52 protein-coding genes (2 of these 52 only partly in view) are annotated in these 57,450 nt (G+C 64.9%); 15 read left to right on the forward strand and 37 right to left on the reverse strand.

Translation table 11 applies throughout. The features are described from left to right. The 3 genes from sucB to ACFVWT_RS17710 all read left to right on the forward strand — a co-directional run. On the forward strand, positions 1-244 hold the final stretch of the coding sequence (sucB, locus tag ACFVWT_RS17700) for a 2-oxoglutarate dehydrogenase, E2 component, dihydrolipoamide succinyltransferase (protein ID WP_390250111.1). Its footprint begins 1,493 nt before the window's first position; only the last 244 of its 1,737 coding nucleotides appear in the window; its start codon lies beyond the left edge, outside the window; it ends in the stop codon at positions 242-244. A 147-nt stretch (positions 245-391) separates the two neighbouring features. Continuing rightward, positions 392-742 carry a hypothetical protein gene (locus ACFVWT_RS17705; protein ID WP_390250113.1) on the forward strand — a complete coding sequence of 117 codons (351 nt, stop codon included), beginning with the start codon at positions 392-394 and terminating at the stop codon, positions 740-742. Positions 743-964: 222 nt separating this feature from the next. Then, positions 965-1,396: an OsmC family protein gene (locus ACFVWT_RS17710; protein ID WP_390250115.1), complete on the forward strand. Its 432-nt coding sequence runs from the start codon at positions 965-967 to the stop codon at positions 1,394-1,396. A 140-nt stretch (positions 1,397-1,536) separates the two neighbouring features. Here the strand turns inward: ACFVWT_RS17710 and ACFVWT_RS17715 are convergent, their stop codons facing one another. Next, positions 1,537-5,091, reverse strand: a complete 3,555-nt coding sequence (locus ACFVWT_RS17715; RefSeq protein WP_390250291.1) for a S41 family peptidase — start codon at positions 5,089-5,091, stop codon at positions 1,537-1,539. A 73-nt stretch (positions 5,092-5,164) separates the two neighbouring features. Here ACFVWT_RS17715 and ACFVWT_RS17720 point away from each other — a divergent pair, with 73 nt between their 5' ends. Next, positions 5,165-6,058 (forward strand): TIGR01777 family oxidoreductase, encoded by an 894-nt coding sequence (locus ACFVWT_RS17720; protein ID WP_390250117.1) that lies wholly within the window; start codon positions 5,165-5,167, stop codon positions 6,056-6,058. Positions 6,059-6,070: 12 nt separating this feature from the next. Here ACFVWT_RS17720 and ACFVWT_RS17725 read toward each other — a convergent pair whose 3' ends face one another. After that, positions 6,071-7,750, reverse strand: coding sequence for a protein kinase (locus ACFVWT_RS17725; protein ID WP_390250119.1), 1,680 nt, complete (start codon positions 7,748-7,750; stop codon positions 6,071-6,073). Between the two features lie 104 nt (positions 7,751-7,854). On the opposite strand from ACFVWT_RS17725, the gene lipB reads away from it, so the two are divergent. The 4 genes from lipB to ACFVWT_RS17745 all read left to right on the forward strand — a co-directional run bounded on the left by lipB (position 7,855) and on the right by ACFVWT_RS17745 (position 10,877). Continuing rightward, positions 7,855-8,532, forward strand: coding sequence for a lipoyl(octanoyl) transferase LipB (gene lipB / locus ACFVWT_RS17730; RefSeq protein WP_390250293.1), 678 nt, complete (start codon positions 7,855-7,857; stop codon positions 8,530-8,532). Then, positions 8,529-9,536 (forward strand): lipoyl synthase, encoded by a 1,008-nt coding sequence (lipA, locus tag ACFVWT_RS17735; RefSeq protein ID WP_390250121.1) that lies wholly within the window; start codon positions 8,529-8,531, stop codon positions 9,534-9,536. The genes lipB and lipA overlap by 4 nt, the downstream gene beginning before the upstream one ends. An 89-nt stretch (positions 9,537-9,625) precedes the next feature. Further along, positions 9,626-10,390 carry a DUF4191 domain-containing protein gene (locus ACFVWT_RS17740; protein ID WP_209745935.1) on the forward strand — a complete coding sequence of 255 codons (765 nt, stop codon included), beginning with the start codon at positions 9,626-9,628 and terminating at the stop codon, positions 10,388-10,390. A 124-nt stretch (positions 10,391-10,514) separates the two neighbouring features. Then, positions 10,515-10,877, forward strand: coding sequence for a DUF3817 domain-containing protein (locus ACFVWT_RS17745; RefSeq protein ID WP_390250123.1), 363 nt, complete (start codon positions 10,515-10,517; stop codon positions 10,875-10,877). 212 nt (positions 10,878-11,089) lie between these two features. Here ACFVWT_RS17745 and ACFVWT_RS17750 read toward each other — a convergent pair whose 3' ends face one another. After that, complete coding sequence (locus ACFVWT_RS17750; RefSeq protein WP_390250125.1) at positions 11,090-12,541, reverse strand: MFS transporter; 1,452 nt, start codon at positions 12,539-12,541, stop codon at positions 11,090-11,092. A 102-nt stretch (positions 12,542-12,643) separates the two neighbouring features. On the opposite strand from ACFVWT_RS17750, the gene ACFVWT_RS17755 reads away from it, so the two are divergent. After that, positions 12,644-13,525: a helix-turn-helix transcriptional regulator gene (locus tag ACFVWT_RS17755; protein ID WP_390250127.1), complete on the forward strand. Its 882-nt coding sequence runs from the start codon at positions 12,644-12,646 to the stop codon at positions 13,523-13,525. Then, positions 13,522-13,923: an NAD(P)H-binding protein gene (locus ACFVWT_RS17760; RefSeq protein ID WP_390250129.1), complete on the forward strand. Its 402-nt coding sequence runs from the start codon at positions 13,522-13,524 to the stop codon at positions 13,921-13,923. The genes ACFVWT_RS17755 and ACFVWT_RS17760 overlap by 4 nt, the downstream gene beginning before the upstream one ends. 285 nt (positions 13,924-14,208) lie before the next feature. On the opposite strand, the gene ACFVWT_RS17765 is transcribed toward ACFVWT_RS17760, so the two are convergent. Next, entirely contained in the window at positions 14,209-14,646 is a 438-nt protein-coding gene (locus tag ACFVWT_RS17765; protein ID WP_390250131.1) for an RDD family protein, read from the reverse strand. Positions 14,647-14,949: 303 nt separating this feature from the next. On the opposite strand from ACFVWT_RS17765, the gene glnA (ACFVWT_RS17770) reads away from it, so the two are divergent. Then, positions 14,950-16,374, forward strand: coding sequence for a type I glutamate--ammonia ligase (gene glnA, locus ACFVWT_RS17770; RefSeq protein ID WP_209745941.1), 1,425 nt, complete (start codon positions 14,950-14,952; stop codon positions 16,372-16,374). Positions 16,375-16,455: 81 nt separating this feature from the next. Here the strand turns inward: glnA (ACFVWT_RS17770) and ACFVWT_RS17775 are convergent, their stop codons facing one another. From ACFVWT_RS17775 to glnA (ACFVWT_RS17795), 5 genes are all read right to left on the reverse strand, one after another. Further along, a complete protein-coding gene (locus tag ACFVWT_RS17775; protein ID WP_390250133.1) occupies positions 16,456-16,971 on the reverse strand; it encodes a GNAT family N-acetyltransferase in 516 nt (171 codons plus the stop codon). Positions 16,972-17,019: 48 nt separating this feature from the next. Further along, positions 17,020-17,769, reverse strand: coding sequence for an amino acid ABC transporter ATP-binding protein (locus ACFVWT_RS17780; protein WP_390250135.1), 750 nt, complete (start codon positions 17,767-17,769; stop codon positions 17,020-17,022). Further along, entirely contained in the window at positions 17,766-19,214 is a 1,449-nt protein-coding gene (locus ACFVWT_RS17785) for an amino acid ABC transporter substrate-binding protein/permease (RefSeq protein WP_390250295.1), read from the reverse strand. Before ACFVWT_RS17785 ends, ACFVWT_RS17780 begins: the two co-directional genes overlap by 4 nt. Before the next feature lie 189 nt (positions 19,215-19,403). Continuing rightward, the gene (locus tag ACFVWT_RS17790) at positions 19,404-22,415 is read right to left on the reverse strand and encodes a bifunctional [glutamine synthetase] adenylyltransferase/[glutamine synthetase]-adenylyl-L-tyrosine phosphorylase (RefSeq protein WP_390250137.1); all 3,012 of its coding nucleotides are present in this window, start codon (positions 22,413-22,415) and stop codon (positions 19,404-19,406) included. Positions 22,416-22,424: 9 nt separating this feature from the next. Next, on the reverse strand, positions 22,425-23,765 hold the full coding sequence (glnA, locus tag ACFVWT_RS17795) for a type I glutamate--ammonia ligase (RefSeq protein WP_011691452.1): 1,341 nt from the start codon (positions 23,763-23,765) through the stop codon (positions 22,425-22,427). Between the two features lie 269 nt (positions 23,766-24,034). Here glnA (ACFVWT_RS17795) and panB point away from each other — a divergent pair, with 269 nt between their 5' ends. Beyond that, on the forward strand, positions 24,035-24,940 hold the full coding sequence (panB, locus tag ACFVWT_RS17800; RefSeq protein ID WP_390250139.1) for a 3-methyl-2-oxobutanoate hydroxymethyltransferase: 906 nt from the start codon (positions 24,035-24,037) through the stop codon (positions 24,938-24,940). Positions 24,941-24,974: 34 nt separating this feature from the next. Here the strand turns inward: panB and ACFVWT_RS17805 are convergent, their stop codons facing one another. Next, entirely contained in the window at positions 24,975-25,139 is a 165-nt protein-coding gene (locus ACFVWT_RS17805; protein WP_144406352.1) for an SPOR domain-containing protein, read from the reverse strand. A gap of 125 nt (positions 25,140-25,264) precedes the next feature. Here ACFVWT_RS17805 and map point away from each other — a divergent pair, with 125 nt between their 5' ends. Beyond that, positions 25,265-26,143, forward strand: coding sequence for a type I methionyl aminopeptidase (gene map / locus ACFVWT_RS17810; protein WP_390250141.1), 879 nt, complete (start codon positions 25,265-25,267; stop codon positions 26,141-26,143). Between the two features lie 72 nt (positions 26,144-26,215). Continuing rightward, complete coding sequence (ppgK, locus tag ACFVWT_RS17815; RefSeq protein WP_390250143.1) at positions 26,216-27,019, forward strand: polyphosphate--glucose phosphotransferase; 804 nt, start codon at positions 26,216-26,218, stop codon at positions 27,017-27,019. Positions 27,020-27,346: 327 nt separating this feature from the next. Here ppgK and nrdR read toward each other — a convergent pair whose 3' ends face one another. From nrdR to ACFVWT_RS17830, 3 genes are all read right to left on the reverse strand, one after another. Continuing rightward, positions 27,347-27,844 carry a transcriptional regulator NrdR gene (gene nrdR, locus ACFVWT_RS17820; RefSeq protein ID WP_390250145.1) on the reverse strand — a complete coding sequence of 166 codons (498 nt, stop codon included), beginning with the start codon at positions 27,842-27,844 and terminating at the stop codon, positions 27,347-27,349. A gap of 137 nt (positions 27,845-27,981) precedes the next feature. Then, positions 27,982-29,358, reverse strand: a complete 1,377-nt coding sequence (hisD, locus tag ACFVWT_RS17825) for a histidinol dehydrogenase (RefSeq protein ID WP_390250147.1) — start codon at positions 29,356-29,358, stop codon at positions 27,982-27,984. 98 nt (positions 29,359-29,456) lie between these two features. Continuing rightward, positions 29,457-30,029 (reverse strand): hypothetical protein, encoded by a 573-nt coding sequence (locus ACFVWT_RS17830; RefSeq protein ID WP_390250149.1) that lies wholly within the window; start codon positions 30,027-30,029, stop codon positions 29,457-29,459. A gap of 178 nt (positions 30,030-30,207) precedes the next feature. Here ACFVWT_RS17830 and ACFVWT_RS17835 point away from each other — a divergent pair, with 178 nt between their 5' ends. After that, a complete protein-coding gene (locus tag ACFVWT_RS17835) occupies positions 30,208-30,666 on the forward strand; it encodes a flavin reductase family protein (protein WP_390250297.1) in 459 nt (152 codons plus the stop codon). Positions 30,667-30,670: 4 nt separating this feature from the next. On the opposite strand, the gene ACFVWT_RS17840 is transcribed toward ACFVWT_RS17835, so the two are convergent. From ACFVWT_RS17840 to dinB, 24 genes are all read right to left on the reverse strand, one after another. Next, entirely contained in the window at positions 30,671-31,396 is a 726-nt protein-coding gene (locus ACFVWT_RS17840; RefSeq protein ID WP_390250151.1) for an SDR family NAD(P)-dependent oxidoreductase, read from the reverse strand. After that, on the reverse strand, positions 31,397-34,954 hold the full coding sequence (gene dnaE / locus ACFVWT_RS17845) for a DNA polymerase III subunit alpha (protein WP_390250153.1): 3,558 nt from the start codon (positions 34,952-34,954) through the stop codon (positions 31,397-31,399). Between the two features lie 36 nt (positions 34,955-34,990). After that, a complete protein-coding gene (locus ACFVWT_RS17850) occupies positions 34,991-35,917 on the reverse strand; it encodes an RluA family pseudouridine synthase (protein WP_390250155.1) in 927 nt (308 codons plus the stop codon). Further along, positions 35,910-36,476 carry a signal peptidase II gene (lspA, locus tag ACFVWT_RS17855; protein WP_390250157.1) on the reverse strand — a complete coding sequence of 189 codons (567 nt, stop codon included), beginning with the start codon at positions 36,474-36,476 and terminating at the stop codon, positions 35,910-35,912. The genes ACFVWT_RS17850 and lspA overlap by 8 nt, the downstream gene beginning before the upstream one ends. A gap of 133 nt (positions 36,477-36,609) precedes the next feature. Next, the gene (locus ACFVWT_RS17860; protein WP_390250159.1) at positions 36,610-37,308 is read right to left on the reverse strand and encodes a DivIVA domain-containing protein; all 699 of its coding nucleotides are present in this window, start codon (positions 37,306-37,308) and stop codon (positions 36,610-36,612) included. A gap of 174 nt (positions 37,309-37,482) precedes the next feature. Further along, positions 37,483-37,770 (reverse strand): YggT family protein, encoded by a 288-nt coding sequence (locus ACFVWT_RS17865; RefSeq protein WP_043480470.1) that lies wholly within the window; start codon positions 37,768-37,770, stop codon positions 37,483-37,485. A 118-nt stretch (positions 37,771-37,888) separates the two neighbouring features. Continuing rightward, on the reverse strand, positions 37,889-38,425 hold the full coding sequence (locus ACFVWT_RS17870; RefSeq protein ID WP_390250161.1) for a cell division protein SepF: 537 nt from the start codon (positions 38,423-38,425) through the stop codon (positions 37,889-37,891). An 88-nt stretch (positions 38,426-38,513) separates the two neighbouring features. Next, complete coding sequence (locus tag ACFVWT_RS17875; protein ID WP_390250163.1) at positions 38,514-39,260, reverse strand: YggS family pyridoxal phosphate-dependent enzyme; 747 nt, start codon at positions 39,258-39,260, stop codon at positions 38,514-38,516. Then, positions 39,253-39,960 carry a polyphenol oxidase family protein gene (locus ACFVWT_RS17880; RefSeq protein ID WP_390250165.1) on the reverse strand — a complete coding sequence of 236 codons (708 nt, stop codon included), beginning with the start codon at positions 39,958-39,960 and terminating at the stop codon, positions 39,253-39,255. Before ACFVWT_RS17880 ends, ACFVWT_RS17875 begins: the two co-directional genes overlap by 8 nt. Before the next feature lie 46 nt (positions 39,961-40,006). Next, positions 40,007-41,230 carry a cell division protein FtsZ gene (gene ftsZ, locus ACFVWT_RS17885; protein WP_390250167.1) on the reverse strand — a complete coding sequence of 408 codons (1,224 nt, stop codon included), beginning with the start codon at positions 41,228-41,230 and terminating at the stop codon, positions 40,007-40,009. Positions 41,231-41,502: 272 nt separating this feature from the next. Beyond that, positions 41,503-42,387: a cell division protein FtsQ/DivIB gene (locus ACFVWT_RS17890; protein ID WP_390250169.1), complete on the reverse strand. Its 885-nt coding sequence runs from the start codon at positions 42,385-42,387 to the stop codon at positions 41,503-41,505. After that, complete coding sequence (gene murC / locus ACFVWT_RS17895; RefSeq protein WP_390250171.1) at positions 42,380-43,783, reverse strand: UDP-N-acetylmuramate--L-alanine ligase; 1,404 nt, start codon at positions 43,781-43,783, stop codon at positions 42,380-42,382. Before murC ends, ACFVWT_RS17890 begins: the two co-directional genes overlap by 8 nt. After that, positions 43,780-44,880 (reverse strand): undecaprenyldiphospho-muramoylpentapeptide beta-N-acetylglucosaminyltransferase, encoded by a 1,101-nt coding sequence (gene murG / locus ACFVWT_RS17900; RefSeq protein ID WP_390250173.1) that lies wholly within the window; start codon positions 44,878-44,880, stop codon positions 43,780-43,782. Before murG ends, murC begins: the two co-directional genes overlap by 4 nt. A 6-nt stretch (positions 44,881-44,886) precedes the next feature. Further along, the gene (gene ftsW / locus ACFVWT_RS17905) at positions 44,887-46,269 is read right to left on the reverse strand and encodes a putative lipid II flippase FtsW (RefSeq protein WP_390250175.1); all 1,383 of its coding nucleotides are present in this window, start codon (positions 46,267-46,269) and stop codon (positions 44,887-44,889) included. A 2-nt stretch (positions 46,270-46,271) separates the two neighbouring features. Continuing rightward, complete coding sequence (murD, locus tag ACFVWT_RS17910) at positions 46,272-47,858, reverse strand: UDP-N-acetylmuramoyl-L-alanine--D-glutamate ligase (RefSeq protein WP_390250177.1); 1,587 nt, start codon at positions 47,856-47,858, stop codon at positions 46,272-46,274. Next, entirely contained in the window at positions 47,855-48,964 is a 1,110-nt protein-coding gene (gene mraY / locus ACFVWT_RS17915) for a phospho-N-acetylmuramoyl-pentapeptide-transferase (RefSeq protein WP_209745993.1), read from the reverse strand. The genes murD and mraY overlap by 4 nt, the downstream gene beginning before the upstream one ends. Beyond that, on the reverse strand, positions 48,961-50,436 hold the full coding sequence (gene murF, locus ACFVWT_RS17920; protein ID WP_390250179.1) for a UDP-N-acetylmuramoyl-tripeptide--D-alanyl-D-alanine ligase: 1,476 nt from the start codon (positions 50,434-50,436) through the stop codon (positions 48,961-48,963). The genes mraY and murF overlap by 4 nt, the downstream gene beginning before the upstream one ends. Before the next feature lie 6 nt (positions 50,437-50,442). Beyond that, a complete protein-coding gene (locus ACFVWT_RS17925) occupies positions 50,443-52,095 on the reverse strand; it encodes a UDP-N-acetylmuramoyl-L-alanyl-D-glutamate--2,6-diaminopimelate ligase (protein ID WP_390250181.1) in 1,653 nt (550 codons plus the stop codon). A 77-nt stretch (positions 52,096-52,172) separates the two neighbouring features. Then, positions 52,173-53,975, reverse strand: a complete 1,803-nt coding sequence (locus ACFVWT_RS17930) for a peptidoglycan D,D-transpeptidase FtsI family protein (RefSeq protein ID WP_390250183.1) — start codon at positions 53,973-53,975, stop codon at positions 52,173-52,175. 43 nt (positions 53,976-54,018) lie between these two features. Continuing rightward, on the reverse strand, positions 54,019-54,678 hold the full coding sequence (locus tag ACFVWT_RS17935; protein WP_390250185.1) for a hypothetical protein: 660 nt from the start codon (positions 54,676-54,678) through the stop codon (positions 54,019-54,021). Beyond that, the gene (gene rsmH, locus ACFVWT_RS17940) at positions 54,675-55,673 is read right to left on the reverse strand and encodes a 16S rRNA (cytosine(1402)-N(4))-methyltransferase RsmH (protein WP_390250187.1); all 999 of its coding nucleotides are present in this window, start codon (positions 55,671-55,673) and stop codon (positions 54,675-54,677) included. Before rsmH ends, ACFVWT_RS17935 begins: the two co-directional genes overlap by 4 nt. 179 nt (positions 55,674-55,852) lie before the next feature. Continuing rightward, the gene (gene mraZ / locus ACFVWT_RS17945; protein ID WP_011691421.1) at positions 55,853-56,281 is read right to left on the reverse strand and encodes a division/cell wall cluster transcriptional repressor MraZ; all 429 of its coding nucleotides are present in this window, start codon (positions 56,279-56,281) and stop codon (positions 55,853-55,855) included. 387 nt (positions 56,282-56,668) lie between these two features. Further along, positions 56,669-57,040, reverse strand: a complete 372-nt coding sequence (locus ACFVWT_RS17950) for a DUF3040 domain-containing protein (protein ID WP_390250189.1) — start codon at positions 57,038-57,040, stop codon at positions 56,669-56,671. A gap of 320 nt (positions 57,041-57,360) precedes the next feature. Further along, positions 57,361-57,450, reverse strand: partial view of a DNA polymerase IV gene (gene dinB / locus ACFVWT_RS17955; RefSeq protein ID WP_390250299.1) — the 3' end only. Its footprint extends 1,071 nt past the window's final position; only the last 90 of its 1,161 coding nucleotides appear in the window; the start codon falls outside the window, past its right edge — the gene reads right to left on this strand; the stop codon is at positions 57,361-57,363.

A 57,450-nucleotide genomic window follows, 5' to 3' on the forward strand; every position in this document is an offset into this window, starting at 1 on the left:
CCTGTTCGACACCCCGATCATCAACCAGCCGCAGGTCGGCATCCTCGGCACCGGCGCGATCGTCAAGCGCCCCGTGGTGGTCACCGACGAAAACGGCGACGATTCGATCGCCATCCGCTCCATGATGTACCTCTCCCTGACGTACGACCACCGCCTGGTGGACGGCGCCGACGCAGGACGCTTCCTGCAGACCCTCAAGGCCCGCCTTGAGGCCGGCGCCTTCGAGGCGGACCTGGGGCTGTAAACAACAGCACACGACGACGGCGGTACAGGCACCGGTGGGCAACCACCGGACGGCCTGCACCGCCGTCGTTTTTGTTTACCAAATCGTCGCCGTTTCGGTCCGCGGGGCTTACTACGATGCGTAGAACCCTCTGGCTAGACTGGGCTCATGATTATCGTCTACCACATCATGGTCTTCCTCCATATCATCGGCGCAGCCATGATTGTCGGCATCTGGATCGGCAACATGAAAAAGCCCACGGTGCATCCCCGCCAGTTTGACGGCGCCGCACTGCAGCTCATCACCGGCATCGTCATGATGGGCCTCATCCCGGCCCTGGACATGGATGCGAACTACGCCAAGCTCGGCGTCAAGTTCGCCATCGCACTTGCGGTGGCCGTACTGGCCTTCATAGGCAGCCGTAAATACAAAAAGAACGAGCCGATCAGCAAGGGCCTGGCGCACAGCGTGGGCGGCCTGGCACTGCTGAATGTGGCCATCGCGACTCTCTGGCAGTAACACCAGGAACGCCAACGACGACGGCGACGCTTCCCTTTGGGAGAGCGTCGCCGTCGTCGTTTCCGCCGGGCAATCCCCGCAGAATTCCCTGCCGCCAGTCTGAACGGTCATAATCCTCTAACAGCGGACAGCCCGTGCATCGCACCCGCTGAATCCATAGGATTGGTGCGAAGGTTCGCGCGGAAGCGCGGACCGGATCTGAATCTAAGCTGAGGAGTGGATATGGCAGCAGTACGCACAGCGCACACCGTATGGAACGGCGACCTGTTCGAGGGGTCCGGCAACACCACGCTGGACAGCTCCGGGCTGGGCACCTACGCCGTGACGTGGAAGGCCCGGGCAGAACAGTCCGAGGGCAAGACCAGCCCCGAAGAGCTCATCGCGGCAGCACACTCGGCATGCTTCTCCATGGCGTTCAGCCTTGCGCTCAGCCAGGCCGGCTTCACCGTTGAAGAGGTCCACACCAAGGCCGACGTGACCTTCGTGCCGGGCACCGGCATCACCGGAAGCCACCTGACGGTGAACGCCACCGTCCCGGGTATTTCGGAGGAAGAGTTCCAGAAGATCGCAGGGGAAGCCAAGGTCGGCTGCCCTGTCTCGGGCGCCCTTGCCAGCATTGATATCACCATGGACGCGACACTCGCCGCATCCTAGGCCCGGCGCGAACGCGGCTGCTCCCGGAGCTGGAGCTGCCGCACCGCCGCACGGCGAAGGCCCCGCTCCTGCCCCCTTATTGGGGCGGGAGCGGGGCCTTCCTTTGTCCCGGACCCCGGTGGTCCGTGGGGCCGGCCGGTTTAGTCCTTGCGGGTGCGGGCAGGCAACGGCGCCGGGAGGAGCCGCCGGTAGCCCTCGCGCCGCGGCGGCCGGTCCGTGGGCAGTTCCTGGATCATTTCCTTGAGGGCACCGATACCGTACTCAAGCTGGGGGTCCCTGCCGGCAGCATAGGCGTGCGGCGGGAACGTCACCTCAATATCGGGCGTGACGCCGTAGTTCTCGACGTCCCAGCCCACGCCTCCGCTGAACCAGGTGGCGTAGCGCGGCTGGGTGACCCCGGTGCCGTCCGCGAGGGAGAAGCGGTTGTCGATGCCCACCACGCCGCCCCAGGTCCGGGTGCCAATGACCGGCCCGATCCCGCGCAGCTTGGATACCTGCGTGATGATGTCCCCGTCCGAGCCGGCAAATTCATCGGCCAGGATTACCACCGGGCCACGCGGCGCGTGGTGGGGGTACGTCCGGGGCCTCTCGCCGCGGGGCATGCTCCACCCGGTCACTTTGCGGCCAATGAGTTCCGCAACAAGCTGGGATGTGTGCCCGCCCCGGTTGCGTCGGACGTCCACGATCAGCCCGTCCAGCGCGGTCTCGGTATCGAGGTCGCGGTGCAGTTGTGCCCAGCCGTTCGCCATCATGTCCGGGATGTGGAGGTAGCCGTACGTTCCGCCGGAAGCTTCACGTACAGTCCGGCGGTTGCCGGCCACCCACTCCTGATAACGCAGGCGTTCCTCGTCCTTGACCGGCACCACGGCAATCCGACGCTGCCTGCCTGCCGCGTCACCGTGCGCGGATCCGTTGCGCAAGGTCAGCTCCACAGCCTTTCCAGCGGCCCCGACAAGCTGCATGGCCGGTGTCAGCGCTGCGGACAGTTCCACGCCGTCGATGGCCAGCAGGATGTCCCCCGCCTTGGCGTCGGCCCCCGGCCTGGTAAGCGGTGAGGTTGCCAGCGGGTCCGACGACTCCCCCGCCAGGATGCGCGTGATTTCCCAGCCATTGACGGTGAACGCCAGGTCCGCACCGAGGCGCCCCTGGCCGTTGCTGCCGTTCTCGGTGACAGCTGCCGGACGGACATAGGCGTGCGATGTCCCCAGCTCACCGTGGAGCTCCCACAACAGGTCGACGAGGTCATCATGCGAGCCAAGCCGGTCCACAATGGGACGGTACCGGCGGTGCACGGATTCCCAGTCCTGTCCGGCCATGTCCTCGGTCCAGAAGAAGTCACGCTGGAGCCGCCATGCTTCGTCGAAGGCCTGGCCCCACACGCTGAGCGGGTGCAGCAGGACCCGAATCCGGCTGACGTCCACCTTGACCAGTTGTCCCGAGTCCTCGTCGGCCTTGGCGTCGGCGGGCGCCACCCGGATCTGCTTGTCGTGGAGGAAGACCACCTTCCTGCCGTCACCGGAGACGCGGTAGCTGTCCAGGGCGTCCACAATGGTGGCCGTCTTGCGCTTTGCCATGTCAAAGCGCACCAGGCTTGGCGCGGCGTCCTTGTCGTCAGTGCTCGCCCGGCCGTCCCCGGTGACGCCTGCAAGGGCGTTGTCCAGCCAGAGCAATGCTCCCGGGGTGGCCTCGAGCGCCGAGTAGTTGCCCTGCCGAACCGGAACTCCGATCACACGGTGGGCCAGCCCGTCAGCGTCCACCCGCACAGCCGGCACGTCGGAACCGCTGCTGTTTGCGTCGGCGTTGCCGGCACCGGGACCGGCGGACGCGCCGTCCGGTCCGTCCGCGAGGTCAACCGAAGGGCCAAAGGGCGACGGCGTGTCCGCAGCCAGCGCCACGAGGTAGGGCTTGATGGGGCTGGGGAAGGACAAGTCAAAGGAATGTCCGTCGTAGACGGGGTCAAAACTGCGGTTGGAAAGGAACGCGAGGAATTTGCCATCAGGAGTGAACGATGGCGATGCATCCCGGAAGCGTCCGTCGGTGACGTCCACGATCCGGAATTCCGGATCGTCCACCTTAACAATCCGGAGCCGGCTGCGTGAGCCGAAGGATGTGACCGGTTCGGACCAGCCGAGCCAGGCCGAGTCCGGGGACCAGCAGAGCCCGTCGATGGTGCCCTCGCCGATGCTGGTGACGAGTTTGATGGTCCCGCTGCGGGTATCGGCCACGTACACGTCGCCGAAGGAGGTTCCGACGGCAAGGGTGCGGCCGTCCGGGCTGGCCTCCATGGCACTGGCCCGGGTGGCCTTGGGGAAATCGATCTTCTGCAGGCGTGCGGTACCGGCCCGGTTTGCCTCCATGGCCTCGCTTTCCGGCAGGCCGCCGGCGACATCGCTTCCACCGTCGGCGTTGTGTGCGGCCACCTGCGCGGTGCCGCTTCCATCGTGCCCGGGCGCCACCTGCTGCAGGGAATCATCGCCTGCGGGTGATGCCACGGCAGGGACGTTCGTCCCGGAAGCGGCCGGGACGGGCTTCGGCAGGGACGTTGCGGCCTCCTGTTCCTCGGCCGGCTTGCGGCGCGAAGACGGCGCCGGACGGTCCCCGGCCACCTGCGGAGCGATGTCGTTGATGTAAAGGGCCTCCGCGCCGTCGTGGTCGGCAACGTAGGCAATTCGGCCGTCGATGAGCGGCCGCGGCAGGCGCGCGCGAACACCGGGTGTGGCCTCCACAACCCGTGAAGGCCCGTCCTTGTGGCGGAGCCAGTGAATGGTTCCATGCGCCTCCACCGCACTGGAGGAGCCGCTGTGGTCCGGCATCACGCCGCCCAGGTGCCGGGTGGTCTTCAGGAGTGCCGGCCTGCGCCCCTGTGAAGCCGATCCCAACAAAATATTGAGCTTCACCGCATCGGAACCCAGGTCAGGGACCATCCACAGCTCTCCGGCGGATTCGAACACCACTCGCTTGCCATCCGTAGCGGCATGGCGCACGTAGAAATCTTCGTGGTCGGTGTGGCGGCGGAGCCCGGTGCCGTTCGGCAGTACCGAATACAGGTTCCCGTAGCCTTCGTGGTCAGAGAGGAAGGCGATCCGCCCGTCCACCCACATGGGGTCCGTAAGGTTTCCATCCAGTTCCGGGACGAGGCGTTCAAATTCCCCGTTGCCGTCGGCGTCAATCCAGAGCTTCCCGGCGGTTCCCCCGCGGTACCGCTTCCACCAGGCGGGCTCGCGCGAGAGCACGCTGGCCACAACCACCGGGCGTTCATCACCTATCTCCGGCCCGAACGCCACCGATTCGACGGGTCCGAAAGCGAGTTCCTCCGACCAGCCACCCTCCAGCGGCACACTGTAGGCATGCGTATGGCGGCTTTCGGCCTGCCGGAAAGCGCTGGTGACCAATACATCGCCGGCAGCGGTGAATCCCTTGACCCGGGTGGAAGCATGGCCGAAGTACGTCAGCTGACGGTAGCCTCCGCCGTCGACCTCCGCAGTGACAACCTCGGGCGTTGTGCCCTGCACGACGGTCCACACCAGGCGCTTGCCGTCGGGCGTGAAGCGCGGGTTCCGGGCCGGCAGTTGGAGGGAGGAAACCCGCCAGGCGCGGCCTCCGTCCAGAGGCGCAATCCAGACGTCGTCTTCGGCCACGAAGGTGACCAGATCGCCGTGCAGATGCGGGAAACGAAAGTAGCTCGAGGAGGTCATCGTACGATCATAGTCAAAGTACGCGGGCCGGACGGGAGGTTCCGCCGCCGTGCCGGGCATGGTGAGATGGATCATGCGAATCATCATGGCCGGCGCCTCAGGCCTCATCGGAAGCGACATGTCCGCCCGTCTGAGTTCGGGTGGCCATGACGTCATCCGGCTGGTGCGTCGTGCACCGGCCGGGGCCAACGAATTACGGTGGGATCCGGCGGCCGGACAGCTTGATCCCGCCCACCTTGAGGGCGCTGACGCCGTGATCAACCTTGCCGGAGCCGGGATCGGAGACCGCCCCTGGACCCGCGGCCGCATAGACGAGCTGTTCCGCTCACGGCTGGACCCCACGCGAACCCTCGCCACGGCAATGGCAAAAACAGGGCAGCCGCCCAAGGTCTTCATCAGCCAGTCCGGTTCCAACTACTACGGGGACCGCGGCGCCGAAGTGCTTCGGGAAAACTCCCCTGCCGGTTCCGGAATCATGGCAAGGATCTGCCAGGAATGGGAAGCGGCCGCGCACGGAGCTCCCCCAGGCGTCCGTGTCGTCACACCGCGGACGGGGGTGGTCCTCAGCAGGTCAGGCGGCGCGCTGGGACGTCTGTTGCCGTTGCTTCGGCTCGGCCTTGGCGGGCCACTGGGTAACGGCAGGCAATGCTGGCCCTGGATCACGCTGCCGGACGTGTCCTCGGCCTTCAGTTTCCTGCTGACCTCCCCCTTGTCAGGTCCGGTCAACCTTTGCGCCCCCGAAACAGCGGACGTCAATGCACTGGTTGCGCGGCTGGCCGACGCACTCCACCGGCCCGCCGTCTTCCGGGTGCCCGCGCCGGTACTGCGGCTGGTCATGGGCAAACTGGCCGACGAGCTCCTGCTCGGGAGCCAGCGCATGGAACCTGCCCTGTTGGCCGAGGCCGGATTCGAGTGGATGCATCCGTCGCTCGCACAGGCTGCGGCCTGGGCGACCGGCAAGGATTAGGCCCTGTGGCGCCTACGCCGCAGGCAGGATCTCCTGGATCCGCCACCGGCCGCCGGAACTGACCAGGACCAGGCGAAGCTGCTGCTCGGGGCCGGCTGGTTCCACCGCCACGACATTCCCTCCGGAGTCCGTCTCCCGGTATGCCGAGTTGGCCACGGTTACTGCCACTACCGCTCGTGAAGCCGAGCCGCCGGGCTCTGCCTCGGCACGTGTCAGGGCGCTGTCGAAGCCCGTCAGGATGTGACCGGTTTGCCTCAGCCTTTCGCTGATTTTGGCATCGGCAGCGGCCGCCGGGGAGCTGGCCAGATTGACCTCGTCCAGTAGTTCGAGTTGTCCTGAGCTCAACGCCGCCGACCGCAGCGCTGCCAGGCCCCGTGCGGCCTCTTCCGGCCGTTGTGAAAGCGCCAGCTGCCGGACATCTGCCGGAGCCGGGCCGACGGCGGTCCCTGGCAGAACGTCCGGCGCAGCTGGCGCCTGCGCTGATTCGGGTGCCACTGCCGGTTGAGTGGCCTGTTGTGGGCCCGCCAGGAACCATGCCGTAGCGATTCCCGAACAGGCAAGCACTGCAACCGCGGCGCCGATCCACCGTCGGTTGCTTCCGGCGTGCCGGCCAGGGGCGCGGCCCTTTGGCCTGAGCGGACGGCCGGAGCTGCCCAGTCGCCGGCGCCAGGCGCGCAGCTTCGCCGCACGGCGGGCATTGCGTGACGGCGGAACGTTCCGACGTGTCAGCAGCTGGGGAAGCACTGTGGGGTGGACCGACCCGGAGAGGTCCAGCGGGGCGGGGTCCGCGCTGCGGTAGACAGCACCGGCGAATTCCAGGGCTGTCGGCCGGTCCCGCCGGTCCTCCTTCAAGCCCGCCTCCAATGCGGCGGCCAGGGGCGTCGGCACGCCCGGAACCAGCAGTGATAGAGGCGGCCGGCTTTGGCCGTGTTCCGGCTCCTTCCCCGTCAGGCAGTACCAGCCGATCGCCGCCGCCGAATAGACGTCCCGCTCGGGCTGCAGCCCCGCCCGCAATGCATCGACAGGTGCGGGGTCGACGAAGCCTTCCGTGCCGGCAAGAGCGGAATCCGCGGCGTCGCCCACCATGCGCGTGATGCCGAGGTCCGCCAGCAGGGGCTTGCCGTGGGCCGTGAACAGCACGTTGCCCGGTGCCACATCCGAGTGCATGAAACCTTTGCCGTGCAGGTACCCCAGCGCCTGCGCGAGGGGCGTCAGCACAGTGATGGTTTGACCGACGCTCAACGGGCCGCGGCAGCTGACCAGCCGGGCCAGGGATCCGCCCGCTGCATAGTCCATGACCAGCCCCAGGCCGCCGTCCGCTGCGCCTCCGAGCCTGACAACTTGGTGCGCCTTTACCAGGTGGTCGTGATCCAATGCGGAGAGAATGCGCAACTCACGGCGCACGGCATGTTCCGGGTCCTCCCTGCCGTACGCTCCGGTGCCGGGCGCGGACCGCGCAAGGTGTTCCGGCGGCGCGAAGCATTTCACCGCAAACTCGCGGAAAGTCAGCTCTTCGCGCACAAGCCACACGCTCGCGCTTGCGCCGCGGCCAAGTTCCCGTTCAACCTGGTACCCGGGAACCTCCGGAGCGGCGCCGGCTGCTCCTCCCCGGGTGGCGTCCGGGGAGGCCGCCACCGGAACGTGTGCCGGACCGCCACCGGCCGAACCGCCGTCGTACTCGAAATTCTCCATACCCAAGGAATAGCGGAATCGGCAGAATTCCGCAGAAGTTATCCACAGGCACTGCAGTGAGAGGTTAAGCACAGAACCCGGCTCCCCGGCAGACGGGGTCTAAGCTGGATACCATGACTCTTGAGTTTTCCACGCTGGGTCTTGCGCCGGATTTCGTTGATTACATGAAGGGCTGGGACATCCAGCGCGAACTCCATGACAAAGTCGTCGCAGCTGAAGCGCCCAGTACAGTCCTCCTCCTTGAGCATGCCGCCGTGTACACGGCAGGCAAGCTCACAGAAGACCACGAACGGCCGTTCGACGGAACGCCCGTCGTAGCCGTGGACCGCGGCGGCAAGCTGACCTGGCACGGCCCCGGCCAGCTGATCGCCTACCCGATCCTCAAGCTGAAGAACCGGTCCGGTATCCGTGACTACGTTGAACGGCTCGAAGCCGTCATGATCGCCGTCATGGCCGATTACGGCATCAACGCCGAGCGGATCAAGGGACGCGCCGGCGTCTGGATCAAGGCCGACAGCAAGGGCCCCGACCGCAAGATTGCCGCGATCGGCATCCGCGTCCTGGACGGGGTCACAATGCACGGCATCGCCATCAACTGCAACAATGATCTGGCGCCGTACGCCCAGATCATTGCCTGCGGCATCACCGATGCCGGTGTCACCACGATGTCCATCGAGGCCGGCAGGACCATCACCCCCGGCGATATCGCGGACCGGGTAGTGGAAGAATTCCGCAAGCACGAAGAAGCACTCGTTTCAAGCCCCGAAGGAGCTCTACTGTGACACTGGCACCAGAAGGCCGGAAGATGCTGCGTATTGAGCAGCGCAATGCGGCTACACCGGTGGAGCGTAAGCCGGAGTGGATCAAGGCCAAGGTCCAGATGGGCCCGGAGTTCGTCCAGCTCAAGAACCTGGTGAAGAAGGAAGGCCTGCACACCGTGTGTGAGGAGGCCGGCTGCCCGAACATCTTCGAGTGCTGGGAAGACAAGGAAGCCACGTTCCTGATCGGCGGGTCCGAGTGCACCCGGCGTTGTGACTTCTGCCAGATCGATACCGGCAAGCCCTCCCCGGTGGACATGTTCGAACCCACCAAGGTGGCCCGGAGTGTGCAGGCCATGCAGCTGCGCTACGCCACCGTCACCGGCGTGGCCCGGGACGACCTCGCCGACGAGGGTGTCTGGCTCTACGCCGAAACGGTCCGGAAGATCCACGAGCTGAACCCGGGCACCGGCGTCGAGCTGCTGATCCCGGACTTCTCCGGCAAACCCGAGCACATCGCGGCGATCTGCGACTCCAAGCCGGAGGTCTTCGCGCACAACGTCGAGACCGTGCCGCGGATCTTCAAGCGGATCCGTCCGGCGTTCCGCTACGACCGGTCCCTGGATGTCATCACCCAGGGTCGGAACCTGGGCATGGTGACCAAGTCCAACCTGATCCTGGGCATGGGCGAGACCCGCGAGGAAATCTCCGAGGCCCTGCGGGACCTGCACGAGGCAGGCTGTGACCTGATCACCATCACCCAGTACCTGCGCCCGAGCGAACGGCACCTGCCGGTGGACCGCTGGGTCAAGCCGCAGGAATTCGTCGACCTGCAGCAGGAAGCGGACGAGATCGGCTTCCTCGGCGTCATGTCCGGGCCGCTGGTCCGCTCCTCCTACCGCGCCGGCCGGCTCTGGGCCACCGCGATGCGCAAGAAGGGCTGGGAAATCCCGGCCGAACTCGCGCACATCGAGTCCTCCGGCAGCACCCGGCAGGAAGCCAGCTCCCTCATCGCCGCACACCACTAGGATCTTTCGTAACATTTATGCCTGAGGGCCGGCACCGGAGCAATCCGGCGTCCGGCCCTCAGGCATAAATCACGTAGAATTAAGGCACTATGGCGAATTCCCCTGATTCCAGCAAACCGACTCCGGCAGCCTCCGACGCTCCGAAGCGTGGCCTCTTCTCTCGCAAGCCGAAGGAAGCCAAGGTCAAGAAGCCCAGCAGGCTGAAGCAGATCAATGAAGTCTTCCAGATGACGCGCCGTCACGACCCCATGGTGGTCTGGATGATGCTGCTTGCCTTCCTGGGCGTGGTAGCAGTCAGCTTCCTGGTGGGCTTCCTTCTGGAAAACTGGATCACGGGCCTGATTATCGGCATCCCCCTTGGGCTGCTTGCCGCCACCCTCATCCTTTCGCGCCGTGCTGAACGGGCCGCTTTCGCCCAGATTGAAAACCAGCCCGGCGCCTCCGGCGCCGCCCTGGGAACGCTGAAGCGCGGCTGGATCACCGAAGACCAGCCTGTCGCGGTCAACCCGCGCACCCAGGACGCCGTCTTCCGCGCCATCGGCCGTCCCGGCGTCGTGCTGGTCAGCGAAGGCCCCACCCACCGGGTCCGGCCGCTCGTCGACGCAGAGCGCAAGCGGCTGGCACGGATCCTGCCCAACGTCACGGTCCACGTCATCGAGAGCGGCCGCGGCGAGGGGCAGGTGCCCATCAGCCAGGTCGCCAAGAAGATGAACAAGCTGGACAAGGAACTGACCAAGCTCGAGGTCAACGCGGTTTCGAAGCGTATTTCCTCGCTGGGAAACCGTCTCCCCATCCCTAAGGGAATCGACCCCTACAAAGCCCGTCCGGACCGCAAGGCAGCACGCGGCCGTTAGCAGCACTGGCAACGCCCCGGAAACCGGTCATCTGGCCGGCAACCGGGGCGTTTGCTTTGGGCCATGTGCCCGGCCCTGTCGAAATGTCATCAGAAAAAATGTCGTTGAAAGAATCCGGAGTATCGTGAAACGTCCCTCCAAATCCACTGTCATCCGGATCTTCCGGATCCTCGCCGTAGCCGAAGCCTTCAGCTGGGCGGCGCTCCTCACCGGAATGTACTTCAAGTGGGTGGCCCGGACCACGGAACTCGGCGTGGAAATTGCCGGACCGGTACACGGCGCCCTGTTCGTCGCCTACGGCGTAGCGGCGCTGGCCCTGTGGCGGCTGCAACGGTGGCCATTTCCTGTCGCCCTCTTCGCCGGAGTCTCCGCTGTGTTTCCCTTTGCCACGGTCCTGTTCGAGCGTTGGGCAGGCAAGCGAGGCTACCTGACGCCAGCGGGCGCCGACCAGCACGCAGCCAAGGAACACGAAACGGCCGGCGTCTGAGCCAGCGGGCGCACTGCGCACGTGGATGATTCGGGTAGCGTCCTTGCGGTCGTCATTGCCCCGCACACCAAACGTCATTGCACCCGGGCACAACGGACTGACCTGCACGGGTGCGGCCAAGTGGCCGGTATTCCGTAGAGCGCTTTGAAAGATGCCGAGGCCACGGCCGGCATCGTGGTGCCGTTGTTGAGAGTAAGTTCCATGTCCAGGGGTCAGCGGACCTGTTGGAGCTGCGGCGCCGCGGCAACCCCTGGCTGCTTCGTTGTCCGGCGGGCGGCAAGATCGGCGGGCAGGATAAGGGCCGCGGTCACGGCCAGGCCCACGAGTAGGAGGACACTGCCCGTGGTGAGGGCGACGCTGACCTGCGAGGCCAGGTGAGCCACAGCGGAACCGGTGGCCGGGACGGTCGCTGCGGCAGCGACCGCGATACCCAGCCCGAGGCACGTGCCCACCTGGTGGAAGGTGTTCACCAGGCCCGATGCCGCGCCGGCGTCTGCCGCGGGGGCACCGATGATGCCGAACGAGGTCAGCGGCGCGAAGGCCAAGCCTTGACCGGCTCCAACGAGGACCATGGGCAAAGCCACGCCGGTCAGGTAGACGGTATCGACTCCGACCCGGCTGAGCCAGAACATCCCGGCAAGCGTTACCAGGATGCCGGCCACCAGAGCAATGGAACCCGGCATCCGCCCTGCCAACCGTGGGATGCTCATCGCGACGGCGAAGTTCACCGCCGTCATGGGGAGGAATCCGATACCGGCCTGCAGCGGGTCGAAGCCCAGCACTTCCTGCATGAACTGGGTGGTGAAAAAGAAGAACCCGATCATCGCGCCCAGGTACAGGAAGCGGGCAATGTATGCGCCGGTGCGGCGGCGGCTCCTGAAAAGGCGCAGGGGCATGATGGGCTGGGCCGCCCTGCGTTCGATCAGGACGAACACGACCAAAAGCACGACGCCGGCAGCGACGGCCGTGATGGAGACCGGTGAGGTCCAGCCCGCTTCAGCCGTGTTGATGATGCCGAACACGAGAGCGCCGACACCGAGGGTGGCGCTGAGCGCGCCGAAAGCGTCAAAGCGGCCGCGGGCCCGGACTGTTTCCGGGATGAACCGGGGAGCGAGAAGGATCATCGCGGCGCCAATGGGTACGTTGACGTAGAACCCGGCCCGCCAGGAGATCCAGTGGGCCAGCGCCCCGCCGATGACCAGCCCCAGGCTGGCACCGATCCCTGCGGTGGCACCGTACAACGCGACGGCCCGGGTGCGCTCACGGCCCTCCGGGAAGCTCGCCGTCAGCAGGGACAGCGAGGCGGGCGCGACGATCGCGGCCCCGATGCCCTGGACGGCGCGGCCGGCAATCGCCCACCAGCCCTCCGGCGCCAGTCCGATCAGCAGCGACGCGACCGAGAACACCACCAGTCCGAACACGAAAACCCGCCGGCGTCCCAGCAGGTCTCCTGCCCGGGCGCCGAGCAGCAACAGGCCGCCGAAGACCAGCGTGTACGCATCCTGAACCCAGGAGAGCTCACCGGTGCTCAGCTGCAGGTCAGCCTGCAGGCTCGGCAGGGCAGTGAAGATCACCGAGTTGTCCAGCAGGATCATGAAGTAGCTGGCGAGGATGATCGCCAGGATCGCTGCCGGGCGGGCAGCGGCGGTGGGTTCAGGTTTCATGCATTCAATGCAACCTTGATTCCTTACGGGCCGGGAGTCACTGTCCTTCCGGGTAATGCCAGTCCCTCCCTCGTTCCCGGGCCGCGGCGTAGCGTGGTTGCCATGACACACAGCGACGACGTGCGGAAGTTCCTGACCTCCCGCCGTGCAAGGATCACGCCCGAGGAGGCCGGTCTGCCGGCATACGGCGGCAACCGGCGCGTTGCCGGGCTGCGCCGCGAGGAGGTCGCGATGCTCGCCGGGATGAGCATCGATTACTACATCCGCCTGGAGCGGGGAAACCTCTCCGGCGCCTCGGACAGTGTCCTTGAAGCGCTCGCCCGCGCTCTCAAGCTCGACGACGCCGAAACAGCCCACCTTTTCGATCTGGCCCGCGCCGCCACCGCTTCCCCCCGGGTGCGGCGCAAGCGCAGCCCGCAAACGGTGCGGCCGAGCGTGCAGCGCGTCATCGATGCGATCACGACGGCGCCGGCCTGGGTCCGCAACGACCGCGGAGATGTCCTCGCCGCCAACGAGCTGGGCCGCGCGCTGTATCTGGACTTGATGGCCGAACAGACCACCCCGCCGAACAGTGCACGGTTCACCTTCCTGAACCCGAAAGCCAGGGAGTTTTTCGCTGATTGGGAACGCGCTGCCGATGACATGGTCGCGGTCCTGCGGTCCACCGCCGGGAAAAACCCGTTCGACAAGGACCTCACGGACCTGATCGGTGAACTCTCGACCCGCAGCGAGGAGTTCCGCACCCGGTGGGCCCGGCACGATGTGAAGTACCACCGCGCCGGCCGGAAGCGGCTCCACCACCCGATCGTCGGAGATCTCGACCTGAGCTTCGAAGCGCTGGAACTGCCCGCAGACCCGGGACTGCGCATCAACGTCTACACAGCCGAGCCCGAGACACCCTCCGAGGACGCACTGAAAGTCCTCGCCAGCTGGGCCGCCACCCAGCGTGAAACGCCAAAGCCCTCGGTCAAGGAGAATAAGTGAGCCACCGTCCCCACACCGTCTTGATCGTCGGCGCCACCGGCAGCGTCGGCCGCTGCGCTGTGGCCGAGGCGCTGCAACAGGGCTACGCGGTCCGGGCGCTCGTGCGCGACCGGACCCGCGCCGCCCGCATGCTTCCCGACGGCGTGGACCTCTTCATCGGCGACCTGACCCGCCCCGGAACCCTCGGCCCCGCCACCGACGGAGTCGACGCTATCGTGTTCACCCACGGCACCACCCGACCAGGCGTTGCCTACGCGCAGTGGAAGCTGCGCGGTGAGCGGCTCGTCCGCGCCAGCGGCAACCCGTACACGATCGTGCGCCCCGGCTGGTTTGACTACAATCAACCCGGGCAGCGAAAGATCGTTATGCTCCAGGGCGACAGGCGACGGGCCGGCTAACCCGCCGACGGCGTTATCGCCAGGGACCAGATCGCGCGGGTCCTCATCGACAGTCTTCGCATCGATGCCGCCAAGAAAAAACCCTCGAACTCGTCGCCGACCACGGACCCGGCCAAGACGACCCCACCGCCGCCTTCACGTCCCTGATACCGGACTCAGCCGGGTCTCTCGATGCAGCCGAAGACAGTGTGGAACTGCCGGTGGAGAGCGAGCCCGAAATCTTCCGTGACGACCTCGCCGCCATCACAGCAGGAGGCCCCACAGCCGGAGGCTAAATCGGGGCTGCTACATGCGCACCAGGATGGTGTTCATGGCTTTGTCGTGCAGGCCGCGGTGGTCCGGGTCAAAAATGACCGCCGGGATCACCAGGCACAGCAGCAGGGTGCGGACCAGCGCGGCCAACGGCCCCGCCGGCGCCCCGCCCAGGCGCACCACGTGGATGCCAAGAAGCCGGTGGCCGATGCTGTAGCCAAGCGTGCCGATCAAAAGGATCTGTTCCGCTGCGAAGACGGCCAGTGTGGCCCACGGGTCCCCGCCAAAGGCGTAATTGCTGATCAAGAGTGCAAGTCCCCAGTCAACGCAGATAGCCAGGATCCGACGGCCCGCACGCGCAATCGAACCACGGCCCGCCTCGGGCAAGCCGAGGCGCTCGCCCGGATATTTCGAAATGCCGGACGTGTCCGGCCCGCTCAGCCAGGAGCCTATGTCTCTGCGATCAACCACGGATCAAGCCTATCCGGTGCACGGCGGCCGCGGGTTATCGAATTCCGCCTGTCAACGTTCCGCAGAAGTTCACTCTATGGATGCGGATGGACCACAGTGTGGACACCGTATAGCGTTTACATATCAGGCGGTTCTGTAACCTGCCGGAAACATAGCGGACATGGCCGGGAAATCCCGTGTCCCTAGGGTGGTAACAGTTGCTAGCGAGCTAGGAGCGGGGACACTTTTGTGTTTTCGCGCCGTCGGATTGCGCTGGACCACATGGCTTTCCAGCCAGTTATTACTTATGCGTAAGGAGCATAGATGTTTAAGACTGCGGACGAGGTCCTCAAGTTCATCAAGGACGAAGATATTAAGTTCGTCGATATCCGCTTCACCGACCTTCCTGGCGTGCAGCAGCACTTCAACGTGCCGGCCAAGAGCGTTGATGCAGACTTCTTCATCAACGGCCAGCTCTTCGACGGTTCGTCCATCCGCGGCTTCCAGGGCATCGCCGAGTCCGACATGCAGCTCATCCCGGACGTCACCACGGCCTTCCTGGACACGTTCCGCATGGAAAAGACCCTCGCTCTGAACTTCTCCATCGTGAACCCCCGCACCGGTGACCCTTACCACCGCGACCCCCGCGGCGTAGCCGAGAAGGCTGAGGCCTACCTCGCGTCCACCGGCATCGCCGACACCGCGTTCTTCGCTCCCGAGGCCGAGTTCTTCGTCTTCGACAACGTCCAGTACCAGTCCTCGCCGCAGGGCAGCTTCTACAAGATCGACTCCGAAGAAGCACACTGGAACACCGGCCGCGAAGAAGAAGGCGGAAACCTCGGCTACAAGACGCCCGTCAAGGGTGGCTACTTCCCGGTCTCCCCCACCGACAAGCAGGCCGACCTGCGCGACGCCATGTGTGTTGCCCTGGACGAAGCCGGCCTTGAGGTCGAGCGCAGCCACCACGAAGTCGGTTCCGCCGGCCAGGCTGAAATCAACTACAAGTTCACCACGCTGACCCACGCTGCTGATGACCTGCAGAAGTTCAAGTACGTCATCAAGAACACCGCCGACGCCTGGGGCAAGTCCGTCACCTTCATGCCGAAGCCGGTCTTCGGTGACAACGGCTCCGGCATGCACTGCCACCAGTCGCTGTGGAACGGTGGCGAGCCGCTGTTCTACGACGAAAAGGGCTACGCCGGCCTCTCCGACATGGCCCGCTGGTACATCGGCGGCCTGCTGAAGCACTCCTCCGCAGTCCTCGCCTTCACCAACCCGACGGTCAACTCGTACCGCCGCCTGGTCAAGGGCTTCGAAGCTCCGGTCAACATGGTCTACTCGCAGGGCAACCGCTCCGCCGGTATCCGCATCCCGATCACGGGCTCCAACCCGAAGGCCAAGCGCATCGAGTTCCGCGCTCCGGACCCCTCGTCCAACCCGTACCTGGCGTTCGCTGCCCAGCTGATGGCCGGCATTGACGGTATCCGCAACCGCATCGAACCGCCGGCTCCCATCGACAAGGACCTCTACGAGCTCCCCGCCGAAGAAGCCAAGGATATCCCCAAGGCTCCGGGCACCCTCGAGGAAGCCCTGGAAGCTCTGGCCGAGGACAACGAGTTCCTCCAGGCCGGCGGCGTGTTCACCCAGGACCTGATCGACACCTGGATCGAGTACAAGTACGAGAACGAGATCCGTCCGCTCTCACTGCGCCCGAACCCGTACGAGTTCGAGCTCTACTACGGCGTCTAGTCGACACCGGCTTTCCACCAGCGGATCGCACGACGACGGCCCCCACCTTTCGGTGGGGGCCGTTTTCCCTTAACCCGCGGCTCAGAAGGCCCGGTACATGGTCCGCTGCGGCCCGGCATTTCCGCCGAGGTACGGCCCGCGGTCCTCGAATCCCGCTTTGCGGTAGGCTGCCTGACCGGCGGGGTTGCGTTCGTTCACCGAAAGGACGACGCCGGTCTCTCCCCCGCCCAGCCTGGCCGTCAGTTTAGCGGCCTCCCGGACCGCTGCAGAGGCTGCGAGGGTGCCCAGTCCCTGGCCTTGGCGGCGGCGGTCGATGACGAACCCGCGCAGCAGCCACACCGGCTCGTCATCGGCCCATCCGGCGAGCGATGCCGCCCCGCGTTGCAGCGTCAGCACCCCCACTGCTGCACCGCCGGAATCCACCACATAGGGAACGCGTGAATCCTCTTCCAGGGCCACGAGCATCATGCGCAGCGGATCCCCGGCGAAGTCCTGCTGGTCCGCGGCGAGCTCCAGTTCCGCAACTTCCCCGAGCTTGACCGCCTGTGCGTCGTCGTCGAGGTTTTTCAGGGCAATGAGCCACACGGAATCAGGCATGCAAGAAGCGTACCCAACTCACTCGGGATGACCCGCCGGACCCCTGCGTTACAGGACCTTGGAAAGGAAATCCCGGGTGCGCTGCTGCTGGGGGTTCCCGAATAGGTCCTCCGGGCGTCCCTGCTCGCAAATGACCCCGTCAGCCATGAACAGCACGCGGTCGGCCACTTCCCGGGCAAAGCCCATCTCGTGGGTGACCAGCACCATCGTCATGCCCTCGCGGGCGAGGTCCTTGATAACCTGCAGGACCTCGCCCACCATCTCGGGATCCAGCGCGGACGTTGCTTCGTCGAAGAGCATGATGTCAGGGTTCATGGCCAGCGCCCGGGCGATCGCCACGCGCTGCTTCTGGCCGCCGGAGAGCGAGGCCGGGCGGGCGTCGGCCTTCTCGGCGAGGCCAACGCGGTCCAGGAGCTTCAGCGCGTTGGCCCGGGCCTCGTCCTTGCCCTGCTTTTTGGACTCCACCGGCGCCAGCATGATGTTCTCGATCACGGACATATGCGGGAACAGGTTGAAGTGCTGGAAGACCATGCCGATGTGCCGGCGGACCTCGTTGATGTCCACCTTGGGGTCCGTCACGTCGAAGCCGTCCACGGTGACGTGGCCGCCGGTGATGTCCTCCAGCTTGTTCAGGCAGCGCAGGAAGGTGGACTTTCCCGAACCGGAGGGTCCGATCACGCAGACCACCTCCCCTTCGGCGACCTCGGCGTTAATGCCTTTGAGCACCTGGTTGGAACCGAAAGACTTCGTCAGTTCCCTGACGGAAATCTTGCTGGGTGCAGTCAGTGACGTGCTCATTTGTTGAACCTCTTATCCGCGACGTTGGCCAGTTTGGTCAGCAGCATGATGACCACGAAGTACAGGACGGCGACGATCAGCAGGGTTTCGGTGATCCTGAAGTTGCCTGCGTAGATCTGCTGGCCTTGGTAGAGCAGTTCGGCGAAACCGATGGCGAGCAGCAGCGAGCTGTCCTTGAGCATGATAATCAGCTGATTGATCAGGGAGGGCGTCATGATCTTGAACGCCTGCGGGACCACCACTTTTTGCATGGACTTGGCGTATCCGAGGCCCAGGCTGCGGCTGGCTTCGAGCTGGCCCGGGTCCACCGACTGGATGGAGCCGCGGACAATTTCGGTGATGTAGGCACCCGCGTTGAGGCTGAGCGTCAGCACACCCGCCACCCAGATATCAATAGGCTGGCCGGTCAGCTGGGGAATGCCGAAATAGAAGAAGAAGGCCCAGACCAGCAGCGGGGTGCCTCGGAAGATGCTGACGAAGGTGGTGGCGATTCCGCGCAGCACCACGCTGGTGGAGATCTTCAGGAACCCCATGAAGAGGCCGATCAGCATGGCCAGGGCGAAGGAAATCGCGGTGACCAGGACAGTGTTGCCGAGGCCCTTCATCAGTGCCGGGAAGCTGTTGACCAGCAGGTCCCAGAAGCTGGACTCGGCCGCCTGTGTGGGGTCCTTGAGGTACTTGTCCAGGATCTCCTGGTACTTTCCGCTGGACTTCAGCTCCGCCAACCCGGTGTTGAACGCTTGGAGCAGTTCCGGGTTCTGGCCCTTATTCACGGCGAAACCGTAGGAGCCGCCCTTTTCCTTCTCGGACACGGCCTTGAGTCCGTTGTTCTGGCTGATGCCGTAGGCCAGGACCGGATAGTCATCGAAAACGGCGACGGCGTTCCCTGACTTTACGAGCTCGTACATGGTGGCGGACTGGTCCAGGGCTTTGACCGTAAAGCCGTACTGGCCGGCGATCGACTTGGCGAACGTTTCGCCCTCGCTGCCGGTCTTGGCCGTGACTGTCTTGCCTTTGAGGTCTTCGTATCCCTTGATCTCCGTGTTGGACTTGGCAACGGCCATCTGCACGCCCGACTCAAAGTAGGGGTCGGAGAAGTCGTAGATCTGCTTGCGCGGCTCCGTGATGGACATGCCGGCGATGACGCCGTCCACCTGGTTGGAGGAAAGCGCCTGCAGGGCCGCGTTGAAGCCGAGCGACTTGATCTCGACGGCGAATCCCTGGTTCTTGGCGATCTCGCGGATGATGTCCATGTCGATGCCGGTCAGTTCACCGCCGGCGTCACGGAATTCGAACGGGGCGAACGTGGTGTCCGTGCCGATGACGAAGGTCTTTCCGGAAAGGTTCGACGGCGCGGCGGTCGCGTGCGCTGAACCGGCGGCCATCGCGGCAGCTGCTGGTGCGTCCGTCGGCGCCGCGGCGGCGCCTGCGGCACCGAAGATCATCGCGGCCAGGGCCAGCAAGGCACCGACGACTGTAGCCGTCCGGGGCCTGGCGACCTTGGTCTGCTGGAGTCCGGGCAAGTTGATACAACTCCTAGGTAAATGCGGTAACCGGTCCCGAAGACCGGCAAAGTACCCCTCGAGGCTACCCGCATTTGTGCATCAGCCCGGAGAAGCCGGCCTCACGGCCGCCTACTGGCCATAAAATACGCGGTCAAATACCGCGCGGGCCTGCCTGCTGATCCGCAGGTAGTCTTCTTCGAGCGCCGCAGCGTTACCAGGCTGGTAGCCGCACCAGCGGGCCACGGCTTCCAGGTCCCTGCGGGAGGAGGGAAGCAGGTCGGACGCGCGGCCGGTCCAAATCACGTTTGCCGACCTGATGCGGCTCGCCAGCCGCCAGGCCTTGAGCAGGAGTTCGGCTTCGTCCCGCTCCAGGAGTCCGAGGGAGGCCGCGGCTTCCAGGGCCGGCACGGTGGACGTGGTCCGCAGTTCCGGGTGCTGTCCCGCATGTTGCAGCTGCAGCAGTTGAACGAGCCATTCGACGTCGCTCAGGCCGCCGCGGCCCAGCTTGAGGTGCCGGGCCGGATCCGCGCCCCGGGGCAGCCGTTCGGCTTCTACCCTGGCCTTGACGCGTCGGATTTCCCGCACGTCCTTCTCCGAGAGTTCCGCCGGATAGCGGATGGGGTCGATCAGCTGAACGAAGTCCGCGGCGAGGTCGTCGTCACCGGCGATGGGCAATGCGCGCAGCAGTGCCTGGGCTTCCCAGACCAGCGACCATCGGCGGTAGTACTCAGCATAGGACTCCAGTGAACGGACCATGGCGCCGCTCTTGCCTTCGGGCCTCAGGTCGGCATCCACCATCAGCACCCGCTCGGCCAGGATGGCGGGCTTGAGCGGCTGGGTCAGCAGGTTGGAAATGTGGTTCACAATCTGCGCGGCCTGGTTCTGGGCCTCTTCGTCGGAGACACCCGGCAGGCCGCGGTGGACATACATGACGTCCGCGTCCGAGCCATAACCGATTTCACGACCGCCCTGCCGTCCCATGGCCACCACCAGGACGCGTGTCTTCAGGGGACCAGACGCGGCCACAATTCCCTCGGCCACCCGGAGGGCTCCCAGCACTGCTGCGCGGTCCGTGTCCGCCAGGGCAGCGCCCACCTGGTCCTGGTTCAGCAGGCCGGCGCTGTCCGCAATGGCGACCCTGAGGATCTCCCTGCGCCGGATCAGCCGGATAAGCCGCATGGCGCTTTCCGGATCCTCGTGCCGCGACATCTTTGACGTGATTTCCAGCCACTGGGCTTCGAATTCCAGCGGGGCCAGGTCCTTGTCGGTCCCCAGCCAGGCGACCGATTCCGGGGAGACCTCCAGGAGGTCGGCCATCAGTCTCGAGTTGGAGAGCACATGGCACAGCCGCTCGGCGGCGGCCGTCGAATCCCGCAGCATCCCCAGATACCAGTGTGTTGTTCCCAGCGCCTCGCTGACGCGGCGGAAACCCAGCAGCCCGGCGTCGGGATCCACGCCGTCGGCGAGCCACCCGAGCAGAATGGGCAGGAGCTGGCGTTGCAGCGCCGCACGCCGGCTGACGCCGGCGGTGAGGGCCTCGATATGCCGCATAGCGCCGCGCGGATCCAAGTAACCGAGGGCGGCCAGGCGGCCTTGGGCGGCCTCCGGTGTCAGGCGCGCTTCTTCGCTGCTCAGCTTGGCGGCGGTATTCAGCAGCGGGCGGTAGAAGATTCGCTCGTGCAGTTCCCGGACGGAACGCTTGGTCTTCTGCCAGGCCGCCAGGAGGGCATCGGGATGGGGGCGTTCACGGGCGAACGGGCCCAGTACCGCCTTCGCGAGTGCGCGCAGTGCCTCTTCCCGCACCGGCATCAAGTGGGTGCGGCGCAGCTGGAAGAGCTGGATCCGGTGCTCCAGGAGCCTCAGGTACCGGTAGGCATGGTCGAACTCCGCGGCGTCGGTCCGCCCGATGTAGCCTCCGGCCGAGAGGGCGGCGATGGCCGACGTGGTGTCCCGGCGGCGGAGCGATTCATCGGCTTTGCCGTGCACCAGCTGCAGCAGCTGGACCGTGAATTCGACGTCCCGCAGGCCGCCGCGGCCCAGTTTGATCTGGCGTTGTTCCTCCTCCACGGGTATGTTGTCCGTGACCCGCCGGCGCATGGCCTGCACAGATTCCACGAACCCTTCACGGTTCGCCGAGCCCCAGACCAGTGGAAGTACGGCCTCCTCGTACCGGGCGCCCAGCTCCGCGTCCCCGGCAATGGTCCGCGCTTTCAGGAGTGCCTGGAACTCCCAGCTTTCGGCCCAGCGGGCGTAGTAGCTCTGATGCGACGCCAGCGTCCGCACCAGCGGCCCCGATTTGCCCTCGGGCCGCAGATTGGCGTCCACCTCCCACAGGCCGGGTTCACGGCCAATGGACATGATGGCCCGCGAAATCCCGGTGGCAAGGGCGGTGCCAATGGTGTTGGCACGGGCGTCGTCGAGTCCGTCAGCCTCGATCACATAGATGACGTCGACGTCGGAGATGTAGTTGAGTTCGCGCGCCCCGCATTTGCCCATGCCGATAACGGCCAGCCCGACGTCGGCGACCTCCGCCGCGTCGAACTGCCCGCCTGCTTCCGCGCGGGACACTGCCAGGGCCGCTTCGATGGCCGCGCCCGCGAGATCCGCCAGTTCGGCGCCGGCGGCGGGCATGAAATCCAGCGGATCGGCGGCGCACAGATCCTTGACCGCCAGGTCCACCACACCCCTGCGGTAGGCGGTGCGAAGCGCCACATAGGCTTCGGGACCGGACAATCCGGCCACCGGCCTGCGCGCTTTAGGGTCGGCCTGCACGGACCGCAGAAGCCGCGACCTCAGCTCCCCGGCATCCGCCGCGACCGGTTCGGGGCTCGCCACCACGTCAAAGGCGTCAAGATGCTCCGGATGGCGGATCAGGAACTCGCCCAGGGCCTCGGAGGCGCCCAGGACCCGGTAGAGCGGCTCGCTCGTATCGATGTCCGCAGCAGCCAGCTTCCGAAGGTCGGGATGCTTTTCGATCAGCCGTACCAGTGACTGAAGCGCGGTGTCGGGGTTGGCTGCCAGGTGGAAGCCCGCGAACAGTGCCTCCTGGTCGATCCCCTCCAGTTCCCGGGCAGCCAGGAACCGCTCCCCCTTTTCCAGATCACTGAAACCGGCGGAGATCAGGCGACGGGCAAGGCTCACCGCTGCCCCCTACAGGATGCCGAGATTACGCTGCAGCTCGTAGGGCGTCACCTGGAGACGGTAGTCCTGCCATTCGGCGCGCTTGTTGCGCAGGAAGTACTCGAAGACCTGCTCGCCCAGGATCTGCGGCATGAGTTCGGAGTCCTCCATGGCCCTGATGGCGTCGTGCAGGCTCGCAGGCAGAGGGTCGTGCCCCATGGCGCGGCGCTCGGCCGAACTCAGCGACCAGATGTCGTCCTCGGCGGCGGCGGGAATCTCATAGCCCTCTTCGATGCCCTTGAGCCCTGCGCCCAGCAGCACAGCATAGGCGAGGTAGGGGTTGGCGGCGGAATCGATGCCGCGGTATTCAATGCGTGCCGACTGGCCCTTGCCAGGCTTGTAGAGCGGGACGCGTACCAGCGCGGAGCGGTTGTTGTGGCCCCAGCTCAGGTAGCTGGGCGCTTCGCCGCCGCCCCACAGCCGCTTGTACGAGTTCACGAACTGATTGGTCACGGCCGTGAATTCGGGGGCGTGCTTGAGGATGCCTGCGATGAACTGTTTGGCCGTCTTGGACAGCTGGAATTCGGCACCCGCTTCGTAGAAGGCGTTGGTATCGCCTTCGAAAAGGGAGAAGTGCGTGTGCATGCCGGACCCCGGGTGGGCTGTGAACGGCTTCGGCATAAAGGTGGCGTAGGTGCCCTGCTGCAGGGCCACTTCCTTGATGACGGTACGGAAGGTCATGATGTTGTCCGCCGTCTGCAGCGCGTCCGCGTAGCGGAGGTCGATCTCATTCTGGCCGGGTCCGGCTTCGTGGTGGCTGAACTCGACGGAAATTCCCACGGATTCGAGCATGGTGACGGCGGTGCGCCGGAAATCCTGTGCGACGCCGCCGGGGACGTGGTCGAAGTAGCCGCCCTCGTCGACCGGGACGGGGGAACCGTCTGGTCCCGGCTCCTGCGACTTCAGGAGGTAGAACTCGATCTCGGGGTGGGTGTAGCAGGTGAAGCCCATGTCGGCCGCTTTGGCGAGGGTGCGCTTCAGGACGTTCCGGGGGTCCGCCGCGGAGGGCTCGCCGTCGGGCGTCAGAATGTCGCAGTACATGCGTGATGTCTGTTCAGTTTCCCCGCGCCACGGCAGGATCTGGAACGTCGAGGGGTCCGGCTGCGCCAGCATGTCCGACTCGAACACGCGGGCCAAGCCCTCGATCGCAGAACCATCGAAGCCCAGGCCTTCTTCGAAGGCACCCTCGACTTCGGCGGGAGCAAGCGCAACAGACTTGAGTGAACCCACGACGTCCGTGAACCACAGACGCACGAACCGCACGTCGCGCTCTTCGATCGTCCGCAGGACAAACTCTTGCTGGCGGTCCATTATGGCCTCTTCTCCGGATCAACATTTTGATGCCCCGGGTCCGTATTCCATAGAGCCGGCGGCAGCTCACGATTCACTTTACTAAGCATTCCCGCCGAATGTTGGAGCCGGACCTCCGCGTAACACAGCGTTAACACGCACAGCGGCACGCAACACCGGACTTAGGGGTTGCGACCGGCCCTGGCGGGACGTCGCTTTGTGACGCGATTCACCGGAAGGGGCGGGCTGTCCGGTAGCTAGGACGCACAGTACCGCATTACGCTCTAGCCATGGCCACAAGCAACAGTTCCGATTCCAGCATGTCCGCTGAAGTACCTGCTCCCTACGGCAACGGTCCCGCCAACGCGCCCGCAACGCCGTCGGACACCGCAAGAAAGCCCGTGGCACGAATCCGGACCCACCACCTGCAGCAGGCCAAGGACAAGGGTGAGCACTTTGCCATGCTCACGGCCTACGAACAGTACACGGCAGAGATCTTCGACGAAGCGGGCATCGAGGTGCTTCTCGTGGGCGACTCCGCGTCCAACAACGTCTTCGGTAACGAAACCAGCCTTCCGGTCACCGTGGACGAGCTCCTTCCGCTGTGCCGTGCCGTGGCGAGGTCAGCCAAACGGGCGCTTGTGGTTGCGGACCTTCCGTTCGGAAGCTACGAGATTTCAGCAGAGCAGGCCGTGGCCACCGGAGTCCGCTTCCTGAAGGAAGGACTCGCCCATGCCGTGAAGATTGAAGGCGGCAAGTTCTACGCGGACACCGTCCGGGCCATGGTCCAGGCCGGCATTCCGGTGATGGCGCACATCGGCTTCACCCCGCAGAGCGAGCATTCCCTGGGCGGCTACCGGGTCCAGGGCCGGGGCGATGACGCCCAACGGCTGATCGACGACGCGGTCGCACTCGCCGACGCGGGCGCCTTTAGTGTCCTGATGGAAATGGTTCCTGCCGCCACTGCCGCGGCCGTTGATGCAGCCATTGCCGTTCCGACGGTGGGCATTGGCGCGGGTAACACCACAACAGGCCAGGTCCTGGTGTGGCAGGACATGGCTGGGCTGCGCGGCGGGAAAATGGCCAAATTCGTCAAACAATACGCTGACCTGCGCACGTCGCTGAGCAATGCGGCCAAGGCCTACGGTGAAGACGTCCGGACGGGGCAGTTCCCCGGCCCCGAGCATTCGTTCTAGCCGGACCCGGGCCGGGCCACCCCCGGTTCGTGGCTTAGTCCTCGTCGCCCTTTTCCCATGACTCGTTGCGCGCCTTGACCTTCTCCAGCGCATGCTCGGCCTCGGCGCGCGTCTTGTACGGCCCGATCAGCTGGGTCCAGTCGGACATGGCGTCCTCTTCCACCTCGTGGGTCTTGACGTTGTACCAGTACTCGGTCATCGCTGCTCCTCGCATCACGCAGGCTCCGCGCCCGCTGAAAGTGATCCACGTAACGTAGGGCTTCATCGGGTTCCGATCCGGCTTTCCGTTACATGGGCTTCTATGCCTGCTTATATGATCAATCTATGCCTTCTCTTGCCTCGACTGCACCCACCGGCACCCTGGTCCCCGGAACCGTCAGCCCGCAGCTGCCGGTCCCGGCGTCAATTCCCCGGCCCGAATACGTCGGCAAGCCGGGTCCGGAGAAGTTCACCGGCTCGGAGGTGAAATCCGCCGAGACCATTGAGAAAATCAGGATCGCCAGCCGTATCGCGGCCCAGGCCATCGTGGAAGTCGGCAAGCACATCGAACCCGGCGTAACAACGGACCAGCTGGACAAGATCGGCCACGAATTCCTGCTGGATCACAATGCGTATCCGTCGACGCTGGGTTACCGGGGCTTCCCCAAGTCGTTGTGCTCGTCGCTGAACGAAGTGATCTGCCATGGAATACCGGACAGCACGGTGGTCCAGGACGGCGACATCCTGAACATCGACATCACCGCTTTCATTGGCGGCGTTCACGGGGATACGAATTTCACGTTCCTCGTGGGAGATGTGGACGAAGAGTCCCGGCTCCTCGTGGAGCGCACCAAGGAATCCCTCAACCGTGCCATCAAGGCCGTGGCCCCAGGACGTGAGATCAACGTCATCGGCCGCGCCATCCAGTCGTATGCCAAGCGTTTCGGCTACGGCGTTGTCCGGGATTTCACGGGCCATGGTGTTGGCGAGGCTTTCCACACCGGCTTGATCATTCCGCATTATGATGCTGCTCCCGCTTACAACACGGTCATGGAAACGGGCATGGTGTTCACGATCGAACCCATGCTGACCCTCGGTACGGTTGAGTGGGACATGTGGGCCGATGACTGGACGGTGGTGACGCGCGACCGCAAGCGCACCGCCCAGTTCGAACACACCCTGCTCGTCACCGAGTCCGGCGCAGAAATCCTTACCCTGCCCTGATTGCCCGCCCGGTACGTGCCGGAACCTTTGCCTACAACCCTTTGCCCGCCCACAGCCACGAACGGAATCACATTGGCCAAGAAGGACGACAAGTCAACCAAGAACGCCCCGCTGATCGGAATCGACATCGGCGGAACCGGAATCAAGGGCGGCATTGTCGACCTCAAAAAGGGCAAACTCGTGGGTGACCGCTTCCGCGTTCCGACGCCGCAGCCCGCGACGCCGGAGTCGGTCGCGGAAACAGTTGCCGCGGTGGTCGCTGAGCTTGATGCACGGCCGGACGCGCCGTCCCCCGACTCCCCGATAGGTGTCACGTTCCCAGGCATCATCCAGCACGGCGTGGTTCATTCCGCGGCCAACGTCGACAAGTCCTGGCTCAACACGGACATTGACACGCTGCTGACCAAACGCCTGGGCCGCCCCGTGGAGGTCATCAACGACGCCGACGCAGCCGGTCTTGCCGAAGCCAGGTACGGCGCAGGTGCAGGTGTGTCCGGGACAGTCCTCGTGATTACGCTTGGGACGGGCATTGGCTCAGCCTTCATCTTCAACGGCAAGCTGGTCCCGAACGCCGAACTCGGACACCTCGAGATCGACGGCTTTGACGCCGAGAGCAAGGCTTCCGCCGTGGCCCGTGAACGCGACGGCCTGAGCTGGACCGAGTACAGTGTGCTGCTCCAGCGATACTTCTCCCACGTTGAATTCCTGTTCTCCCCCGAGCTCTTCATCGTCGGCGGCGGCATCTCCAAGCGGGCCGACGAGTACCTGCCGCACATGAAGCTGCGCACGAAGATCGTCCCGGCCGAGCTCAAGAACGACGCCGGCATTGTGGGCGCCGCGATCGAGGTCGCGCTCTCGCACAAACTGGCCAAGTAGGCAGGCTGCCGGTTCCATGACTGACTCAGGCGGGGACGTTGCCGTCGTCACCGGGGCCAGCCGTGGAATCGGCGCCACCATCGTCCTCCGTACGGAACGGGCCGGATACGCCGTTCCGGTGAACTACTGATTTATGCCTGCCAGGAAGCCGTGCGGCCGCTCACCACGGTCACTGGCGGTGGTGGCGTGGTGTAGCTCCTGTCCGGCAAGGCCGGCTACATAAACCGTGCCCTACTTCCCGTGGCCCGCGGCCGGTGACCCCCGTCGATAACGGGCGCTTGGTGCCGGTGGTGGCGTCGGCTTCCCCTCCGCTGCCACCACCGGAGTCTAAAGTGGGCTCTTTTCGGAGCTCTTGCCCTTGGCCGCCTTGGCTTCGACTTCGGCTTCATGGCGAAGGATGGAGATAGCGGTCTCAAAGTCTTCCAGGGATTCGAACGCCTGGTAGACGCTCGCGAACCGAAGATAGGCGACCTCGTCCAGCTTTTGAAGCGGACTGAGGATGGCGAGGCCCACCTCGTGGGCGTCAATCTCCGCAGCGCCGGACGCCCGGATTGTTTCCTCGACCTCCTGCGCCAGCATGGCAAGATCGTCTTCGGTCACGGGCCGTCCCTGGCAGGCCTTCCGTACGCCGTTGATCACCTTGCTCCGGCTGAAGGGCTCGCCGACACCGGAACGCTTGATCACAGTGAGGCTGGTGGTCTCAACGGTAGTGAAGCGGCGGCCGCATTCAGGACACTGCCGCCTACGCCGGATGGCGGAACCGTCGTCGGCCATGCGGCTGTCCACCACGCGCGAATCAGGGTTACGGCAAAACGGGCAATACACGTTGTTTCCTTCCCCTGGCCGGCGCTGAACAGGCCGAACGTCAACTCACAGGCTTGGATCCTGGCATACATTCGTCCGATCCCAGTTTACGACTACATATAGCTGAATAACAAGCCTGTAATTACTACATGTAGTGGTTAATCCGTTCCCGCGAAGCGCGCCGTCACGGCCTCGCCGTGGGCCGGCAAATCCTCGGCACCTGCAAGGCTCACGATGTGCCCGCTGACCTTCTCGAGGGCCGTCTTGCTGTAGTTGACCACCTGTATGGCGCGAAGGAACGTCGTGACGTTGAGGCCGGAAGAGAAAGCGGCCGTGCCGCTCGTCGGCAGCACGTGGTTGGACCCTGCGCAGTAGTCCCCCAGGCTGACGGGGCTGTAGTCCCCCACGAAGATTGCTCCCGCGTTGCGGATGCGGGCGGCCACCGCCGGGGCGTCCGCCGTCATGATTTCAAGGTGCTCAGCGGCGTAGGCGTCACAGGCCGCGATTCCCTGTTCGAGGTCGTCCACGAGCACCACGCCGGACTGAGGGCCGGACAAGGCTTCCCTTACACGTTCGGAATGCTTGGTCAAGGCGGCCTGCGCGGAGAGCTCGCCGCGGACGGCCCCGGCAAGATCCTCTGAGTCGGTAATGAGGACCGAGGCCGCCTTCGGATCGTGTTCGGCCTGGCTGATGAGGTCGGCCGCCACCAGCGACGGGCGGGCACTGCTGTCCGCAAGGATGGCGATTTCCGTGGTGCCTGCCTCGGAATCGATGCCGACAACGCCCTTGACCAGCCGTTTGGCGGTGGCAACGAAGATGTTGCCGGGCCCGGTCACCACGTCCACCGGGTCAAGGGCTGCCTCCGTGTCGTCCGCGGGAACACCGTAGGCAAAGGCCGCGATGGCCTGCGCGCCGCCGATGGCGTACACCTCATCAATGCCCAGCAGCGCCGCAGCGGCGAGGATGGTGGGGTGCGGGAGTCCCCCGAAGTCTTTCTGGGGAGGAGAAGCCAGGGCAATGGAGGCAACGCCGGCCGCCAGTGCCGGGACGACGTTCATGATGACCGACGACGGGTAGACCGCCAGTCCGCCGGGCACGTACAGCCCCACCCGGCCAACCGGAACCCAGTTCTGGCTTACGACGGCGCCTTCGCCCAGCTCGACGTCTACATTTGCCGGCCGCTGGCTGTCAGCGAACTTGCGTGCGCGACTGATCGATTCTTCCAGTGCGGCCCGCACTGCCGGGTCGAGGTTCTCCAGCGCTGACCGCAGCGCAGCGCCGGACACCCGCGGGTGTACCTGCTCGACGCCGTCGAACGTTTTGGCGAACTCACTCAGGGCGGCAAAGCCCCGGGAGCGCACCGCGGTAATGATCTCGGTGACCTTCTGCTCGGCGTCCGCCATGGTCTGGTGCCGGGCCCGTGGCACAGCCGACCGGAGTCCGGCGAGGGAGAGCCGCTGACCGCGCAGGTCAATGGTGCGGTAGTTGATGGCCGGGTCGGTGGTCTGTACGGGGCTGTCCGGAGAAATGGTCACCCGCCTATTTTACGTGCCGTCGGCGGACCCTCGCTTCCTGTTAAGTTGGGCCCTGTTTGGTCCGGCCCGGGAAGGACGGCTGCCCGGGGACCGCGAACCTAGCTGTCCTGCGCCGGCGGTTTACCCAGGAGGCTGACCAGGTTTGCCACAAAGACCGCAATGGCCACCGCCGCCGGCCAGATGGCCAGCACGGCCAGGGCACGGAGCGAGAAGGCGATGCTGGCGTTCCGGGCGGTATCTTCGGCAGGGCCCCACCATTGCCCCGCCAGCACCCCCGCTTGCCAGGCGATAAGTGCGCCGAACGCCCCGCCAACGACGGCGAGGAGGACCGCCCCGGGCGCCGGGGCGCCGGTGCGTTTTCCGTTCAGGAGGAATCCGGTAATGCAGCCCGCCAAGAGGAACAGTCCTGCCAGCACGAGGTCCCGGGGAAGCCAGCCTTCAGCGTTCGTTCCGGTGGCCAGGGAGGGATCGCCGGACAATAGGTTCAGCCCGCCCGGCGCCAACAGCCACCACAGGAGGCCGACCGGTACCCCGGCAGCGGCTATGACCGCAGGGACGCGCCAGGAGGGCCGGTCGCCACGGTAAAGTTCACCATAGGCAGGCGGGATGCCGGCCTCCCCGGAATGCTTCGGATTTTGCGGGACCGGGCCGGCGCCTGATGGCTGTGTCATGAAACAAACATTAACAAACGTTCACCGCCGCTCAACAAATGACGCGGCAGGTAACCAAGTCACCCACAGCTTCGGGCGCCCCCTACGCTGGCATGCAGGACCCGACCACGATTTTTTAGCAGGGAGTTAGATCACAGTGACCTCAGACAACGCAGCCTTCGAAGGCACGTTCAAGGAGATGTTCCGCCGGCATGCGGCCGGCGTGGCAATTATCACGGTGAACTACAACGGCACCCCGTACGGATTCACGGCTACCTCCGTCGCATCCTTGTCCGCCCAGCCCCCGCGCTTTACGTTCAACATGGCCCGCAGTTCCAGTTCATGGCCTGCCATCGCCAACACGACACACATCGGTGTCCACATGCTCGGGCTGGACAACCAGGAACTGGCAGACCGGTTCGCCCGGACCAAGAACAGGTTCGAGGGCGACCACTGGGAGCTCGGACCGCACGAAGTGCCCATCCTCAAGGACGTGGCCGGCTGGCTGATCGGCAAAATCCAGATGCGCCTCTCCTTCGAGAACAATGCGGTTGTTGTGGTGGAAGTCGTGGAAGGACAGGTGGGCGAGGACGGCACGCCGCTGCTCTACCATTCGGGCGCCTACAGCCAGCCCGTGCCTCTCGACTACGAAATCTAGGGAGCTACCAGGGCAGGGACGCGGACGAGCCCAGCTCGAAGAACCGCGGGCCGGTGCCGCGGTGCTTGTTGAACTCGTGCAGGAGCTCCCTGGCCGCCGCTGCGGGCTCCTTTGACGCTCCTGGGCGTCCCATTCCGGTCTTTAGCGCCCCGGGATGGACGGACCATGCGTCCATTTCCGCGCCAAATTCCTCATGCAGGCTCAGCGTCAGCATGTTGAGCGCGGCCTTGCTCAGCCGGTAGCCATAGCTCGTCCCGAAGCCGGCGAATGCGCCCTCCGCGTGCAGTGATGCGGAACCCAGCCTGGATGACACGTTGACCACCAGCGGCCTGCGACCGCCTGGACCCGTCCGGAGCAGTCCGTCGAGGGACGCTTGGGTCACCCTGACGGCGCCCGCCACGTTGTTGTCCAGGAGCTGTGCGAGGGAGCCTGAATCAACTGAGGACAGCGTCTTCTGGCTGCTGCCCACCGCCGCATTGTTGACCACGACGTCGATGCTGGCTTCTGCAAGCACCTCGGCCACGTCTTCCGGGCACGAATGCGCAATGTCCCACTCCAGGAACCTCACACTTCCGCCTACCCTGGCTTCCGCTGCGAACCCCGGACGCACGATGCCGTACACCGTCCACTGTTCAGCCGTCAGGACGTCCGCCAGCGCGGCGCCGAAGCCCCGACCGGCACCGGAAATCACCGCTGTGCCCGGCACCGGCGTCACGGAACGTCCGGGCACCTAACTGTCCAGGCAGGTCGGTCCAAGGAGCACCTTCAGGTCGCCGAAGAGTGACGGACTCGGGTTGACCCGCAGGTGGACCGGAAGCGCCATCACTTCCACCCTGGTGTCCCCCTGCAGGTGCAGCCTGACTTCCGAATTGCCCCGGTGCGTCCTCAGCACGTCTCCGAGTTCCGTCACCACGGCCTCGGTGGCCTTGTGCGTCTGCATGGTGATCACCAACGGCCCGTTCAGCCCCTCGCTGAGGTCCGGGACTGACAGCTCCATGCAGTTCAGGGTAACGGCGCCGTCGTCGCGCCGCTGCAGCCGCCCCTTGACCACTACGATCAGGTCTTCGGCCAGAACCGACGCGATGGGACCGTAGACCTGGCCGAAGAACATGACCTCCATGGAACCGCCCAGGTCCTCGATTTCCGCCCGGGCGTAGGCATTGCCGCTGGCTTTCGCGATCCGCCGGCTGAGCGAGGTGATCATGCCCGCAATGGTGATGATGGCGCCGTCGTGCGGGCCGTCCTCCGCGATGATTGAAGTGATGGACTGGTCGGCGTGCTGGCTCAGCAGTCCTTCGAGGCCCTGGAGCGGGTGGTCCGAGACGTAGAGGCCCAGCATGTCGCGTTCGAAGGAGAGCTTGTCCTTTTTCTCCCATTCGGGAAGGTCCGGGATTTCGATGCTCAGGGACGCCTCGGATTCGGCTTCGTCGAAACCGGCGAAGAGGTCGAACTGACCGATCGCCTCGTTGCGCTTGAGCGTGATCACGGAGTCGATGGCTTCTTCATGGATCATGGCCAGCGCGCGCCGGTGGTGGTTCAGGGAGTCGAACGCGCCCGCCTTGATCAAGGATTCAATGGTGCGCTTGTTGCACACCACCGCAGGGACCTTCATGAGGTAGTCCTTGAAGGACGTGTAGGCGCCTTCTTTTTCGCGCGCCGCCACCATGGCTTCCACGGCGTTCACGCCGACGTTGCGGATAGCGCCCATGCCGAAGCGGATGTCGTTGCCCACAGGGGTGAAGTTAAGGGCTGACTCATTGACGTCGGGCGGCAGTACCGTGATGCCCATGCGCCGGCATTCGTTGAGGTAGATCGCCGACTTATCCTTGTCATCGCCCACGGAGGTCAGCAGTGCGGCCATGTACTCCGGCGCGTAGTGCGCTTTGAGGTATGCGGTCCAGTAGGAGATCACGCCATACGCGGCCGAGTGCGCCTTGTTGAAGGCGTAGTCGGAGAACGGGAGCAGGATGTCCCAGAGTGTTTTCACGGCTTCCATGGAGTAGCCGTTGTCCTGCATGCCCTGGGAGAAGCCGGCGAACTGCTTGTCGAGCTCTGATTTCTTCTTCTTGCCCATGGCGCGGCGGAGGATGTCTGCCTGGCCCAGGGAATAGCCGGCGAGCTTCTGCGCCACGGCCATCACCTGCTCCTGGTAGACGATCAGCCCGTAGGTACCGCCCAGGATTTCCGAGAGCGGCTCCTCAAGCTCCGGGTGGATCGGAATGACCTCCTGGATCTTGTTCTTGCGCAGCGCGTAGTCAGTGTGTGCGTTGGCGCCCATGGGACCCGGCCGGTAGAGGGCCAGGACCGCGGAGATGTCTTCGAAGTTGTCAGGCTTCATCAGCTTGAGGAGGGACCGCATGGGGCCGCCGTCGAGCTGGAATACGCCCAGGGTGTCGCCCCGGGCCAGAAGCTCGTAGGACGCGGTGTCGTCCAGCTCCAGGGTTTCGAGGTCGAGATCGATGCCGCGGTTCATCTTGATGTTTTCGAGGGCGTCCGAAATGATCGTCAGGTTTCGAAGGCCCAGGAAGTCCATCTTGATCAAGCCGAGTCCTTCGGACGTCGGGTAATCGAACTGCGTGATGACCTGGCCGTCCTGGAAACGGCGCATGATCGGAATCACGTCGATGATGGGGTCCGAGGACATGATCACGCCGGCGGCGTGCACGCCCCACTGTCGTTTCAGGCCTTCAATGCCCAGTGCCGTTTCGAAGACCTTGGCCGCCTCCGGGTCGGTGCTGATCAGCTGGCGGAAGTCACCGGCCTCGCTGTAGCGCTTGGCTTCCTTGTTCTGGATGTCGGCCAGCGGAATGTCTTTGGCCATCACGGCCGGCGGCAGCGCCTTCGTCAGCGTTTCACCCATGCTGAACGGGTAACCCAGCACGCGCGAGGAATCCTTCAATGCCTGCTTGGTCTTGATGGTTCCGTAGGTGACGATCATGGCGACACGCTCGTCACCGTACTTTCGCGTGACGTAGTCAATGACTTCGGAGCGGCGCCGGTCATCGAAGTCGACGTCGAAGTCAGGCATGGAAACGCGGTCCGGGTTGAGGAAGCGTTCGAAGATCAGACCGTGGTGGAGCGGATCCAGGTCGGTGATGCGCATGGCGTAAGCGACCATGGAGCCTGCACCCGAGCCACGTCCGGGACCCACCCGAATGCCGTTGTTCTTGGCCCAGTTGATGAAGTCGGCCACCACGAGGAAGTAGCCAGGGAAGCCCATCGATGTAATGACTTCCAACTCGTAGTCGGCCTGCTTGCGGACCTTGTCCGGAATTCCCTGTGGATAGCGGTAATGGAGTCCCTTGTCGACTTCCTTGACGAGCCAGGACGTCTCGTCCTCCCCCTCGGGGCACGGGAACCGCGGCATGTAGTTAGCGCCGGTGTTGAAGGAGACTTCGCAGCGCTCGGCGATCAGGAGGGTGTTGTCGCAGGCCTCGGGGTGGTCGCGGAACAGTTCACGCATTTCCTGCGGCGACTTCAGGTAGTAGCCGCTGCCGGAGAACGCGAACCGGGAACCGCCGTTGTCGTAGGTGGGCTCCAGGAGGGTGGAACCGGACTGGATGGCCAGCAGGGCCTCATGTGCCTTCGCGTCGTGCTCGTGCGTGTAGTGAAGGTCGTTGGTGGCCACCAGCGGAAGGTTCAGGTCCTTGGCCAGGCGCAGCAGGTCGCCGGTGACCCGCCGCTCGATGTCCAGGCCGTGGTCCATCAGTTCGCAGAAGTAGTTCTCCGCGCCGAAGATGTCGCGGAACTCCGCCGCTGCCTCCAGTGCTTCACGGTACTGTCCCAGCCGGAGCCGGGTCTGGACCTCTCCCGACGGGCAGCCGGTGGTGGCGATAAGCCCTTCCGAGTAGGTGTTCAGCAGCTCACGGTCCAGCCGGGGCCATTTGCCGAAGACCGAGTCCAGCGACGCGATCGACGAGGCCCGGAACAGGTTACGCATGCCCACGTTGTTGTAGCTCAGCAGGGTCATGTGCGTGTAGGAACCACCGCCGGAGACGTCGTCCTTACGCTGGTTTTCCTCGCCCCACCGGACGCGGCTCTTGTCACCACGGGCGGTCCCGGGAGTCACATAGGCTTCGACGCCGATGATCGGCTTGATGCCCTTGTCGGTGGCCTTGCGCCAGAAATCGAAGGCACCGAAAAGATAGCCGTGGTCGGTTGTGGCCAGGGCGGGCATCCCCAGGCGTTCGGTTTCGTCGAACAACTCCCCCAGGCGGGCCGCCCCATCCAGCATGGAGTATTCGGTATGGGTGTGCAGGTGGACGAACGAGTCATTGCTGGAAGTCACCGGACCATTCTAGTGCCGCGCAGCGACAGTTCCGGCTTAGGCCTCCCCGGAGGCCAGAACTTCGAGCGCGTATGCAAGATCCTGAGGGTAATCGCTGGTCACCGTCACGCGCTCCCCCGTCCTGGGGCTGTCGAACCCAAGCTGGCGGGCGTGGAGCCATTGCCTGGTCAGGCCAAGCGTCGCGGCGAGCCGCGGATCCGCCCCGTAGGTCAGGTCGCCCGCGCAGGGGTGGCGCAGGGCGGAGAAGTGGACACGGATCTGGTGGGTCCGGCCGGTTTCAAGGTGCACCTCAACGAGGGAAGCCTTGCCGAAGGCCTCAAGGACTTCGTAGTGGGTGACGGACTCGCGGCCGTCTTCAATGACGGCGAAGCGCCAGTCGTGGCCCGGGTGGCGGCCGATTGGCGCGTCGATCGTACCCGCGAGGGGATCCGGCAGCCCCTGGACCACCGCGTGGTACACCTTGTCCACGGTGCGCTCCTTGAAGGCACGCTTGAGCGCCGTATAGGCGCGTTCCGATTTGGCGACCACCATGGCGCCGGAGGTGCCGACGTCGAGGCGGTGCACAATGCCCGCACGTTCGGGGGCCCCCGACGTCGAGATCCGGTAACCCAGCCCGGCCAGTCCCCCCACCACTGTGGGCCCTACCCATCCCGGGGACGGGTGAGCGGCCACGCCCACTGGCTTGTCGATGACCACGAAGTCCTCGTCGTCCAAGAGTACTTTCAGGCCTTCCACAACTTCCTCCACGACTTCCAGGGGGTCCCGCCGTTCGGGGACCACAACCTCCAGCACGGTGCCGGAGGCGAGCTTCAGGGACTTGCCCACGGCCTTTCCCCCGGAGCTGACGTTGCCCTCGGCGATCAGGGTTGCCGCCTGCGATCGGGATATCCCCATCAGCCTGGCAAGGCCCGCATCGACGCGCGTGCCGGCAAGTTCCTCGGGAACGGTAAGTTTCTCAGGCATCCTGGCCCTCCGCCGACTTCTGGAGCCGTGAACCGTCAAGGGATATGCCCCGCAGCGTCAGCAGGCAGATGATGACGACGGCGGAGACAACAGCCGAATCGGCGATATTGAAAATGGCGAAATTCGGCAGCTGGATGAAGTCCACCACGTGCCCCATGGCGAACGACGGTTCCCGGAACAGGCGGTCAGTGAGGTTCCCCAGGGCGCCGCCAAGAAGCAGGCCCAAAGCCAGGGCCCACCATGCCGAACCCAGTTTGCGCAGCTGCAGGAGAATGGCAATCGACACGGCGGCCATGATGATGGTGAAGACCCACGTCACGTTCTCGCCAATCGAGAAGGCTGCTCCGGAGTTACGGATGTAGTACCAGTGCAGCACCGGGGGGAGCACTGGGATACGTTCTCCCTCCACCATGGTGCTTGTCACCCAGAGCTTGGTGAGCTGGTCGAAGACGTAGGCGAAAACAGCGAAGCCGGCGAAGAGCGCCAGCAGGACCGCCTTACGCGGCCGGGCTTGAGTCGTTGCTGGCTGCGCTGCGGCAGGTGCTGTTTCGTCAGTCATAGAGCTTTCATTCAAGAGCCTGTACCGGGACAGGAGGGAGGTTGCTGGTGCCCGCCATGTGCCGCACGGGTGGCGGTTAATGGCAAAAGCCGGCGGCCGAGGAGTCCTCAGCCACCGGCTTTCAGAATACTTGCTAAACGGCGGGGCTGCCGTCGCCAACCTCGGGCGCAGCCACGGAACCGCGGGCGTCCAGGTCGCGGAGCTGGCCTTCGATGTAGGCCTTCAGGCGTGAACGGTAGTCGCGCTCGAAACCGCGCAGCTGCTCCACCTTGCGTTCCAGGACGGACCGCTGCTGCTCCAGGGCACCGAGGATCTTGCGGGACTTTTCCTGCGCGTCGTTGACCAGGCTGCTGGCTTCGATCTGCGCCTCGGCGATGATCTTGTCCTTCTGCTGCTGGCCGTCGGCGACGTGCTTGTCGTGCATCTGCTGCGCCATGGCCAGCAGACCGGCGGCGGACTCCGCCGTCGGGTTGACCGCAGCGGGGGCAGCCGCGGCGGGAACCGGAGCGAGTGCCGTTGCCGGCTCGGGAGCCTTCTTCTTGGCTTCAGCAGCCTTGGCCTCGGCTTCCGCCTTGGCCCGGGACTCGTCCTTTTCAGCCTTGACCGGGGCGGGGACCTTCTCCACCACCGGCGCCGCTGCTGCGGAGCTGGCGGGCGTGCCTGAGCCGCTCTCGGCGAGCTTCTTGCGAAGCTCGTCGTTCTCTTGGTTCAGGCGGCGCAGTTCGACGACGATTTCGTCCAGGAAGTCGTCAACTTCGTCCTGGTCGTAGCCTTCGCGGAACTTGGTCGGCTGAAAGCGCTTGTTGACAACGTCTTCTGGCGTCAAAGCCATCTGGTCACCTCGTTGGTCTAGTTAGTCAGTAGGCCTTCCGGCCGTCAAAACTACGGTACCTAAATATGGTCTGGTTCCTCTAATTCAACACTGAGGTGTCAAACCGGAGATTCTACGCGATGCCGTGGATGGCGGTTTCCCGCCCTGTCAGTGCGCCGCAAGCTGTAATGAAAATTACGCGAGATTCTTCACGATTGCCATAGCCACGCTGATAGCGATGAACAACAGCAAAAAGCCGAGATCCAGCGATATACCGCCCAGTCGCAAGGGCGGTATAAGGCGCCTCAGCACCTTGAGCGGCGGATCCGTGACGGAGTAGACAGTGTGGGCCGCCACCAGAGCGGCGCCCCTTGGCCTCCATTCACGGGCAAACATCTGTACCCAGTCGTAGACCAGTCGGATGATCAATGCCACAAATACGAATAATAAAGCGATATAGACAAGTCCGAAAACAATTCCCATGAGCTAACTCATATCTCCATGTTCATTCCGGATACCGCAGTGTCCTGTTGCCGTTCTTATCTATTTCAGCACAGATGCCAGACAGGTCGCCTGCCTGGCATCCGTTCGGGTCCCGCTGCTAGCTCTGGTTGAAGAAGCTGGCCTGTGTCTCGCTGACCTTCTTGTCGTCGCCGATGACCTCCACGTACGACGGCGAGAGCAGGAACACCTTGTTGGTGACCCGCTCGATGCTGCCGCGGAGGCCGAAGACCAGCCCTGCGGAGAAGTCGACCAGGCGTTTGGCATCGGCTTCGCCCATGTCCGTGACGTTCATGATGACGGGGATTCCGTCACGGAAGCTTTCGCCGATCAGTTTGGCGTCATTGTAGGACCGCGGGTGGATCGTGGTGATCTGGCGAAGTCCGGTGGTCTCTTCGCGGCTCGAGGCCGCGCGCTTGATAGGTGTCACAGGTGCGCGATATTCCTCTTCGGCGGCGTGTGGAGTCGGAGTTTCACGGGCGACCTCGCGGACGGGCGCCGGCGCCCGGCGTTCCTCGCGGTCATGCTCCATTGAATCGTCCTCGTCCTTGTGCGGTGTGTGGTGCTCAGACTCGTAGTGTTCATCGCCATCGGCGAGCCCAAGATAGATCATTGTCTTGCGCAGAGCGCCAGCCATGGTCGACTCCTAATCGTGTCCGTAAGCGGGCCGCTGAGTTGACTTGACAGCATTGGAATCCCCGCCATTCTCTTCCAATACTTTGACGCTACCGCAACGCAGGACGCGAACCCAATATATCCGACCCTATTCTCAGGTGTGTCGCACCCGCTCTGATGGCGGCTTCCAGATCCTGGCTCATGCCGGCGGAAATCCCCGTAGCCGAAGGGTGGTCCTTGAGCAGCTGGGCCGATATTTCCGCCAGCTTGCCGAAGGCCGCATCAGGGTCCGATCCCAGGGGAGCAACGGCCATGACGCCGGCTAGAACAAGCCCCGGCGATCCAGCCAACTGGTCCGCCAGCGCGGGAACTTCCAGCCGGCTGGCACCGCCCCGGTGGCTTCCGGCGTCATCGTCGAGGCTTACTTGGATAAAGCACTCAAGCGGGGACCTGCCGGTCCGTTCCTGTTCCGTGGCAATCGACTTGGCCAAGGCAGCTGCCAGTTGCGGCCGGTCCACGGAATGGATGGCATGGGCATACCGGACGACGGACTTCGCTTTGTTGCTCTGCAGCTGACCGACGAAGTGCCACCGGAGTCCAAGATCACTCAGGGCGGCAGCCTTCTCGGAGGCCTCCTGGTCACGGTTCTCCCCCACATCGGTGACACCCAATGCTGCCAGCCTGCGCACATCCTCGGCAGGGTGGAACTTGGTGACAACGATCAGCTCCGGCGGGTTGTCCGGACGGCCCGCAGCTTCCGTCGCGGTCGCAATCCTGCGCCGGACTGCAGCAAGGCGCGCCTGGATATCGATCAGGCGGGGGTCATCAGGTGCCGTCACGTCGAAGGGTTCACTCACTGATCCACACCAATCCGGCGAACCGGCCCGTGTCCGGGTTCGCGCGGTAGGAGAACAGATCTTCGTTTTCGAGGGTGCAGGGTCCGGAATACTCCACGGTGACACCGTGGGCCTCAAGCTGGCTGCGCGCTCCGGCCGGAAGGTCAAGCCCGGGGGTGCCCCGGGATGTTATTGACCAGGTCGCCGGAACAGCCGAGGCCACATCGGCCCTCATGTCTTCAGGCACTTCGTAGCAGGATCCGCAGATTGAGGGCCCAATCCAGGCCCGGATGTCCTCCGCCCCCTCGGCGCGCATGCGCGCCAGGGTTGCCGGAATGACGCCGCTGGCCACACCGGGGCGGCCTGCGTGGGCCACAGCCAGGATCGGATTTCCCCCTGGTGCCACCCCGGCCAGGACCACCGGGATGCAGTCCGCCACCATGACGGCGAGCGGGCGGCCGGAGGACACCATGGCGTCCGCGGTGGGGCCGCCGCGCGCGGGGCTGTCCGTCGCTTCACCGATATAGGCCACTTCGTTGCCGTGAACCTGGTTCATGTACTGGAAGGTACCCGCGGGCAGGCCGATTTCGGCCTCCAGGAGACCTCGCCGGCGAAGGACTTCGGCCGGATCGTCTCCCACATGGAGGGCGAGGTTGCCGGCCCCGGCGTCAGTGAATGCCACCCAGACGCCGGGCCGGACTTCGTTTCGCCACCAAAACAATCAAAACACCGCTAACTGACGAGCTGACAAAACGTCCCCGCAACGCCTACTTGAGGAAGTCGGGGACATCCAGGTCGTCCGAGCGGCTGCCGGACAGGTCCGGCTCCACAACGGAAGGAAGGTCGACGTCGAACCCCGAGTCGGCGGGGACCGCCGAGGGACGCTGCTGACCCCAGTTGCTCAGGCCCGAAGCGCCGATGCCGGCGTGGACCGGCTGGACGTGCTGTGCCGGTGCCTGCGCAGGTGCAGGAGCCGAGGCGGGCGCGGCCGGACGCTGGGGAGCCGCCTGCGGCTGGGACTGGTCCATCGACGGTGAGGTGGCTTTGACGTCGTCAAAGCCTGCTGCGATGACTGTCACGCGGGCCTCGTCGCCAAGGGCGTCATCGATGACGGCGCCGAAGATGATGTTGGCTTCCGGGTGGGCAACTTCCTGCACCAGGCGCGCCGCCTCGTTGATCTCGAAGAGCCCGAGGTCAGAGCCGCCCTGGATGGACAGCAGGACGCCGTGGGCGCCGTCAATCGAGGCTTCGAGGAGGGGCGATGCGATGGCGAGTTCCGCGGCCTTGACGGCGCGGTCCTCACCACGGGCCGAACCGATGCCCATAAGGGCGGAACCGGCACCCTGCATCACGGACTTGACGTCCGCGAAGTCAAGGTTGATCAGGCCCGGGGTGGTGATCAGGTCGGTGATGCCCTGGACACCGGACAGCAGGACCTGGTCGGCGGAGCGGAAGGCGTCCAGTACGGAGACATTGCGGTCGCTGATTGACAGGAGGCGGTCGTTGGGGATCACGATCAGGGTGTCGACCTCGTCGCGGAGGGCGTCAATGCCCGCCTCGGCGGAACCTGCACGACGGCGGCCCTCAAAGGTGAACGGACGCGTGACGACGCCAATGGTGAGGGCGCCGAGCGAGCGCGCGATGCGGGCAACCACGGGGGCACCGCCGGTGCCGGTGCCGCCGCCCTCGCCGGCAGTCACGAAGACCATGTCCGCGCCGCGGATGACCTCTTCGATCTCGTCGGCGTGGTCCTCGGCCGCCTGCTTGCCGACCTCCGGGTTTGCACCGGCCCCGAGACCACGCGTCAGCTCGCGGCCCACGTCAAGTTTGACGTCGGCGTCGCTCATGAGCAGAGCCTGGGCATCGGTGTTAATTGCGATGAATTCGACACCGCGGAGACCGACTTCGATCATGCGGTTGACTGCGTTCACGCCACCGCCGCCGATGCCGACGACCTTGATGACGGCCAAGTAATTCTGCGGAGCTGCCACGTTACGTGTCCCTTGTTCGTGTCCTATTGCGAAAACTGATGGAGTCCTGCTTGAAGCTTCTAACCTTAACCTTCGACTTGAGGGTTATAGTTATGTCAAGTAACTCATGCTGTGACGCTATTTCCTATGCCTGAGACATTCAATGACCTGCTCCGCGTGTCGTAGGAATACCCGCTAAATAGAGCGGAAATCGCCTGCGACCACGCAGCCGGTGCGCTGGTTCCCCGGCGCGGCTGAATGTTCGTCCCGGTGTTGTCCCGGGGGCTCGCCCACTATCGTGTCACGGGATGCCGCGGCACGCTGACATCGTAGACCTGAACGGGGTTTTTGGGGTTGGCGGGCGCCTTCAGCAGGGCGGCCAGCACCTTGGCTTTGAGCTCCTTCTCCCCCGCATTGCCCCAGACGATGGTCTGGCCGTCCACAAGCTTGAGTTCGACGGCGTCAACGGATTTCGCCGACGCATCGGACAACCTGGCGAGTACATCGGCGGGCAGGGCGGCCAGCACGCCCGTGATGGCCTTGAAAAGATCCTTGCCGATCACTCCGGCTCCGCCGTCGATCACCGGCAGCTGGATGCTGCCCGGGTCCTGGGTTGTGCCGAGCTGCACGCCGTCGACGTCGACCAGCTGGAACACGTCCCCCTGCTTCACCAGGGCGACGGGTGTGCGTTCCTGGATATGCACCACCAAAACCGACGGTGGCCGCGCCTCCGTGGCCACTTCCTTCACCTGGACGAGGGGCTGCAGCAGCTGCTTGACCTCGTCGTCATTCACCTGCGGCAACGGTTTGCCGTGCAACGGCTTCAGCGCCTCCTGGACCTGCGAAGGAGTCAGCATTTTGGTGCCGTCCACCGAGACCGTCTGCACGGCGAACACCGGCGAGTAGACGGCTGCCGCCAGCATCCCCGCCACCAGCGCCGCAACAATGCACGCGGCCAGGATGATATTTCGCCGGATCTGCCTGCCCTTGGGCTCCGGGAAAGACAGCACGTTATCGGTGGCGGGGGTGGGACGGGGGGCTCCTTCAGCCGCGGGTGCGGCCTTGGAGGCGGAGATGACGTCCGCGCGTCCGCTGACCGGGCCGGTCTTTTCCTGGGTGGCCTTTCCCTGGGTGGCAGTCGACCCGGTCTTATAGGTCGGCCGGCGCGTACTAGCCACCCGGCGCCTCCGCCAGCAGTGCCTCCACAATCAGCGGACCGTAGGCCGTGACGTCGCCCGCTCCGGCCGTCAGCACAATGTCCCCGGCGGCCGCGTTGGCCACGACGGCCCGGACGGCGTCTTCGGCGGCCACCAGCTGGCCGGCCTCCGAAAGCCGGTCACCGATCAGCTTGCTGCTGACCCCGGGAATCGGATCCTCGCGGGCCGGATAGATGTCCAGGACCAAGGCGGTGTCAGCGGCGTTGAGCGCCTCGGCGAACTCCGCCGCAAACTCCCTTGTGCGGGAAAAGAGGTGGGGCTGGAAAAGCACGTGCACCTTATGGTCCCCGGCCACGGAACGTGCCGCAGCCAGCGCTGCCCGGACTTCCGTCGGGTGGTGCGCGTAGTCGTCGTAAACCCGTACTCCCCGGCCTTCTCCCTTGAACTCAAAGCGGCGTGAAGCTCCGGAGAAATGTGCCAGGGCGGCGGATGCCGTGTCGGGTGCCACGCCAAGTTCCAGGGCCACGGCAAATGCTGCCGCAGCGTTGAGCGCATTGTGGCGTCCGGGAACCTGGAGGTCCAGCGCAAACCTTCCCGCGCCGGTGGACACCGACACGTCTCCTGGACCGCCGTCGTGCAGCCGCAGCTGTGCGTCTTCAGCAGTGCCGTACGTCATCACCCTGGTGTTGCCCCGTGCCTTTGTCCGCTCCGCCAGCGCGCGGGCGCCGGGATCATCGGCACAGGCCACCAGAACGCCGTCGGCCGGTAGCAGTTCCGTGAAGCGGTCGAAGGACTCGTAGACCGCTTCGGCGGTGCCGTAGTAGTCAAGGTGGTCAGGTTCCACGTTGGTGACAACCGCAATCTGCGGACGGTAGTTGAGGAAAGACCCGTCGGATTCGTCGGCCTCGGCAACAAAGATGTCCGACGTGCCGCTGGCGGCGTTCACCCCGAGGGAAGGGACGTTGGCCCCGATGGCAAAGGTGGGATCAAGGCCGGCACCCTGCAGCAACACCGTGACCATGGACGTCGTTGTGGACTTCCCGTGGGTGCCGGCCACAGTGACCACGCGGTCGCCCGCCATGGCCGCCGCCAGCGCCTCCGAGCGGTGCAGCACGGGCAGACCGGCGGCACGCGCGGCCTGGAGTTCCGGGTTGTCCGCGCGGATGGCGGAGCCGGCCACCACGGCCTCTGCCGCGCCCAGATTGCCCGCGGAATAGCCGACGTGGATCCCTGCGCCGGCGGCAGCAAGGTCTGCCATGACCGGAAGGTCTTTCGCGTCGGAGCCCGTCACCGGCACGCCGCGGGCAACCATGATCCGGGCCACTGCGGACATTCCCACCCCGCCAATGCCGATGAAATGCACGCGGCCCAAAGATTCCAGGCTCTGCCCGGCCGTGCCTGCTGTGGACGTGGTCATTTGCTTACCGCTTCCAGGACCAGATCGGCCATGCGGCGATCTGCGTTTCGGATACCGAGGGCTTCAGAGCTGGCCGCCATTTTCGCCAGCCGGGCAGGATCTGAGAGCAGCGGGATGATTTCCCTGCTGACCCATTCAGGCGTGAACGATTCATCGTCAACCATCAGCGCCCCGCCCGCTTCCACCGGACCGGCAGCGTTGAGGGCCTGTTCGCCGTTGCCGATCGGGAGCGGAACGAACACGGCCGGGACGCCCACGGCAGCGGTCTCGCAGACCGTGGCCGCTCCTGCCCGACCCAGCAGCAGGTCGGCGGCCGCATAGACGTTCTCCATCCCGTCGACATACTCCACCTGGCGGTAGCCGTTTGCGGCGAGGGGTTTGCCTTCACCGTCAAGGACCGACTTGCCCTTTCCGGTGATGTGCAGGGTCTGGATCCCGGCGCTGGCCAGTGCTTCCACGGACGCGGCAATCGTCCTATTGATGCTCTGCGCCCCGGATGAGCCGCCGGTGACAATAAGCGCGGGCATCTGCTGGTCCAGTCCCAGCAGCTCACGTGCAGCGTGCCGGGAACCAGCGCGATCCAGCCCGGACACTTCCCTGCGCATCGGCATGCCGACGTGGCGGGCCCCGCGCAGCTTCGTCCCGGCGAAGGCGACGCCGACGTGCTGGCTGAACCGGGCACCCACTTTGTTTGCCAGGCCGGCCCTGGTGTTGGCTTCGTGGATGACAATGGGAATTCTTCGCCGCCGTGCGGCGAGGTACAGCGGGGTACAGACGTAACCGCCGACGCCGACCAGGACGTCCGCATGGGCGTCGTCGAGGATCTTTCCGGCCTGCTTCACAGCGCCGGCCAGCCGTGCCGGCAGCCGCAGGAGATCCAGCGACGGTCGGCGGGGAAACGGTACGCGGCTGATGGTGGCCAGCTCGAGGCCGGCCGCGGGGACCAGCCTGGTTTCCATTCCGCCGGGCGTTCCCACGGCCAGGAGGCGAACGTCCGGACGCACGTCCCGCAACGCGGCCGCGATGGCCAGCAGCGGACTGATGTGCCCGGCTGTCCCGCCGCCTGCAAGGACTACTGACAAAGACTCGGCATTCATTAAGTGCTATTTACGCTTTCGTGTGGGGTGCGGGCGGCCGCCCTTGGTGCGGAACTTGAGCAGCCGCTTGGGCTGCAGGCTTGGTGCCATCTGTTCCCGGGCCAACGACAACACTACGCCGACGGCACACAGCGACATCAGCAACGCCGAGCCGCCATAGGAAATGAACGGCAGCGGCACGCCGATGACGGGGACCAGTCCGGTGACCACGGACATGTTGACGGTGGCCTGGCCGAGCAGCCACACCATGATGGTCCCCGCAAGGACGCGGTGGAAGAGGTCCTCCTGCGCCACCACAACGCGGTAGATCGCGGCACCCAGGATGGCAAAGAGGATCAGCACGACGACGGTGCCCACCAGCCCGAGTTCCTCGCCGATGATCGCAAAGATGAAGTCGTTGTGGGCTTCCGGGATCCAACTGTACTTCTGCCTGCTTTGGCCCAGTCCGACCCCCAGCCACCCGCCGGAGGCAAGGCCGTACAGGCCGTTGGTTGACTGGTAGTTGGCGTCGATGCCTTCGCCGCAGGAGTTTCCGGTCCACCACGACGTGATCCGGCACATCCGGTTGGAGCTTGTCACAGCCATGAACCCGGCCCCGGCCACGGCCACCAGGGCTGCAATGCCGAACATATACAGGGGGACGCCGGCAAAGAACAGTGCAGCGGCCATGATCATCATGATGATCATGCCAGTTCCGAGGTCGTTCCCGGCCAGGACCAGTCCGATGATGCCAGCGGCAGCAGGAAGGACCGGAACCACCACGTGCTGCCAGCGGTGGAGCAGTTTGGCTTTCACCGCCAGCACTGTGGCCATCCACAGGGCCAGGGCAAGCTTTGCCGCCTCTGACGGCTGGAAGGTGATGCCGCCGAACTCAATCCAGTTCTGGTTGCCGTTGGTACTGGTGCCGATCAGGAGGACGAGGACCAGGAGAACATAGGCCCCCGCGATCCCCGGCCACGCCAGGCGCTTGAGCCAGACCACGTTGACGCGCGAGAGGACGAACATGAGGAAGACCCCGATGGCGGCGAACATGCCCTGCTTGAGCGCTGCCGTGTACGGCGACTCCCCCGCTGCAATCGCTTCAACGCTGGACGCGGACAGCACCATCATGATGCCGATGGCCGTCAGTGCGAGGGTGGCCCCCAGGATCAGGTAGTACGTGGAACCGTTGCGTGACTTTCCGGTCCCTTCCAGCTTCGCCCAGAAGCTCCGGTACCAGCCGCGAAGCCGGGCCAGCGGCGGCACGTGGCCGGTCCCTGCAGTCCCCGGGGCCCGGGTTTTTGGCGCTGACGGCTTGGTGCCTGCCGCCTTTCCGGTCCGCGAAGCCGGCGGGAGCGGGGTTGCGCCCCGCTGCCTGGCAGCCGGGGCACGGGTGGGCGTGCTGACCATTGTTACTCCTCGCCGGTCTGAGCCTGCCCTTCCACGAGCCCGCGGACAGCTTCAATGAAGGCGTCGCCACGGTGAGCGTAGGAAGAGAACTGATCCATGGAAGCAGCCGCCGGGGCCATGAGCACAGTGTCTCCCGGAGAAGCCAGCTGTGCCGCTGCGGCGACGGCCTGGGCCATCACAGTTTCCCCGTAAATCGGCGAGGGCACTGTGCCGGCGCCACCCGTCCCGGCAGACTGCACATTTTCAGTGTCACCCTTCGTGCGCCCGATCACGGGGACATCCGGTGCGTGTCGCTTCAGGGCGTCCGAGAGCGCGGTGGTGTCCGCTCCGATCAGGACTACGGCCTTCAGCCGAGGCGCCTGCTCCTGGACCAGCTCGTCATAGCTCACGCCTTTGGAGAGCCCGCCCGCGATCCAGATGACATTGGTGAACGCGGCCAGCGATGCCGCGGCAGCATGAGGGTTCGTCGCTTTGGAGTCGTTGATCCACAGCACATCGTTGTGCCGGGCCACAAGCTGGATGCGGTGTTCTCCGGGAATATAGTTCTTCAGTCCCTGGCGTACCGCCTGCGGTTCCACACCGTAAGCCCGGACCAGCGCCGCCGCTGCCAGGGCGTTGGCCACCATGTGGCGCGGGGCAACCGGGCCGAGGTCCGCCATCGCGGCAAGCTCGGCAGCACTGTCCTTGCGCTCTGGGATGAAGGCACGGTCCACCAGGAGGCCCTCCACCACGCCGAGCATGCTGATGGCCGGAGTCAACGTGGTGAACCCGACCGCCCGGCAGCCTTCCACGACGTCCGCATTCTCCACCATGCGTTCGGTTTCGATCTGCTCGGCGTTGTAGATGCAGGCCTTCTGCGTCTGCTCATAGACCTTCGCCTTGTCGGCCAGGTACGAAGCGTAGGACCCGTGCCAGTCCACGTGGTCCTCAGCAACGTTGAGGCACACACTTGCGACCGGAGAAACGGAATGGCTCCAGTGCAGCTGAAAGCTTGAAAGTTCGACTGCAAGGACGTCGTATTCAACCGGGTCACGCAGGGCGTCGAGGATGGGCGTTCCCACGTTTCCCACGGCAATGGCCTTGAGACCGGCCGCCTGCAGCATGGACTCCGTGAGGCCCACGGTTGTGGTCTTCCCGTTCGTTCCGGTGATGGTCAGCCAGTCCGCGGTCTTGCGGCCCTGGCGTTCGCGCACGCGCCACGCGAGTTCCACATCGCCCCAGACCGGGATGTGGGTCCGGGCGGCCGCCGCGAGAAGGGCCTGGTCCGGACGCCACCCCGGCGAGGTCACAATCAGTTCCGGTTTCAGGCCGTCAATTTTCGGGACCGAGTGCACGGCGTCCTCGCCGAGGAGGACATCCACGGCACCCACGATCTTCAGGGTGTCCGCCTGGGCCCGCGCTGTGGCACTGGTGGCCGCGTCAACCACCACAACCCGGGCACCGAGTTCGATCAGGGTGTCTGCGGCGGCGAAGCCGGACACGCCGATTCCCGTCACGACCACCCTGAGGCCGGCCCAGTCCGAGTCCCATGTCACCAGGTTCTCGAGCCGGGGAGACGTTGCCAGCGGCGAAGGTATAGGGCTGCTCATAGCAGGACCACCCATTCTGCGTAGAAGATGCCCAGACCCGCTGCGACGAAGAGGCCGCCCAGGATCCAGAACCGGACCACCACGGTGACTTCCGCCCAGCCCTTGAGTTCAAAGTGGTGCTGAAGCGGTGCCATTTTGAAGAATCGCTTGCCCTTGGTGATCTTGAAGTAGCCCACCTGGATGATCACCGAGAGGGTGATGAGGACGAAGAGGCCGCCGATGAAGGCGAGCAGCAGTTCGGTCCGGGACAGGATGGCGAAGCCTGCGACGGCTCCGCCAATGGCCAGCGATCCGGTATCTCCCATGAAGATTTTCGCCGGGGACGTGTTCCACCAGAGGAAGCCGACCAGGGCAGCGCTCAGGATCGCGGCGAGCAGCGCCAGGTCCAGCGGGTCGCGTACGGAATAGCAGCCGCCACCCGTCTGCCGCGGCGAACCGCACGCCTGGTTGCTCTGCCAGATGCCCATCAGTGTGTAGGCACCGAACACCATTACCGAGGCCCCGGCGGCGAGCCCGTCCAGGCCGTCGGTGAGGTTCACGCCATTGGTGGCAGCCGTCACGATCAGGTTGGACCACAGTACGAACAGGATGGCGCCGAGGACGGTACCGCCGAAAGCAAGGTTCAGCCACGGGATGTCCCGCACCAGGGAGATCTGGGTCGAAGCGGGGGTCACACCGTCGGCGTTGGGAAAGTTCAAGGCCAGGACGGCGAAGATGATGCCGACGGCGCCCTGCAATACCAGTTTGGCTTTGGCATTCAGGCCAAGGCTGCGCTGCTTGGAAATCTTGATGAAGTCGTCCAGGAATCCCACCAGGCCCATTCCAACCATGAGGAACAGGAGCAGGAGCGCGGAGGCCGACGGCCCGGGTGACCTTGGATTCATCATCCACATGATGAGGTGGGTGAGCGCGTAGCTCAGCAGGACCGCGAAGACCACCACGGTGCCGCCCATGGTGGGGGTGCCGCGCTTGGTGTGGTGCGATGTGGGACCGTCGTCGCGGATGAACTGGCCGTAGCTCTTCCGCACCAGTAGACGGATGAACAGCGGAGTTCCCACCAATGCAAACAGCAGGGCCAGGCCAGCGCCGATCAGTAGTGCAATCACAGCGACTCGCTCCCTTCATTGGCGGTTGCTCGGACTTGTGGGGGTAATGCTATCCGATCACCCAAATGCCTCAGGCCCACACTGTTCGAGGACTTGAAGAGGACAAGATCGCCAGGTTCCAGCTCACGTTGGAGGAGATCGTAAGCCTCGTCGGCCGACTCCGTGAAGACGCACTCGTCGCCCCAGGAGCCTTCGTTCACGGCGGAGACATAGAGCGAACGCGCCTCGCGACCAACCACCACCAGGCGGGAAATGTTGAGCCGCACTACCTGCGTGCCCACTGCCATGTGCTCCCGAATCGACTCGTCGCCCAATTCCAGCATGGCCCCCAGCACGGCCCAGGTCCGGCGTCCGCGGCCCAGGTCCGCCAGAGTCCGCAGCGCGGCCCGCATCGATTCAGGGTTGGCGTTGTAGGCATCATTGATGATGGTCACGCCGTCAGGCCGCTCGGTGCGTTCCATCCGCCAGCGGCTGGCCGCCGTTTGTGTGCTGAGGGAGGCCGCGATCCGTCCACCGCTAACGCCGGCAGCGTAGCCGGCGCCGGCGGCTGCCAGGAGGTTGGTCACGTGGTGCGCACCGATGAGGCGGCTGCCTACGTGGTGTCCTGCGGCTTCGCCGGGGAAGAAAAGTTCGAACTCGGGATTTCCGGCCGGGTTCGTTTCGACGTGGACGGCGCGCAGAACGGCATCCGGGACGTCGTCGGCCGCCTGCGCCGAGAAGCCCAGGACGTTCGCCGTGGTCCTGCTCCTCATCGCGGCAACACGGCCGTCATCGAGGTTGATGACGGCTGTCCCGCTGTCCGGGAGGGCCTCAAGCAACTCGCCCTTGGCAACGGCGATGTTGTCCACACCGCCGAATTCGCCGGCATGGGCGGTCCCGATGCCCAGGACCACTCCAATCGAGGGCCGGACCATGTCCGCGAGATAGCGGATGTGGCCGATCCCGGTGGCGCCCATCTCGATCACCAGGTAGCGGGTGTCGAATCCGGCTTGGAAAACAGTGAGCGGCACACCCACCTCGCCGTTATAGGAGCCCTGGGGTGAGACCGTGTTTCCCTCGGCACAGAGGATTCCGGCGAGGAGGTCCTTGGTGGTGGTTTTGCCGGCGGAGCCGGTGATGCCGATGACGGTGAATTCCATACCCTCAGCCTCACGGCGGGCACGGATCCGGCGCACTGATTCGGCGGCCAGTGCGCCCATGGCAAGGACCGCGTCCTTCACCACGACGGCGGGATACGGGGTGCCGCTACCGTCGGTGACGTCCCGTTCCACCAGGGCCAGGACAGCGCCGCGTTCAAAGGCTGCGCCGATGAAGTCGTGGCCGTCAGCGCTTTCGCCGGGCTTGGCCACATAGAGGGATCCCTCCGTGGCTTCCCGGGAATCAGTGACCACTGCCGAGGGCGTGATGGTCGGATCGGCGGCAAGGCGGCCGTCTGTAATTTCGGCAATTTCCGCCGCAGTAAATGCAATCATCTCGGTCTAGGACTCTATCCGCTCGTCATTCAGAACGGTGAATCCGCGGGCTGTCAAGGCCTCGCGGAGCTCCACCCTGTCATCGAGCGCCAGGTTGACGCCTTTGACTTCCTGCCAGACTTCGTGGCCGCGCCCGGCCACCAGGATCGTGTCCTGCGGTTGCGCCATCTTGACGGCCTCCCGGATCGCCACGTCCCGCGGGTATGATTCCAGGATTGTGCAGCCAAGGCCGCCGGATTCCTTCGCCTCACGCGCGCCGGCCAGGACGTCCGCACGGATGTCGGCGGCGTCCTCGTCATGGGGATCGTCATCGCTGATGATCACCACGTCCGCAAGCCGCGCAGCGATGGCCCCCATGGCCGGGCGTTTGCCCTGGTCACGCTGTCCGGTGGCGCCGAAGACCACAATCACCCTCGAACCGGGCTCGGACGAGCGCACCGCTTCCAGCGCACGCTGCAGGGAATCCGGGTTGTGGGCAAAATCGACGACGGCGGCCGGCGCCGTGGAGACCAGTTGCATGCGACCCGGAACGGCAACGGTGAACGGATCAGCCTCGTCCAGGGCAGCCTGCAGCGCGGCCGGTTCGACCCCGCTGGCCAGGACCATAACGGTCGCCAGGGCGGCGTTGGAAACGTTGAAGCTTCCCGGCAGCCCCGTGTGTACACGAAGTTCGCTGCCCTCACGGTGCCGCAGCCGGAACTGCGTGCCAAGTCCCCGGGGGGCGGCGGCCGTGACTGTCCAGTCAGCAGCCGGCACCGCGGAATCGTGGCCTCCGGCGGTAGCCAGGGTAGTGACCGGAATCCCTGCCGTGTCAGCCAGGCGACGTCCCCACTCGTCGTCTACGGTGATCACGGCCGACTTGGCGTGCCGGGCCGTGAAGAGCCGGGCCTTGGTCTGGAAATATTCGTCCATGGTCCCGTGGAGGTCCAGGTGGTCCTGGGTGAGGTTGGTGAACCCGGCAACGTCGAACTGGACCCCGTCGACGCGGTGGAACGATACTGCGTGCGAGGAGACCTCCATCGACGCAGCGTCCAGGCCGCGTTCGCGCATCAGGGCCAGCAGTGCGTGGAGGTCGGTGGATTCCGGCGTGGTCAGCAGGCTGGGAATCGGTTCACCGCCCGCCAGGATCTCGATGGTGCCGATCAGGCCGGTCCTTCGGCCCAACGCCTGCAGGAGCGCATTGATGAAGTACGTCGTGGTGGTTTTGCCGTTGGTGCCGGTGACACCGAACAGCGACGGCGATGTTCCGCTTTCCGGCCGGCTCTGGTAGATCAGTGCCGCCAGGCCGCCCACAGCGCTGCGGGGTTCTTGAACCACCAGGACCGGCACGGGAGTGTCCGTTGACAACGCAAGCAGCCTCGCGCCGTCGTCGTCCGTCACGACGGCGACGGCACCCGCCTCGACGGCCTGCGACACGAAATCCGCTCCATGCCTGGTAGCGCCGGGCAGGGCGACATAAAGATCGCCGGGCTGGACAGTCCTCGAGTTCAGTGAAATCCCGGTGACCGGGATGGAGCTGGATGCGCCGGGCACGACGACGCCGACAGACTCGCCGATGGTGCCAAGGGGCACCTCGGCAACGGCGGTCGGCCGGAACCCGGATCCCGGAACCGTGCCGCTCGTTGTATCGGTTCTGCCTGGGGCATGGTGCTCTGACAACTGGATCTCCGTTGGTGCTAGTGGATCACACCGGGCGTAGGGGATGTTCCCCTCTTACCTACGATGCTGTGGACGTGCTACTTGACGTATTGGGGCAGCCTGACCGGCTCGCCCGTCGATGGCGGAACGTTGTAGGTCCGCAGCGCCTGGCTCATCACGGAGCGGAAAACCGGACCGTTGGTGATTCCGTAGATACTGCCTTTGGGACGCTGCAGGACAACTTCAACAATAAACCGCGGATCGTCCATCGGCGCCATCCCCACCATGGAGGCCGTGTAGCCGCAGTACCCGGACTTGCCGTCGTCGCACGGTGATTCGGAAGTTCCCGTCTTGGCGCCGACGCGGTAGCCGTCGATGGCCGCGTCCTTGATCTGGCCTTCGGTCACTGCGCTCTCAAGGATGTCCCGCACCTGTTTCGCCGTTTCCTTTGACACAATTTGCCGGCTTTCCTTCGCCGGGACCTTCTCCTCGGTTCCGTCCGGGCTGATGTAGCTGTCGATCAGGCGCGGCTGCAGCATCACTCCGTCGTTGGCAATCGACTGGTAGGCACGGACGGTCTGCAGCGTGGATTGCGAAACGCCCTGTCCGAAGAGGACGGTGTACTCCTGGCGGCCGTCCCACTGGTCGGCCGGCGTGAGGATGCCGCTCGCTTCGGCGGGAAGACCGATGTCCGGGGCTTCGCCGATCCCGAATTTCTGCAGCCAGTCGTGGCGCTGCTCCTTGGTGAGGCGCTGGCCCGCCATTACCGTTCCCGTGTTCATGGACCAGCCCAGGATGCCGGCCAGGGTCCGTTCCTCAGTTCCGTGATCGAACGAGTCAGTAAAGACCTGGCCGTCCACAACGTAAGACGGCGGGATGGTGAAATGGTCCAACGGGCTGGACTTGCCTTCTTCAATGACGGAAGCGGCTGTGATCATCTTTTCCACGGAACCTGGCTCGTAGGCAGCCGTCACCGAACGAACGCCGCGGTCCTTGGCTGCCACCTTTCCGGGGTCGTTGGGATCCGGGGCGTTGGTGTCCGCCATGGCGATGATGTTACCGGTCTTGATGTCCTGGACAATGATGACGCCCCATTCGGCGCTCAGCTTGTCCGACTGGTTCTGGATGGCCTGCTGGGCAAAATACTGCAGGTCCGAGTTGAGGGTGAGCCGGATGTCCTTGCCGTCGACAGCGGGCGTCAGTTCGTCCACACCGACGGGGATTCGCAGGCCGTCGGCACCGATCTCAAAGAGCCGCTTGCCGGGAGTTCCCTTGAGGACTGCATCCTGGGTCTGCTCCAGCCCTGCCTGGCCCGATGTTCCGTCCTGCAGGAAGCCGACGATACCGCCGGCTACGGAACCGTTGGGGTAGACGCGCTTGCTGGTGCCGACGGTGACGATTCCCGGAATCTGCAGCTTGGAAATCCGGTCCTCCATATCGGGCTTGAGGTCCTTCGCCACGATGTAGTAGGGCTTCTCCCCCGTCAGGGCGTCCTTGACGTCAGCCGGATCCTGCCCCAAGACTGTTGCCAACTCCTGGATGCCCTTATCCCTGGAAACCGTGACGAGCTGTTCCTTGTCGCCGACCGTGTCCAGCCGCTTGAACGACTCCGTCTTCGTGTTGACGCGCTGGTCCACCACCACGTTGTAGCGGATGACGCTGTTTGCCAAAACCGTTCCGTTCGCGTCCAGGATGCTGCCGCGCTCGGCAGGGAGCTCTATTGGCGTGAGGCGGTTATTCAGCGCGGCCTCGGCCATCCCGCCGATGTCCAGCCCCTGGACCATAAACAGCTTTCCGCCGACCACCAGCAGCAGCGCCAGCATGATGCCCAGGCCGAGGCGGAGCCTCCTGGTGGCGTTGGGCACTTTTGCGGTTGTCTTCTTGCCGGTGCTCTTCGCCACGGTGAGTCCTTGCTGGTTGCGTACTGGTTTTCAGTCCTGTCAGTTACTGTCCGGGCGTCTTCTGCTTCGGTGCCGGTACGGATCCTCCGTGGAGATCAACCGCGGGCTTAGGGGCAGCCGCGGCCGGTGCCGCCGCAGGGACCGAAGCGGCAGGGACGGCGGCTTCAGCCGGCTTTCGGACAGCCAGAGGTTCCTTGGTCGTGGCGGGCGGCACCACCGTCAACTGACCGGCAACAGCCGGCGCTGCAATGATGGCTCCCGGCTTGTCACCCTTAACGGCAGGCTTCGGCGTACCGCTGACGGTCAAAGTGGACAGGTCGATCTGGCCCTTGCCGGTGGAAGCCACCATGCCCAGTTCCGTGGCCTTGGCGGCCAGGTTCTGGGGAGCATCGAAGTTCTGGACCTGCTGTGTCAGGTCCTGGTTCTGCTTCGTCAGCGTGGACTGCTCGCCCCGGAGCTGCACCAGCTGGTACTGGGCTGTAGAGACGGAGATGTTGAGCACCAGGACAGCGATGAGCGCCACGGCGAGCAGCGCGAAACAGAGCACGACGAAAGGAGCTCTGCGCTTGCGCGGCGCTGAGCGGACCACCGACAACGGGGTCCGCAGCTTGCGTTCGGACCCTTCCGAGGGCCTGACCCCCGTGAGGGCACGGGCCGCCGTACCTGACACGACTGGGAAGTTCTTAGCAGCGGCGGTGCTCATGCGGCCCTCCTGGCTCTGATTCGTTCAACAGCGCGCAACCGGGCGGATGCTGCGCGTGGGTTTTCGGCGATTTCGTCTGCCGTGGGCACCTCGGTGCCTTTGGTCAGGGTCTTGAGCTCGGGCTTGTGTTCTTCCAGTTCCACCGGGAAGCCCAGCGGCGCTGAGGACTTGGAGCCGGCCTGGAAGACCTTCTTGACGATCTTGTCCTCCAGCGAGTGGTAGGACATGACCACCACCCGCCCCCCCCTTGCGAGTGCATCCACGGCGGCGGGTACCGCACGTTCAAGGACATCAAGTTCTTCGTTGACTTCAATCCGCAGGGCCTGGAAGGTGCGTTTGGCCGGGTGTCCCCCGGTCTTTGCCGCGCCGGCGGGAACGACCGCCCGGATGGTGTCCACCAGTTCACCGGTGGTTGTGAACGGCTTTGCCTCACGTGCTGCCACGATGCGGTTTGCGATCCTGCCGGCGAACTTCTCCTCACCCCACTTGCGGATGATTCGGACCAGGTCCTCTTCGCTGTAGTTGTTGACTACGTCAGCCGCAGTCTGCCCGCGGCTGGTGTCCATGCGCATGTCCAGGGGCGCATCAAAGGAGTAGGCAAAACCACGTTCGCGCTCGTCCAGCTGCAGGGAGGAAACCCCCAGGTCCATGAGGACACCGTGGACTTCCGTAACGCCAAGATCCCGGAGAACGTCCGGGATCTCGTCGTAAACAGCGTGGACCAGGTCGGTCCGGTCCGCGAAGGGCTTCAGACGCTCACCGGCGAGGGCCAGCGCTTCTTCGTCGCGATCGATCCCGATCAGGTGAAGGTCCGGAAACCGCTGGAGTAGTGCCTCGGAGTGGCCGCCCATTCCCAGGGTTGCGTCGATCACCACGGGCGTCACGCCCCGCTGGCGGGCCGCCTCGATTCCCGGGGCCAACAAATTGATGCACCGGTCCTTGAGGACCGGTACATGGCGTTCGGACGTGGGTTTTGGCTGGTTGGGATCGCTCATACCTTCGTCCTTTCGTGCCGTGGTCTGCCGGGTTGGGCCTCGGTTTGCTTCTTAAGCCAGATCCCCATCCGCGCCTATCCGGGCGTCCGCCTGGCTCCGGGGAAGTGAGCCAGGACAACGTTCGGATGGGCGGCTGGAGATCTCGTTCAAGAAGCGTTGCCTTTGTCGCCCCCCGGGCCTCAGAAGATTCCCGGTATGGCGTCATCGGTTTCAGAGAAGGAGGTTTCCTTCTCTGCCAGGTACTCGTTCCAAGCCTGGGCGTCCCAGATCTCCGCGCGGGAGCCGGCGCCGATGACGGCAAGCTCCCTGCCAAGACCTGCGTATGCCCGGAGCGCGGGAGGAATAGTCACGCGCCCCTGCTTATCAGGTACCTCGTCCGAGGCTCCAGAGAGAAAAACCCGGATGTAGTCACGAGTCTGCTTGGAGGAGATGGGCGCCTCCCGCATTTGCTCGTGAATCCGTCCGAATTCCCGTTCACTGAAGACGTAGATGCAGCGTTCCTGGCCCCTGGTGAGTACCAAACCGCTGGCAAGTTCCTCGCGGAACTTCGCTGGGAGGATGATCCGCCCCTTTTCGTCCAAACGCGGCGAATGAGTGCCAAGAAACATGGCCACCCGCCTGTCTGTCGTCAGGAGCTGCACGTCCCCTGTGCTGCCACTACCCTCTTACCTGCTCCACTTTACTCCACATCGCTCCACAGTCAACGCGACACGGGACATTCCTCCCGGGATTGGAGGAATCTTGCCCCGGAAATCCGGGGGTTCCCCGGGGTGGTGCAAAGTGGAGGGACTTTGGCGTCAGTGGTGCACGCGGCGCGCTAAGGGAGATACGACGGCGTACGGCGCGGATCCGCGCCCGCATGCCGGGCCAGGATCGGGGCGTTTAAATGCAAAAGACCCGCCGGGGCGGGTCTTCCTGCAGCCCTGCCCGCGGGCAGGTGGTGCGAAGTGGAGCGTTAGAGAATGGGTCCGGATTCGGCTGTCAGGACAGCGTTGTCACGGTTCGCCGCGGCGGCGTTCGTCCCAGCGTTCTTCCAGGCCGCTCATGAACGAACTACGCCCCTTGCCGGCCTTCTTGGCACCGGCCGGTTTCGCTTTGCCGGCAGCGGAACTACGCATCGTTGCGAAATAGACTCCGGCTCCCATCACGATAAATCCGAGGACACCAACAAAAATGCTCTGAAGTGATACGCCCACCAGCAGCAGGAGGACACCGGCCAGGGTGGCCAGCACGCCAATCACTATGTGGCGCATGGACCAGTTACGGCCCGGATCCGATCCCATTGAGTTGGCAAACTTCGGATCGTCCTCGTGCAGCTGCTTCTCCAACTGCTCGAGCAACTTCTGTTCGTGCTCCGAGAGCGGCATCACGACCTCCTTAAGTCGGCCAGCGTCCGGACCTGCCGTGGCCTTAATGTTGTCAATCCAATAACGACCGGCATGCGCAGGAGGTTCCCGGCCACCGTATATCGGTCGACCGGATTCCACGCATTCCGACGGCAGGCTGACACAGACGACTTTGGGTATGTCCAGACGTTCGAAATCTATGTATATCTAAGGATAGTTTGTTGCGCCCTGTTCTGAAAGACACTCCCACGCAGCGCACCCCGTCGTCGGAGTCGGTGCTTCCGGGAGCTTTGGGCGCACCCGGCGGCGGCTTTTTGGCCGCAGTCGGCCGGTGGGGAAGGTCAGTCGGCGGCGGTGTTCGGGTCCAGTAGCCGCGCAGGAAGTACCGCCTTGGAACCGAACTTCTCTGCCACCCTGTCAAGGGCCTGTTC

This window comes from Arthrobacter sp. NPDC058288 (assembly GCF_042880995.1).
Lineage (GTDB): Bacteria > Actinomycetota > Actinomycetes > Actinomycetales > Micrococcaceae > Arthrobacter.

What these genes read in the sequence shown, in the direction of transcription:
- ACFVWT_RS17715 (WP_390250291.1), bottom strand. Translation starts at nt 5,091, where the DNA reads ATGACCTCCTCGAGCTACTTTCGTTTCCCGCATCTGCACGGCGATCTG.
- ACFVWT_RS17720 (WP_390250117.1), top strand. Translation starts at nt 5,165, where the DNA reads ATGCGAATCATCATGGCCGGCGCCTCAGGCCTCATCGGAAGCGACATG.
- murF (WP_390250179.1), bottom strand. Translation starts at nt 50,436, where the DNA reads ATGATTGCATTTACTGCGGCGGAAATTGCCGAAATTACAGACGGCCGC.
- ACFVWT_RS17785 (WP_390250295.1), bottom strand. Translation starts at nt 19,214, where the DNA reads ATGATCTTCGGTGCCGCAGGCGCCGCCGCGGCGCCGACGGACGCACCA.
- ACFVWT_RS17775 (WP_390250133.1), bottom strand. Translation starts at nt 16,971, where the DNA reads ATGCCTGATTCCGTGTGGCTCATTGCCCTGAAAAACCTCGACGACGAC.
- ACFVWT_RS17710 (WP_390250115.1), top strand. Translation starts at nt 965, where the DNA reads ATGGCAGCAGTACGCACAGCGCACACCGTATGGAACGGCGACCTGTTC.
- ACFVWT_RS17860 (WP_390250159.1), bottom strand. Translation starts at nt 37,308, where the DNA reads ATGGCTTTGACGCCAGAAGACGTTGTCAACAAGCGCTTTCAGCCGACC.
- ACFVWT_RS17830 (WP_390250149.1), bottom strand. Translation starts at nt 30,029, where the DNA reads ATGACACAGCCATCAGGCGCCGGCCCGGTCCCGCAAAATCCGAAGCAT.
- ACFVWT_RS17850 (WP_390250155.1), bottom strand. Translation starts at nt 35,917, where the DNA reads ATGCCTGAGAAACTTACCGTTCCCGAGGAACTTGCCGGCACGCGCGTC.
- ACFVWT_RS17835 (WP_390250297.1), top strand. Translation starts at nt 30,208, where the DNA reads ATGTTCCGCCGGCATGCGGCCGGCGTGGCAATTATCACGGTGAACTAC.
- ACFVWT_RS17870 (WP_390250161.1), bottom strand. Translation starts at nt 38,425, where the DNA reads ATGGCTGGCGCTCTGCGCAAGACAATGATCTATCTTGGGCTCGCCGAT.
- ACFVWT_RS17750 (WP_390250125.1), bottom strand. Translation starts at nt 12,541, where the DNA reads ATGAAACCTGAACCCACCGCCGCTGCCCGCCCGGCAGCGATCCTGGCG.
- panB (WP_390250139.1), top strand. Translation starts at nt 24,035, where the DNA reads ATGGCCACAAGCAACAGTTCCGATTCCAGCATGTCCGCTGAAGTACCT.
- murG (WP_390250173.1), bottom strand. Translation starts at nt 44,880, where the DNA reads ATGAATGCCGAGTCTTTGTCAGTAGTCCTTGCAGGCGGCGGGACAGCC.
- mraZ (WP_011691421.1), bottom strand. Translation starts at nt 56,281, where the DNA reads ATGTTTCTTGGCACTCATTCGCCGCGTTTGGACGAAAAGGGGCGGATC.
- ftsW (WP_390250175.1), bottom strand. Translation starts at nt 46,269, where the DNA reads ATGGTCAGCACGCCCACCCGTGCCCCGGCTGCCAGGCAGCGGGGCGCA.
- glnA (WP_011691452.1), bottom strand. Translation starts at nt 23,765, where the DNA reads ATGGACCGCCAGCAAGAGTTTGTCCTGCGGACGATCGAAGAGCGCGAC.
- ACFVWT_RS17755 (WP_390250127.1), top strand. Translation starts at nt 12,644, where the DNA reads ATGACACACAGCGACGACGTGCGGAAGTTCCTGACCTCCCGCCGTGCA.
- map (WP_390250141.1), top strand. Translation starts at nt 25,265, where the DNA reads ATGCCTTCTCTTGCCTCGACTGCACCCACCGGCACCCTGGTCCCCGGA.
- ACFVWT_RS17950 (WP_390250189.1), bottom strand. Translation starts at nt 57,040, where the DNA reads ATGCCGCTCTCGGAGCACGAACAGAAGTTGCTCGAGCAGTTGGAGAAG.
- lspA (WP_390250157.1), bottom strand. Translation starts at nt 36,476, where the DNA reads ATGACTGACGAAACAGCACCTGCCGCAGCGCAGCCAGCAACGACTCAA.
- murD (WP_390250177.1), bottom strand. Translation starts at nt 47,858, where the DNA reads ATGAGCAGCCCTATACCTTCGCCGCTGGCAACGTCTCCCCGGCTCGAG.
- glnA (WP_209745941.1), top strand. Translation starts at nt 14,950, where the DNA reads ATGTTTAAGACTGCGGACGAGGTCCTCAAGTTCATCAAGGACGAAGAT.
- rsmH (WP_390250187.1), bottom strand. Translation starts at nt 55,673, where the DNA reads ATGAGCGATCCCAACCAGCCAAAACCCACGTCCGAACGCCATGTACCG.
- ACFVWT_RS17705 (WP_390250113.1), top strand. Translation starts at nt 392, where the DNA reads ATGATTATCGTCTACCACATCATGGTCTTCCTCCATATCATCGGCGCA.
- ACFVWT_RS17780 (WP_390250135.1), bottom strand. Translation starts at nt 17,769, where the DNA reads ATGAGCACGTCACTGACTGCACCCAGCAAGATTTCCGTCAGGGAACTG.
- ACFVWT_RS17740 (WP_209745935.1), top strand. Translation starts at nt 9,626, where the DNA reads ATGGCGAATTCCCCTGATTCCAGCAAACCGACTCCGGCAGCCTCCGAC.
- ACFVWT_RS17725 (WP_390250119.1), bottom strand. Translation starts at nt 7,750, where the DNA reads ATGGAGAATTTCGAGTACGACGGCGGTTCGGCCGGTGGCGGTCCGGCA.
- ACFVWT_RS17865 (WP_043480470.1), bottom strand. Translation starts at nt 37,770, where the DNA reads ATGGGAATTGTTTTCGGACTTGTCTATATCGCTTTATTATTCGTATTT.
- ACFVWT_RS17805 (WP_144406352.1), bottom strand. Translation starts at nt 25,139, where the DNA reads ATGACCGAGTACTGGTACAACGTCAAGACCCACGAGGTGGAAGAGGAC.
- murC (WP_390250171.1), bottom strand. Translation starts at nt 43,783, where the DNA reads ATGACCACGTCCACAGCAGGCACGGCCGGGCAGAGCCTGGAATCTTTG.
- ACFVWT_RS17935 (WP_390250185.1), bottom strand. Translation starts at nt 54,678, where the DNA reads ATGAGCACCGCCGCTGCTAAGAACTTCCCAGTCGTGTCAGGTACGGCG.